Source organism: Pseudoalteromonas sp. 68 DY56-GL68, assembly GCF_041414825.1.
Lineage (GTDB): Bacteria > Pseudomonadota > Gammaproteobacteria > Enterobacterales > Alteromonadaceae > Pseudoalteromonas.
The window spans coordinates 519,044-576,714 of the sequence record NZ_JAOCZL010000006.1 but is presented as its reverse complement, the minus strand read 5'-3'; the positions used below and the strand labels follow the sequence as shown (position 1 = coordinate 576,714).

Annotated in this window: 45 protein-coding genes and 3 pseudogenes (2 of these 48 running past the window's edge); 24 read left to right on the top strand and 24 right to left on the bottom strand. The window is 41.1% G+C overall.

Going from position 1 to position 57,671, the window contains the following annotated elements; all coding sequences use genetic code 11:
- The 3 genes from NYF15_RS03385 to NYF15_RS03375 all read left to right on the top strand — a co-directional run.
- Positions 1–1,419: the 3' portion of an ATP-dependent DNA helicase gene (locus NYF15_RS03385; RefSeq protein ID WP_371352782.1), read on the top strand. 498 nt of this gene lie to the left of the window's left edge; 1,419 of the gene's 1,917 nt are visible here — the last part of the coding sequence; its start codon lies beyond the left edge, outside the window; it ends in the stop codon at positions 1,417–1,419.
- Positions 1,420–1,429: 10 nt separating this feature from the next.
- Complete coding sequence (gene tsaB, locus NYF15_RS03380) at positions 1,430–2,122, top strand: tRNA (adenosine(37)-N6)-threonylcarbamoyltransferase complex dimerization subunit type 1 TsaB (protein ID WP_130152251.1); 693 nt, start codon at positions 1,430–1,432, stop codon at positions 2,120–2,122.
- 76 nt (positions 2,123–2,198) lie between these two features.
- Positions 2,199–2,522, top strand: coding sequence for a hypothetical protein (locus NYF15_RS03375; RefSeq protein ID WP_237115691.1), 324 nt, complete (start codon positions 2,199–2,201; stop codon positions 2,520–2,522).
- Positions 2,523–2,590: 68 nt separating this feature from the next.
- Here the strand turns inward: NYF15_RS03375 and NYF15_RS03370 are convergent, their stop codons facing one another.
- Positions 2,591–3,880, bottom strand: a complete 1,290-nt coding sequence (locus tag NYF15_RS03370) for an alkaline phosphatase (RefSeq protein ID WP_371352781.1) — start codon at positions 3,878–3,880, stop codon at positions 2,591–2,593.
- A 110-nt stretch (positions 3,881–3,990) separates the two neighbouring features.
- Between NYF15_RS03370 and NYF15_RS03365 the strand changes: the two genes are divergently transcribed.
- The 3 genes from NYF15_RS03365 to rnd all read left to right on the top strand — a co-directional run bounded on the left by NYF15_RS03365 (position 3,991) and on the right by rnd (position 7,800).
- A complete protein-coding gene (locus NYF15_RS03365; RefSeq protein WP_371352780.1) occupies positions 3,991–4,842 on the top strand; it encodes an alpha/beta fold hydrolase in 852 nt (283 codons plus the stop codon).
- Positions 4,843–4,959: 117 nt separating this feature from the next.
- A complete protein-coding gene (gene fadD / locus NYF15_RS03360; RefSeq protein WP_371352779.1) occupies positions 4,960–6,621 on the top strand; it encodes a long-chain-fatty-acid--CoA ligase FadD in 1,662 nt (553 codons plus the stop codon).
- A 48-nt stretch (positions 6,622–6,669) separates the two neighbouring features.
- The gene (gene rnd / locus NYF15_RS03355) at positions 6,670–7,800 is read left to right on the top strand and encodes a ribonuclease D (RefSeq protein ID WP_130152246.1); all 1,131 of its coding nucleotides are present in this window, start codon (positions 6,670–6,672) and stop codon (positions 7,798–7,800) included.
- Positions 7,801–7,932: 132 nt separating this feature from the next.
- Here rnd and NYF15_RS03350 read toward each other — a convergent pair whose 3' ends face one another.
- On the bottom strand, positions 7,933–8,448 hold the full coding sequence (locus tag NYF15_RS03350; RefSeq protein ID WP_237118966.1) for a hypothetical protein: 516 nt from the start codon (positions 8,446–8,448) through the stop codon (positions 7,933–7,935).
- Between the two features lie 484 nt (positions 8,449–8,932).
- Between NYF15_RS03350 and NYF15_RS03345 the strand changes: the two genes are divergently transcribed.
- The 5 genes from NYF15_RS03345 (at position 8,933) to NYF15_RS03325 (ending at position 21,284) form a co-directional block, all read left to right on the top strand.
- Positions 8,933–10,186, top strand: coding sequence for a hypothetical protein (locus NYF15_RS03345; RefSeq protein WP_237118965.1), 1,254 nt, complete (start codon positions 8,933–8,935; stop codon positions 10,184–10,186).
- Complete coding sequence (locus NYF15_RS03340; RefSeq protein ID WP_237118964.1) at positions 10,183–11,109, top strand: formyltransferase family protein; 927 nt, start codon at positions 10,183–10,185, stop codon at positions 11,107–11,109. The genes NYF15_RS03345 and NYF15_RS03340 overlap by 4 nt, the downstream gene beginning before the upstream one ends.
- Before the next feature lie 142 nt (positions 11,110–11,251).
- The gene (locus NYF15_RS03335; RefSeq protein ID WP_237118963.1) at positions 11,252–11,737 is read left to right on the top strand and encodes a hypothetical protein; all 486 of its coding nucleotides are present in this window, start codon (positions 11,252–11,254) and stop codon (positions 11,735–11,737) included.
- 138 nt (positions 11,738–11,875) lie between these two features.
- On the top strand, positions 11,876–12,493 hold the full coding sequence (locus NYF15_RS03330; protein WP_237118962.1) for a tail fiber protein: 618 nt from the start codon (positions 11,876–11,878) through the stop codon (positions 12,491–12,493).
- 187 nt (positions 12,494–12,680) lie between these two features.
- Positions 12,681–21,284, top strand: a complete 8,604-nt coding sequence (locus tag NYF15_RS03325; protein WP_371352778.1) for an Ig-like domain-containing protein — start codon at positions 12,681–12,683, stop codon at positions 21,282–21,284.
- A gap of 133 nt (positions 21,285–21,417) precedes the next feature.
- On the opposite strand, the gene NYF15_RS03320 is transcribed toward NYF15_RS03325, so the two are convergent.
- From NYF15_RS03320 to NYF15_RS03290, 7 genes are all read right to left on the bottom strand, one after another.
- The gene (locus tag NYF15_RS03320) at positions 21,418–22,248 is read right to left on the bottom strand and encodes a sugar phosphate isomerase/epimerase family protein (protein ID WP_371352777.1); all 831 of its coding nucleotides are present in this window, start codon (positions 22,246–22,248) and stop codon (positions 21,418–21,420) included.
- Between the two features lie 73 nt (positions 22,249–22,321).
- Positions 22,322–23,077: a gluconate 2-dehydrogenase subunit 3 family protein gene (locus tag NYF15_RS03315; RefSeq protein WP_371352776.1), complete on the bottom strand. Its 756-nt coding sequence runs from the start codon at positions 23,075–23,077 to the stop codon at positions 22,322–22,324.
- A 2-nt stretch (positions 23,078–23,079) separates the two neighbouring features.
- A complete protein-coding gene (locus tag NYF15_RS03310; RefSeq protein ID WP_371352775.1) occupies positions 23,080–24,759 on the bottom strand; it encodes a GMC family oxidoreductase in 1,680 nt (559 codons plus the stop codon).
- A gap of 1 nt (position 24,760) precedes the next feature.
- Positions 24,761–25,453 carry a DUF1080 domain-containing protein gene (locus NYF15_RS03305; protein WP_371352774.1) on the bottom strand — a complete coding sequence of 231 codons (693 nt, stop codon included), beginning with the start codon at positions 25,451–25,453 and terminating at the stop codon, positions 24,761–24,763.
- 24 nt (positions 25,454–25,477) lie between these two features.
- Entirely contained in the window at positions 25,478–26,698 is a 1,221-nt protein-coding gene (locus tag NYF15_RS03300; protein ID WP_130152236.1) for a sugar MFS transporter, read from the bottom strand.
- Positions 26,699–26,731: 33 nt separating this feature from the next.
- A complete protein-coding gene (locus NYF15_RS03295; protein WP_237118956.1) occupies positions 26,732–27,784 on the bottom strand; it encodes a sugar phosphate isomerase/epimerase in 1,053 nt (350 codons plus the stop codon).
- Between the two features lie 6 nt (positions 27,785–27,790).
- The gene (locus NYF15_RS03290; RefSeq protein ID WP_237118955.1) at positions 27,791–28,951 is read right to left on the bottom strand and encodes a Gfo/Idh/MocA family protein; all 1,161 of its coding nucleotides are present in this window, start codon (positions 28,949–28,951) and stop codon (positions 27,791–27,793) included.
- 163 nt (positions 28,952–29,114) lie between these two features.
- Between NYF15_RS03290 and NYF15_RS03285 the strand changes: the two genes are divergently transcribed.
- Positions 29,115–29,840, top strand: coding sequence for an AraC family transcriptional regulator (locus tag NYF15_RS03285; protein WP_054552042.1), 726 nt, complete (start codon positions 29,115–29,117; stop codon positions 29,838–29,840).
- Here the strand turns inward: NYF15_RS03285 and NYF15_RS03280 are convergent.
- Entirely contained in the window at positions 29,837–30,697 is an 861-nt protein-coding gene (locus NYF15_RS03280) for a BadF/BadG/BcrA/BcrD ATPase family protein (protein ID WP_371352773.1), read from the bottom strand. The genes NYF15_RS03285 and NYF15_RS03280 overlap by 4 nt on opposite strands.
- Positions 30,698–30,699: 2 nt before the next feature.
- Positions 30,700–31,428 carry a copper homeostasis protein CutC gene (locus NYF15_RS03275; RefSeq protein WP_371352772.1) on the bottom strand — a complete coding sequence of 243 codons (729 nt, stop codon included), beginning with the start codon at positions 31,426–31,428 and terminating at the stop codon, positions 30,700–30,702.
- 389 nt (positions 31,429–31,817) lie between these two features.
- Here NYF15_RS03275 and NYF15_RS03270 point away from each other — a divergent pair, with 389 nt between their 5' ends.
- Both NYF15_RS03270 and NYF15_RS03265 read left to right on the top strand, forming a co-directional pair.
- A complete protein-coding gene (locus tag NYF15_RS03270; protein WP_371352771.1) occupies positions 31,818–34,607 on the top strand; it encodes a TonB-dependent receptor in 2,790 nt (929 codons plus the stop codon).
- Positions 34,608–34,677: 70 nt separating this feature from the next.
- A complete protein-coding gene (locus tag NYF15_RS03265; protein WP_371352770.1) occupies positions 34,678–35,094 on the top strand; it encodes an N-acetyltransferase family protein in 417 nt (138 codons plus the stop codon).
- A gap of 40 nt (positions 35,095–35,134) precedes the next feature.
- On the opposite strand, the gene minE is transcribed toward NYF15_RS03265, so the two are convergent.
- The 3 genes from minE to minC are packed head-to-tail and all read right to left on the bottom strand — an operon-like array spanning position 35,135 to position 36,919.
- Positions 35,135–35,398: a cell division topological specificity factor MinE gene (gene minE / locus NYF15_RS03260; protein ID WP_062568059.1), complete on the bottom strand. Its 264-nt coding sequence runs from the start codon at positions 35,396–35,398 to the stop codon at positions 35,135–35,137.
- Between the two features lies 1 nt (position 35,399).
- Positions 35,400–36,209 (bottom strand): septum site-determining protein MinD, encoded by an 810-nt coding sequence (gene minD, locus NYF15_RS03255; protein WP_062568058.1) that lies wholly within the window; start codon positions 36,207–36,209, stop codon positions 35,400–35,402.
- A 5-nt stretch (positions 36,210–36,214) separates the two neighbouring features.
- Positions 36,215–36,919, bottom strand: a complete 705-nt coding sequence (gene minC, locus NYF15_RS03250) for a septum site-determining protein MinC (protein WP_062568057.1) — start codon at positions 36,917–36,919, stop codon at positions 36,215–36,217.
- Positions 36,920–37,074: 155 nt separating this feature from the next.
- Between minC and NYF15_RS03245 the strand changes: the two genes are divergently transcribed.
- Together NYF15_RS03245 and NYF15_RS03240 are read left to right on the top strand one after the other, a co-directional pair.
- Complete coding sequence (locus NYF15_RS03245; RefSeq protein WP_062568056.1) at positions 37,075–37,356, top strand: YcgL domain-containing protein; 282 nt, start codon at positions 37,075–37,077, stop codon at positions 37,354–37,356.
- Positions 37,349–38,374 (top strand): lytic transglycosylase domain-containing protein, encoded by a 1,026-nt coding sequence (locus NYF15_RS03240; RefSeq protein WP_130152228.1) that lies wholly within the window; start codon positions 37,349–37,351, stop codon positions 38,372–38,374. The genes NYF15_RS03245 and NYF15_RS03240 overlap by 8 nt, the downstream gene beginning before the upstream one ends.
- A 194-nt stretch (positions 38,375–38,568) precedes the next feature.
- On the opposite strand, the gene NYF15_RS03235 is transcribed toward NYF15_RS03240, so the two are convergent.
- Positions 38,569–39,123: a GbsR/MarR family transcriptional regulator gene (locus NYF15_RS03235; RefSeq protein ID WP_062568054.1), complete on the bottom strand. Its 555-nt coding sequence runs from the start codon at positions 39,121–39,123 to the stop codon at positions 38,569–38,571.
- Between the two features lie 258 nt (positions 39,124–39,381).
- Between NYF15_RS03235 and adhP the strand changes: the two genes are divergently transcribed.
- From adhP to NYF15_RS03220, 3 genes and pseudogenes are all read left to right on the top strand, one after another.
- Complete coding sequence (gene adhP, locus NYF15_RS03230; protein WP_237118949.1) at positions 39,382–40,392, top strand: alcohol dehydrogenase AdhP; 1,011 nt, start codon at positions 39,382–39,384, stop codon at positions 40,390–40,392.
- A gap of 411 nt (positions 40,393–40,803) precedes the next feature.
- Positions 40,804–41,955 (top strand): annotated as a pseudogene (locus tag NYF15_RS03225) (AAA family ATPase); the annotation flags it as partial.
- A gap of 54 nt (positions 41,956–42,009) precedes the next feature.
- Complete coding sequence (locus NYF15_RS03220; RefSeq protein ID WP_371352970.1) at positions 42,010–42,624, top strand: TOPRIM nucleotidyl transferase/hydrolase domain-containing protein; 615 nt, start codon at positions 42,010–42,012, stop codon at positions 42,622–42,624.
- 140 nt (positions 42,625–42,764) lie between these two features.
- Here the strand turns inward: NYF15_RS03220 and NYF15_RS03215 are convergent.
- The 4 genes and pseudogenes from NYF15_RS03215 to NYF15_RS03200 form a co-directional block, all read right to left on the bottom strand.
- Positions 42,765–43,004 (bottom strand): annotated as a pseudogene (locus tag NYF15_RS03215) (hypothetical protein); the annotation flags it as partial.
- A 34-nt stretch (positions 43,005–43,038) separates the two neighbouring features.
- A complete protein-coding gene (locus NYF15_RS03210) occupies positions 43,039–43,626 on the bottom strand; it encodes a hypothetical protein (RefSeq protein WP_371352769.1) in 588 nt (195 codons plus the stop codon).
- Between the two features lie 311 nt (positions 43,627–43,937).
- Entirely contained in the window at positions 43,938–46,346 is a 2,409-nt protein-coding gene (locus NYF15_RS03205; RefSeq protein ID WP_371352768.1) for a TonB-dependent receptor, read from the bottom strand.
- Positions 46,347–46,545: 199 nt separating this feature from the next.
- Complete coding sequence (locus NYF15_RS03200) at positions 46,546–47,814, bottom strand: amidohydrolase family protein (RefSeq protein ID WP_062568049.1); 1,269 nt, start codon at positions 47,812–47,814, stop codon at positions 46,546–46,548.
- A 147-nt stretch (positions 47,815–47,961) separates the two neighbouring features.
- Between NYF15_RS03200 and NYF15_RS03195 the strand changes: the two genes are divergently transcribed.
- From NYF15_RS03195 to NYF15_RS03185, 3 genes are all read left to right on the top strand, one after another.
- Positions 47,962–49,785 carry a DUF885 family protein gene (locus NYF15_RS03195; protein WP_371352767.1) on the top strand — a complete coding sequence of 608 codons (1,824 nt, stop codon included), beginning with the start codon at positions 47,962–47,964 and terminating at the stop codon, positions 49,783–49,785.
- A 66-nt stretch (positions 49,786–49,851) separates the two neighbouring features.
- Positions 49,852–50,349, top strand: a complete 498-nt coding sequence (locus tag NYF15_RS03190) for a YcgN family cysteine cluster protein (RefSeq protein WP_371352766.1) — start codon at positions 49,852–49,854, stop codon at positions 50,347–50,349.
- Entirely contained in the window at positions 50,349–50,885 is a 537-nt protein-coding gene (locus NYF15_RS03185; RefSeq protein WP_237118945.1) for an RNA methyltransferase, read from the top strand. The genes NYF15_RS03190 and NYF15_RS03185 overlap by 1 nt, the downstream gene beginning before the upstream one ends.
- A 30-nt stretch (positions 50,886–50,915) precedes the next feature.
- Here the strand turns inward: NYF15_RS03185 and NYF15_RS03180 are convergent.
- From NYF15_RS03180 to NYF15_RS03170, 3 genes and pseudogenes are all read right to left on the bottom strand, one after another.
- Positions 50,916–51,186: pseudogene (locus NYF15_RS03180) on the bottom strand (Txe/YoeB family addiction module toxin).
- On the bottom strand, positions 51,179–51,433 hold the full coding sequence (locus tag NYF15_RS03175) for a type II toxin-antitoxin system Phd/YefM family antitoxin (protein WP_371352765.1): 255 nt from the start codon (positions 51,431–51,433) through the stop codon (positions 51,179–51,181). The pseudogene NYF15_RS03180 and the gene NYF15_RS03175 overlap by 8 nt, the downstream one beginning before the upstream one ends.
- A gap of 151 nt (positions 51,434–51,584) precedes the next feature.
- Positions 51,585–53,321, bottom strand: coding sequence for a hypothetical protein (locus NYF15_RS03170; protein WP_371352764.1), 1,737 nt, complete (start codon positions 53,319–53,321; stop codon positions 51,585–51,587).
- 205 nt (positions 53,322–53,526) lie between these two features.
- On the opposite strand from NYF15_RS03170, the gene NYF15_RS03165 reads away from it, so the two are divergent.
- On the top strand, positions 53,527–55,212 hold the full coding sequence (locus NYF15_RS03165; protein ID WP_371352763.1) for a M1 family metallopeptidase: 1,686 nt from the start codon (positions 53,527–53,529) through the stop codon (positions 55,210–55,212).
- Between the two features lie 392 nt (positions 55,213–55,604).
- Positions 55,605–56,204: a hypothetical protein gene (locus NYF15_RS03160; protein ID WP_371352762.1), complete on the top strand. Its 600-nt coding sequence runs from the start codon at positions 55,605–55,607 to the stop codon at positions 56,202–56,204.
- A gap of 61 nt (positions 56,205–56,265) precedes the next feature.
- Here NYF15_RS03160 and NYF15_RS03155 read toward each other — a convergent pair whose 3' ends face one another.
- The gene (locus tag NYF15_RS03155) at positions 56,266–57,219 is read right to left on the bottom strand and encodes a carbohydrate kinase (RefSeq protein WP_371352761.1); all 954 of its coding nucleotides are present in this window, start codon (positions 57,217–57,219) and stop codon (positions 56,266–56,268) included.
- Positions 57,216–57,671, bottom strand: partial view of an AGE family epimerase/isomerase gene (locus NYF15_RS03150; RefSeq protein ID WP_371352969.1) — the 3' end only. Its footprint extends 756 nt past the window's final position; only the last 456 of its 1,212 coding nucleotides appear in the window; the start codon falls outside the window, past its right edge; its stop codon occupies positions 57,216–57,218. Before NYF15_RS03150 ends, NYF15_RS03155 begins: the two co-directional genes overlap by 4 nt.

Sequence of the window (57,671 nt, the reverse complement as noted above, 5' to 3'; positions counted from 1 at the left end):
TCAACTGCTGATAATTGCTTGGGTAAAGAGTGCCCCGATTTTCAAGATTGTTATATTCGTAAAGCGCGCTTAAATGCGATGGAAGCCGATGTGGTGGTGATCAACCATCATTTGTTTTTTGCTGATATGGCTGTGAAAGACACGGGTTTTGCTGAATTGATGCCCACTGCCGATGCCTATATTTTTGATGAGGCTCATCAGCTCAGTGAAATAGCCAGTGACTATTTTGGTGAAAGTGTTAGTACTAAAAAGCTGGTTGATTTAATCAATGACTTACGCGCGATTTACCGTGCAGATATCCCCGATATGCTGCAATTAGGTAAAACTCTCAATAAGTTAGAAACTAGCGTGGCAGATTTACGTCTGCAGTTTGGCTTAGATGGCAGTCGCGGTGACTGGCGTGAAAAGCTGGCTGATAAAGCTATTTGTGCAGCACTGCACCGCGTGATAAGCGACCTCGACTTTTTATATCAAGTGTTGAAGTTATGTTTAGATCGTAGTGAAAAAATAGAGCATCCGTTTGAACGTACACTCGCTTTTAAAGGTCAGTTAGAACGTGTATTTGATACCGCACAAACAGGCTATAGCTATTGGTATGAGACAACTCGCCGCTATTTAACGGTAAACATTACACCGCTCAATGTATCAGCTAAATTTGCGCAAATGATGAAAGACACAGGTGCAGGCTTTGTGTTTACCTCGGCGACTTTATCGGTCGATAACGAATTAGCGCACTTTAACGTTAGCCTTGGTTTAAAACCTACGCAAAGCATGATTGTTGAAAGTCCGTTTGATTATCAACAACAAGCACTGCTTTGCTTACCGCGCTACTTACCTGAGTCTCACGCGAATAATATGCCCCATGCTATTATCAAGCTAACCCTTGAGTTGATTAAATCAGCAAAAGGTCGCTGCTTTGTGCTGTTTACAAGTTATCGCATGATGCACTTAGTGGCGGAAGGTTTAACCACGCAAATGGATTATCCTGTTTATATGCAAGGGCAGATGTCAAAGCGCATTATCCTTGAAAAGTTTACCCGCCATGGTAATGCCGTTTTACTCGGCACAGCCTCATTTTGGGAAGGCGTGGATGTTAGAGGCAGTACATTAAGTTGTGTTATTATAGATAAATTGCCGTTTGCCGCGCCGGATGACCCATTGTTGCAAGCAAAAATGCAAGATTGCCAGTTGCAAGGTAAAGACCCATTTGCACATATTCAATTACCCCAAGCAGTGATTGCATTAAAGCAAGGAGTAGGGCGGCTTATTCGCGATAGTAAAGATAAAGGTGTGCTGGTTATTTGCGATAACCGCTTAGTAACGCGCCATTATGGCCAAGTATTTTTAAAAAGTTTGCCACCCATGCGCCGCACGCGTGATTTAGCAATGGCAAACGCGTTTTTAGAACAGATCAATTAGAGTAACTTAGATGATTAAACACAATATTCTTGCCTTAGATGCATCAACTGAAGCTTTATCGCTGGTGCTACATTATCAAGGGCAAACATTTCATCATTTTGAAGAGTGCCCACAGCAGCACAGCCAAAAGATCTTGCCTTTAATTGATGAGTTACTCGCAAAGGCAGAATGTAAATTAACCGATTTAGATGTGATTGGGTTTGGTCAAGGGCCTGGAAGCTTCACGGGTGTGCGTATAAGTGTTGCGATTGCACAAGGTTTAGCTTATGCCGCACGCTTGCCTTTGGTTGGGGTATCAACATTACAGATGATGGCGCAACAAGCGTTTGAGCAACATCAAGTACGTGATGTGTTTTCTGCGATTGATGCGCGTATGGGTGAGATTTATTACGCTCACTATAAAGCAAATGAACATGGCTTAATGCTACTTGTTGATGAAGAGCAAGTTATTAAACCTGAGTTGCTAACGCTACCTGAAATGGCTGCAACAGCGGTGGGTACGGGTTGGCAGACCTATCCTTCGCTTGTTACAGAACTTGCAAATGTAAGCTTGTGTGAAAACATCTTATTGCCTGATGCGAAATACATGCTGGCCTCTGTTGAATCTGCTTTTGCTAACGGTGAAACGGTAACTGCTGCGAATGCACAGCCTAAATATGTTCGTGATACAGTGACTTGGAAAAAGCTACCAGGCCGAGAGTAATTGAAAGAGCAACGGGACTTGCGTGCCCGTCAGTTATGGCACATAATTTAGTCATGTTTGATGTGGAAATACTCGTTTGACTTTACCTATTGGCTCAGGCTTTTATACCGGTGACATCCCTGGTCAATATAGCCGTAAAAATACCGTTACTGATACGTCCAAGGCGATATCAGACCGAACGGCTGAGCAAAAATCGTCAACAGAGTATGTTAAATCGAGTCCTCAAGCTGTTGTTATTGCCGATAAGTTTAAAGCTGAGTCGCAAAGCTATCAGCAAACAATTTATGACAAACCAAGCAATCCAAAAATAAGCCGTGCAATTTCAACCTATACAGAATTTGCTAATCTAGATCGCCGTGCCGAAGTGCAAAGTTTAATTGGCGTTGATGTGTACGCATAATTAATAAAATAACTGAATTAAATGAAGAAAGCCTAAACAGTGTTTAGGCTTTTTTATGATTAAAAGATTTACTCTTTAATAAAATCAATCAACTTATTGGCAATCGCAGTATTGTTTTGCGAACCGTAGAAATCTTCAGCACGTTTACCATAGGCAAACACTTGCACATCAATAGCTGTGTGGCCGCCAGTAGTCCAACCCGTGAAGCTGGCATGGTTAATGATATCTTTAACTGCGAGTACTAAAGCTTTATCGCCCATTTTCTTCGCTTCGCTGAGCTTAATCGCATTTGCTTCAGTAAACTCGATATCAGAATACTTTTGCCATACCGATTTCAAATCTTCGCTTTCAAGCAAGGCTTTTGTGATGGTACCCGCCGTTGCTTTTACACCCTTCACAACGTCAGTTTCCCACTTATATTGACCATGAGCACCCAGCGTTAAACCGCCTGTTGAGTGATCGGCTGTGATAACAAGGAGGGTATCAGGGTTTTTATCTACATAAGCTTTTGCTTGTTCGATCGATTTAGCAAAGTCATCCATTTCACCCATCGCACAGGCTATGTCGTTGGCATGACCACACCAGTCAATTTGGCTACCTTCGATCATCACAAAGAAGCCTTTGTCGTTCTGATCATCAAGTAAATCAAGTGCTTTAGTTGTCATTTGCGTAAGACGAGTCGGATTTTCGTCAAGTGCAAAAGGCAGGCCTACTTCAGCGAATAAACCAAGTGCTGGAACCTGTTTTAAGTCATTCATTGCTGCGAAGTTATCGCTGTACTGATAGCCTGCAGCTTTAAACTCTTCCACTAGGTTACGGTCTTCACGAACATAATATTTCGTGCCGCCACCTAACATTAAATCAACCGGTAATTTACCTGCGATTTTGTTATCGATATAGTCGTTAGCAATCTCGTCGTAGTTACGGCGTGATTCGTTATGTGAGGCAAAGCTTGCTGGTGTTGCGTGGTTGATTTGTGATGTTGCCACAAGTGCTGTTGTCATACCGCGCTCTTTAGCAACTTCAAGCATGGTTTTTACCGGTTTTTTATCAGTATCAACAGCAATTGCGCCATTATAACTTTTATGACCACTGCTAAGCGCTGTTGCACCTGCAGCGCTATCTGTTACATAGGTATGATCGTCGGGGTAGGTATGAGCCATACCACGTAAAATCGTATCGAAAACAGTTGGGTCAACAACTTTAGTATTTGGATCATCTTTAAAGTAACGATATGCAGTTGTGTATGCTGGGCCCATACCATCACCAATCATATAAATGATGTTTTTTGGTGCTGATTCAGCCATTACAGAGCCTGCTGAGCATAATAATGCTAAAAGACTTAATTTTAATTTCATTGATGTAACCTTATTATTGTGCCCTTATTTATACTGCGATGATTATTGTATACTAGCTAGACGATAAATAAACGCCTTTAAGTTGAAACGCTTAATAAATAGGAGTAATTGTGCAACCTTTTTCTTTTCAAACTGGCACTCAGACATTACGTGGCCTAACCTTTGGCCATGACGAAGAGGCTGTTGTTGCCTTACATGGCTGGCTTGATAATGCACACAGTTACATTCCTATGTTAGAGAATGCCAAGCTCAATCATACTTGGTACTGTATAGACTTCCCTGGCCATGGTTTATCTGATTGGCGAAGTAACGATGCCCATTATTACTTTATTGACTATATTGACGACGTATATAAGTTTATTGAGTCACTCGAAGTGAGCAAAGTGCATTTAGTTGGCCATTCAATGGGCGCTATGGTTGCTGGCGTTTTTGCCAGCTGCTTCCCTGAAAAAGTGGCATCGGTGAATTTTATTGAGGGAATCGGGGGCGTTACAACAAACAGCAATGATGTCAGCAGTCAGCTTCGTAAAGCAATATTAAATAGAGCAAGAGTCAGTACTAAAGGGCCCAGAGCATTTGAGTCCAAAGCGCACATTATTAGTGCAAGGCTAGCCAGTGGCGACCTTGAATACGTACAAGCAGAGTTACTGATGAGCAGAAATAGTTACGAGAAAGCAGGTAAGTGGTATTTAACAACGGATCCTAAGCTTAAAAATCACTCAGGTTTTCGTTTTGATGAAGCACAATGTATTGCAACCATCAAACAAATTCAGGCACCATGCCAGCTAATCCTTGGTGAGCAAGGGTTCCCGTTCGTTAAGCAAAACCTAGAAGCATATGGCAAATATTACAAGGAGTTGAAAATTCATCAGATACCTGGCGGTCACCATTGCCATATGCAAAATCCTGCATTAACCTTAGAGCACATTCATGCATTTATTGAGCACTATAAAGCAAGTTAATTGTATAATTGCACCAAATGTGGGATTATCTGCACCATTAGAGTATTTACTCCATTGTGAAACAACCTTAGTTAGATTAAGGTTATTAAAAAATATAATTATAAACAGGAGCTAAGAGTGGAAAAAATCTGGCTTAAGCGCTACCCAGAAGGTATGCCTGAAACAATCGACCCTGAGCATTATCACTCGTTACTCGACTTGTTTGAAAAAAGTTTTGCTGACTATAGTGGCCTTCCAGCCTTTACCAACATGGGTAAAGAGTTGACCTACAGTGAGCTAGACAGTGCTACAAAACGTGTAGCATCGTATATTCAAAACGACCTTGGTCTAAAAAAAGGCGATAAAGTAGCGGTGATGATGCCGAACTTACTACAAACGCCTGTGACTATTTTAGGTATTCTTCGTGCTGGCTGTGTGGTGGTTAACGTCAATCCACTTTATACCGTACGTGAATTAGAGCATCAATTAAATGACTCAGAGTCAGCAGCAATTTTCATTCTTGCCAACTTTGCCGATACTCTAGAAAAAGCCCTTCCAAAAACCAATGTTAAACACATTGTTGTTACCCAAGTGGGCGATATGGTAGGTGGTCTTAAAAAGCACATTGTTAACTTTGTTGTTAAACACATCAAAAAAATGGTGCCAAGTTACTCGCTACCAGATGTAATCAAGTTTTCAGATGCATTGGCAGGTGATGAAGCAAGCTATAAAAAGCCTGATGTAGATTTAAACGATTTAGCGTTTTTACAATACACAGGTGGTACAACGGGTGTATCAAAAGGCGCAATGCTGTCGCATGGCAACATGGTTGGTAACCTTGAACAAGTTTCGGGCTGTTTAGATACTGTTCTTGAGCGAGGCAAAGAAGTCGTTATTACGGCACTGCCGCTTTACCACATCTTTGCACTGACTGCGAACTGCTTAACCTTTATGAAATACGGTGGTTTGAACGTGCTTATTACTAACCCTCGCGATATGCCTGGTTTTGTAAAAGAGTTAGCACAACACAAATTTACTGCGGTAACGGGTGTAAATACGCTATTTAACGGTTTACTAAATACCCCAGGCTTTGCTGAACTAGATTTCTCAAGCTTAAAAATGTCACTTGGCGGTGGTATGGCGGTACAGCGCCCCGTTGCTGAAAAATGGCAAGCTGTAACGAAAACCAAATTAATGGAAGGTTATGGCTTAACTGAGTGTGCTCCACTTGTAACAGTGAGCCCATACGACCTTGAAGGTTATAATGGTTCCATTGGTTTACCTGCACCAAGCACTGATATTAAGCTTATGCTTGAAAATGGTGAAGAAGCAGCGAAAGGTGAGCCTGGTGAGCTTTTGGTTAAAGGTCCGCAGGTTATGCAAGGTTACTATAACCGCCCTGATGCAACAGCCGAATGCTTAAAAGATGGTTGGTTTGCAACAGGTGATATTGCAACTTACGATGATGAAGGTTTCTTCTATATTGTTGATCGTAAGAAAGACATGATTATCGTATCTGGCTTTAATGTTTTCCCAAATGAGATTGAAGAAGTTGTTGCAATGCACGATGGCGTGCTTGAAGTGGCAGCGATTGGTGTTCCTCATGAGGTAAGTGGTGAACAAGTTAAAGTTTTTGTTGTGAAAAAAGATCAATCTTTAACTGAAAAAGATATAATAAAGCACTGTCGTGATAATTTAACGAACTATAAGGTGCCTAAACTCGTTGAGTTTAGAGATGAATTACCAAAAACAAATGTTGGTAAGATTCTAAGAAGAGCCTTAAAGGACGAAAAGAAATAATTAAAGCCGGCATCAGCCGGCTTTTTTATGTTTCCTATAGGAGTGTAAGTGCAATATCAACTGATCGAAACACAAAACCAATTAAATGATTTTGTAGAAAAAATTACAGGTAAACCGGTACTGGCAATTGATACCGAGTTTATGCGTCGTCGCACACTGTATCCTGAAGTTGCACTTATTCAAGTATATGATGGTGAGCATTTAGCGTTAATCGACCCACTGGCTGAGTTGTCGCTTTTTGATTTTTGGCAAGTACTTAAAAACCCAGAAGTGCTAAAAGTACTGCATTCACCATCAGAAGATATTGAAGTGTTTCAAAAGTATGCTGGCTTTGTACCAACGCCGCTGTTTGATACCCAATTTGCACTGCAAATTTTAGGACATGGCAATTGCATGGGCTTTGCGCACATGGTGAGAGAGTTGCTTGATATCGAAATTGATAAAAGTGAATCGCGCACTAACTGGTTACAACGTCCACTCACAGAAAAACAGCTAGATTACGCCGCTGCCGATACGTATCATTTACTGCCTTGTTTTGAAATTATCAAAAAACAAATTGATGAAGCTGGCTTTTTTGACATAGTACTCAGTGAAAGCGAGTTAGTTGCGCAAAAACGTGCCTATCAAACCCCTGCAGAGCAGCTTTACAAAGACATTAAAAATGCATGGCAATTACGACCGCATGATTTAGCTGTATTACGCGAACTTGCTGCATGGCGACGTGAAAAAGCAGAGCGCAAAAACCTTGCTCTTAACTTTGTGGTAAAAGAGCATAACATGGTCGAAATTGCCAAACGTAAGCCAACAAGCTTAAATGCACTTCGCCGTGTCCCAGGTGTTGAGTCGATGGAAGTTAACCGCTCTGGCGTCGAAATTTTAAAATGTATTGAACGTGGTAAAGCCATCCCTGTAAGCGAGCAACCAGCTCAATTAAAACGTTTAATTGATTTTCCGGCATACAAAAAAGCCGCTAAAGATATTAAACAAAAAATTACTAAAGCTGCAAAAGAGCAGGGTATTCCTGAAGATGTATTAGCCTCTAAAAAACAAATTAATCAACTTATCAGCTGGAATTGGAAGCTCGATGATGAAGAACGTAAAGCTGCGTCAAAGCCGGACCTTTTTAACTCATGGCGCTATGAGTTGGTGAAAGATGTACTCTCTGCTTGGGAAAAATAAGGCTCGTTTAGTTTAAAAGAGCTTTGTTGTGGCTTTGTCTGATATGTGGCAGAGCCAGCTCAAACACTATAAGTCCATTATTATAAAGTGTTTTTTTAGAAGCTAGCTCTTTACTAAGCGCCTAGTCGCTCATTAAGAAAGCGAATTAATCCACCTTGTTTTTCTTATCCATTCTCGCATAATTGGAAAGCCAGAGTTTGGGCAAGTCATGTCCCACGCTTGCAATAACGGTTGACCAAACAATCCGCCATTTTCAAATAAATCGAAAAGGTTTTGTGCAGATCCTTTGTAAGATTTTTCATGGAAAATGAGCTCCATAGGTAAGCCTAAATATTTTACTGCAGCAACTGACCAAGCTGTAGCGGCGATTTCTTCACCATGCATTGCTTGAGGCTCTCTCTTAATCGATAGGCCATTTTTGTAAACATCACCCGTTAGCTGCTCGCGAAAAATAGGTTCGCACACAGCGATATGGCCTGCCTCGTGTAAAATATCTCCGGGATACTTAAGCTTATTTATATCTATTTGAAGAATTCCATTTTGAATAAATAACCCAGGTAAAAGGGTTTTATTTTTAAGATCAGTCATTTCATAAGCTATTTTTATTTTTGTTAAAAAATTTAAAATAGTCTCAATATAATTTTTCATATTAGAGATCCTCTCTAAAAAATAAGGGAAGAACAGTGAAAACTTTTTGGAATGCTATAAACGTGGATCTCGAAAGTTTATTTTCGAGGATGAAATAACAAGCTATTTTCCATCTGAAAAGATATTTTTTCAAATTTGTTCATGGCAAGCTTTTCTGTGATTTTCTCTTCAAATATTGGCTGAACCCTAGGAAAATAAATACGGGTAATAATATTTACCACACCTAGATAGTATTTTAATTTTATCAATTTATTTTATGCCATTTTTTCAAAATACCACCAGGTAATTGGTAATGCAATATCCTGTAATAAAGTGTAATAAATAATTTGTTGTTTTAAGTGTACCCTTAAATTGTAAATAACAGTATTAAAACTATACTGATGTAACTCGCTTTGATCTAAAACAGCGTGACATTGTTTAGTTAAAGATAAAATTATCTATAACTATAGGTATTGGCAACTTAACAAATCTGAGTTTTTATTACATGGATAGAATAGACGGTACAAACAGTAAGACTTTATACGATTACGCTAACCCTGAGATAGACACGTTACTAAAACACTCTGTCAGAACACAGTTGGAATCATTGCTGAAGACTTCTATTAGTGTTGAACAAAGACTCGTTGTATTGCAACAGAGCTTTGTTAAAGCTATGACGTTGGTACTTTCTGAAATAACTGCCCCTCACACTCAATTAGTGAAAACATTTGAAAAAATGTATGACCAAGCAGTGCTGTCTATGGCAGTTGCGGGATTAAGCCAAGAGCAACTTACGAATCAGTATATTTCAGCGACGGGTTTGATTATGTCACCCTATAACTGTAAGCACACAATAAAGGATATATACCGGATAAAGGGATATGCACGCGGGCTTGATAAAGCAATTCAAGGTAAGTTAAAAAATAAACCCTCAATTAATGTGTTGTATCCAGCATGCGGCCCTTTCGCCCCTTTATTACTACCTTTACTTAGTTATTACAAAGAGACTCAAACTATCAAGCCGAGTCAAATCCAAGTGACACTTGTGGATATTCAGCCCGGTGCAGTATTAACCCTTAAACAGCTCGTTAGTGACTTGCAGCTAGAAGAGTATATATCACTTATTGAAGAGGCTGATGCGAGCATATTTGAGCCAGAAAATGCGATTGATCTTTTAGTGTTAGAAGCGATGCAACATGGTTTTACGAAAGAGGGCCAATTAAGTATTGCTAAACATTTAGTAAAATACTTATCCATAGACGGTTGGATGATCCCGCAAAATGTGTCGGTAAAAGGCATGATGGTTGTTGGGGAAACTGAGTTTAATCAACAATGGAAAACTCAAGAGTTTAGTCATTCAAGTAATGTAGCTAATGAGGCACAACAAGACCGAGTGGAGCTAGGCGAAATCCTTAAGATCAATAAGTCTAGTTTGTTAGAAATGCAAGAGCTTGAACTTGAAGGCGGCATAAAAGTGATCCCTGCGAATCAAATTGTATTACCTAAGGGTGTCGAAGATATGAGTAAACGTATTTTTGCGGTCTATGCTCACATAGAAACCTTCGCGCAAGAAGAGGTTGGCCAATATGATTCAGGGATCACACATCCAAGACCAGACAATAGCGTCTACATAGATCTTAAACCTAAAGATATTGAACATACTCACTTTGTTGCTAGTAGCGGGGATACCATTCAGTTTTACTATCAACTGACTGGGCTGCCGGGTTTTGTGCCTGTAAAAGTACAGGAGAGTATATGATGCAAAGGTATGCGGTGTTTACGGGTAGCTGCCAGAGTTTATCGGCGATCCAATACCTCCAACAAACTCATAAATTAGCATGTGTAGTTTTGGTGGATGCTGAGCCAAATCCGGATTTAATGCAATTGCAGCAGCTACTACATCAAGCGCAGATCCCTACTTTAAAGTATAACCAGCATGACGATACGACTCTTATAGCGGATTTGGACAGGCTAGGTGCTAATCACGGTGTAATTTATCTATTTAGACATATTATAAAACAAACTTTGATAAGCTACTTTGATGGCAGCTTAGTCAATATTCACCCTAGCCCTCTACCTGAATACCGTGGACCTTTCCCGCTTTATTGGCAAATTAGAAACGGTGAACAAGCCACTAAGCTTACGTTGCACCGTGTTACGTCAGAAGTGGATAGCGGAGATATAGCTACTGATATTGACCTTATTATTCATCCTTTCGATACGATAAGTGTAGTAAATCAAAAGGTCTCGCAGGCTTTACCTCATTTGCTCAATACTTTTTGTCAATTAGAAGAGCAAGAAAATATCTCTTGGCGTGAGCAAGATACATGCTTTGAGTATTTTGCACCCATGCTCGAACCTCAGCAGCTGGCTATTAACTGGTGTAAACAGCCAACTTCGGAAATTGTGAACATGTGCCGTGCTGGCAATGTCGATGTTGGTTGTGCCACCTTTCGTCTAAGAGAAGAGATGTTTCAAGTACTACAAGCGACTGAAGTTGAATGTGATATCAAAGGCGTACAAGCAGGTACTGTTATTCAACTAAGTCGTCGAGAAGGTTTAGTTATTAAAACCCTTGATGGTGCTGTTTGTCTAGATGTTATTGGCACACAGCAAGGACTCTTTGATGGTTATAGATTTGCTGTACTTTTTGGACTTGATGCAGGCTTTTCTTTGATTTAGTGGAGTTGGCTTCTCAGGCAACAAGTTAAGAATAATATTAAAGATGGTGAGCAAAGTCGCATGAAAGGCAATAGAAGTTGGGCTGTTATCGTAATTCCATGTGCGCGGTGCTCTAGGTAACACTTCAGATGCGAGATAACAAATGAAGATAAAAATAGAACTTACCAATAATTATGGCTATGACCTAGCAGCATATCCATATAACGATGGTGCTGTGCCTAGTCCTGAATCGGCCCAAACTATCGCCAAACTTGAGGGTAAAGGGGAGTTAATTGTAGAGCGTGGGCAGTCCGCAATTTTAAAAGTGCCAGGAATGGGGAGCGTGTTGGTGCAGTTTTTGGGTGAGCAGCGGCTGTCTGAATACCACGATAAATTTTGTGAACAGCCAGATGAATTTGATCAATACGAGCAAATGGTATTGATACGCTATAAGACTTCTGAGCTTTATTGGCGTTTTACTACACATCCAGAGCATCCTTCAGTTAACTTAGGTGTTAATGATGTCGGTACTGTTTGTTTAGGTAAAGTATCCTCTGGAAGTGTTCGTCAGGTGGCATTACCAGAATTGTTTGTTCCCCCAGTGTTTTCTGCTCACCCTGTGGGAAGTAAACCAGAAGATAACGAATAATCTCAATAAACGAGGTGACTTTAGTTGTACAAAATATATCTAATTTAATCGCAAGTAACCTAGTTGGTGAGGCATTTGAAAGCAGTTATAAAGTCATTTTTTCGCCAATTACAACTCAAAAATTATTAAGGACCAATTATGTCAGCAGATTCATATATCGGCACCATGAGACCATTTGGTGGCAATTTTACAATTCGTAGCTGGACGATTTGTCAGGGCCAGTTAATGGCAATATCTCAAAACACAGCCTTATTCTCTTTAATTGGAGATTTTTATGGTGGTGATGCAAGAACGACGTTTGGTATACCTGATTTACGCGGTCGAAGCCCGTTAGGTATGGGCAATATGCCTGGTGGTGCTACTTATAATCTTGGCCAACGCTTTGGTTCCGAATATAGAACCTTAACTTTATCGCAATTGCCGCAGCATACTCATACTGCAATATTTGAGTCTACAGGTGCTTCGCAAGCAACTGGGCGACTACAGGTTGCAACAAACGGCCCCAATACACCGACGCCGGATGCTGAGTCTTACTTGGCAGCGAATACAAGTAGCGAAATGTACTATAAAGAGCAAGGCTTTTCGCCAGCTCCAACATTGACTGATATATCGGGGTTAACTGTCGAGGGTGGTGGTGTGTCAGGTAATGTCGTTGTGGGGAACACTGGCAACTCAGAATCATTTAGCATTGTTAGTCCATATCAGGTAGTTAACTGGCAAATGGTACTGGAGGGAATATACCCATCTCGTTCATAAATTAGAAAGAGCGAGCTTTGCAAAGGCTTAAGCAAAACTCGTTCTTTAGATTCGAAAATTGAAAAGCTTTTTGTTCAACACCTCCAAAAAGTGTTGTGTAAGTAGTTATTAAGTATGGAAAAAAGCAGAAATTGCTTCAAATCATGGGATTTTATGCGTATCAAGCGCAGGTTAGGGGTTGAGTATCATGCGATTAAATAAAATAACTAATTCTATTAGGCTTGTTGGTTTATCAACAACCTTGACTGCATCAATAGCAACCTCGGCTGCAACAATTGATTATACCAATGTAAATACAGGGGGGGCAGTAAACGACTATACCTCAACAGTCAGTCTATCTACTAGCACAAACTTTACAATTGATTGGGGAACCGGTCTACAAGGTAGTAACGTATACACCGATGAACAAGTATATGCAGCGAATGCTGCAATGTTGCCATTTGACACGGTATCAAATATCGCTTTCAATGCTTCTACAGGTGGTTTTCAGCTATTAGCTACAAATAACTTTTCATTAGACTCTATGTACTTAGCGCGAAGAGCTACTGGTAGCACTAGTGATAACGTTTTTACTATTACAGGCTACCGAAGTGGTAGCGCGGTTGTTACCGATGATTTAACATGGAGTGTTTTTTCGGCAGGCAGTGCTGAAACCTTTACCAGAGGCTCAGGTACTTGGTCGGATGATGTTGAATGGCAAAATATAGATACATTAGTTGTTACTTGGGCTACAACCTCAGATGGTTCTGGCGGTGTGGTTGGCACTACAGACTTTCAGGAGATAGCTGTTCTGAATATGGTGGTAACTAACCCTGTAGCCTCCGATTCAACCCCACCAACAATCAGTGAAGTGACATCTGTTACTACCCCAACGAACGATAATACGCCTAACTACACCTTTACTACCGATGAGGCTGGTACCTTGTCTGTAGGTGGTAGCTGTGGTACGTCGACATCTACAACTATCGGTGGTACAGGTAATCAAACTATAACTTTAACTCAAACTGATAATTCAACTGCTTTGGCTGACGGTACTTACAGCAACTGTACTATCACTGTGACCGATGCAGCTAATAATCCTAGTTCAGTTTTGAATATAACCAGTTTCACAGTGGATACTTCAGCGCCAGCGGTTGCAGAAGTGACCGCAGTGACCACTCCAGGGAGTGACAGTACTCCAAGCTATACATTTAGTACCACTGAAACGGGCACACTTTCAGTAGGAGGGAGTTGTGGCACCTCAAGCTCAACAACGATTAGTTCAACAGGTAACCAAACCATTACTCTGACGCAAACCGATAACAGCACACCGCTCGTCGATGGTACATACAGTAATTGTACGATTACAATAACGGATGCTGCGGGTAATACTAATACGCCACTGGCGATAACTGCTTTTACAATTGACAGTATAGGGCCTACGTTTGATGGGGCAAATTCGACGCCAAATGATGATGCTACAGGTGTTGCAGGAAATGCGAATATCGTTGTCGACTTTAATGAAAATATATCCCTTGGAACGGGGAACATTACTATTCGTGACGTCAGTAGCAATAGTGACTTTGAAGTATTTAATGTAGCAACCGAGAGCGATGGTACAACGACAAGCCCAAGTGCCGGTCGTATAGGCATTACAAATGATAAAATTTATATAAACCCTAGCAATAATTTAACGGGTAATCGTAACTACGCTATTCGTATTGACGCAACTGCTGTTGATGATTCTGCGGGAAACAGCTTTCCAGGTATAAATGATGATACAAGCTTTAATTTCTCGACAGGTAACACTGCACCTGAAGTTGACTTAGATTCAACGAGCGGCAGTGACGATAGCAGTGTATCATTCTCTGAAGGGGCTGGTGCGGTCAATATTGCAGCGAATGCGGCTGTGACAGAAACAGATGGCGACACGATAACAACCATTACCGTAAGTCTTACAAACGATCAAGATGGTGTATCTGAAGGGTTAAATATTAGTGCATCAGCCCAAGATGCATTGACGGGAGTTTCAGGATCGTCTGATATTACGCTACAAGATACAATATCTATAACTGGCGCAACTGCTTCTGCAGCAGAAGTACAAACATTTCTACAGGCCATCACTTACAACAATACTTCCAGTTCACCGAATCAAACGTCTAGAACCGTCACCGTTGTCATAAATGACGGTACAGATAATAGTATCTCTCGCACAGCGACTGTTTCCGTGAATAATACCACAGCGGCGATCAGTACTGCAGCCAGTTTTAATACAACAAACGGCACGAATTTATCTCCAGCAATTACCTTCACCAGTGATGATGAAACACTGACTATTGCTGATCCCAGCCATATTGTCGGCTCAATTGCAGATGGTGGCGCGGGTACTGATATCTTGTCTGTAGCAACAGGCTCTAATCTAGCTAATTTTACGACATTAACTAATTTCGAAACATTAACGCCAGAAAATGATGGATCTCTGACACTTACAGAAACGCAGCATGATGCGTTTACCACGATCAATGGCTCAGGTACTAACCAATTTACAATATCGAGTGCTGATGGAGATCAAACCCTAATTGGTGATAGCGATATTGAGTCTTATGTGCTGGGTGCGGCAATGAGCTTTACACTGGCTAGTCCTGCGCAGAGTGTTACGGGAAGCACTGGAGTTGATACTATAGATGTTGCAGGTTTTACGACAACAGGTACGCTTGCAGGTGGTGCGGGTACAGATACGTTACGAGCGGATAATGGTGCAAACATCAGTGGTGCAACGCTTAGCGGCTTTGAGTCATTGACCTTGAGTGATAATGCATCGATAACGATGACTGAAGCGCAGCATGATAGCTTTACAACAATCACTGCTGCTGGCACTGAGAGTATCACTATCAGTGATTCAAGTGATGGCTTAACTGGTAATAGTGCAGTTGAAACATACATATTGTCTGCAGCTAACACTTTTACTTTGGGTCATGCAGCGCAAAATCTAACAGGAAGCAGTGGTGACGATACAGTAAATATAGGCACATTGAATGCAACTGGAACGCTGGCTGGAGGAAGTGGAACAGATACACTCATACTCAGCAATAGTGGGAATATTGCTGGCGCAACGGTTAGTGGTTTTGAAAATTTATCAGTAGCAGAAAATGGTTCAGCTACAATTTCGGTAGCGCAATTATCGTCGTTTACCGGAACAGTTTCTGGTAGTGGAAGTGAGTCTTTAACACTGTCAGGCGACGGTGATATTACCACTATTTCTGCAATTGAAAGTTACACACTGTCCGATGATTCTACAAACGCACGAACAGTAACAGTAAGCAACACTAACCACTCTGTTACAGCTACTTCAACTTCAGATGCAGTGACCTTCGATTTAGGTTCGCTTACTTACACAGGCACAATCACGGGTGACAATACGACTGCGGACACATTATCTTTGGGTTCTGGTGCTGATATTACTGCTGCAACTATCAATGGAGTAAGTAATTTAACGGTAGAATCGGGTGCCAATGTTGCAATGACAGTCAGTCAGCACCAAAACTTTAACGGTACATTGACTGCCAGTGGGTCGGAAACTATTACGCTAAGTGGTGACGGGGATATAACAGCACTAACAGGTATCGAAAACTATCTGGTTGGTGATGATAGTTCTAATACTCGAACAATCACAATTTTAAGCGGTACGACATCTGTCACAGCTAATTCAACCTCAGATGCTATCACATTTGCTATCGGCGGAAGTGCTTACAGTGGCACATTAACTGGCGATAGTAGTGTTGCTGACAGTCTATTAGTAACTGATGGTGCAGACGTCAGTGGTGGTGTATTTAATAGTATAGGAACGCTCAGCTTAGCGAGTGGTGCAAGTATTGCTGTTGATGCTGAAAATTTAAATGATTTTACAACTGGGATTACTGGCAGTACGGGCATTGAAACACTAAACCTTATGGATGGGGGAACCTTTGACTTTGCTACAACTAATGTTACGGGGATCGAAGGGATCGCAATTGGCACTAATAATGTAGCAACAATTAATTTAACTGATAACTTCAGTGCAGATACACAAACAGTGTCTGTTACTAATAACACTGGCAGTGCAATAACTGCTGATCTAGTAATTGATGCTTCAGCGTTTGTTGGCGATGTTCTTGAAATTACCGCTGCTGACTTCGATGGAGCAGATACGATGATTGGTGGTAGTGGTGCAGATACTTTCCGCCCCGGTGGGGGAACAGATACCATCACAGGTAATGGTGGAAATGATAACTTCATTGGTGAATCAAGTGATTTGAATGGTGATACACTGACAGATCTGAGTATTGGTGACGTAATAACGATTACTGGTATTACTGGATTATCAACCAGTAATGTGCGTTTTAATGGCAGCAGTACTCTCGAGATTGATACTGATGCTACTGACTTCTCAAGTCCTGAAATATCACTCTCACTTACAAATGCTCCAGCGAGTGATCTTGTGTATACAGTCGCTGACTCGGGCAGTGATACTGTGATTACTTTTGGATCTTCAAATAGTGGCCCTGTTTTTAGTGGCTTGAATGGAGGAAGCACGTTTACTGAAGGCGGTTCAGCGATTGTAATTGATGCCAATGTCACAGTCGCAGATAGTGAGCTAGACGCACTTAATAGCGGCAATGGTAATTATGATGGCGCATCGGTAACTATCGCGCGAGCGGGTGGGGCCAACAGTAATGATCTCTTTACTAACACAGGGTTGCTGGGAGCCTTAACTCAAGGTGGTGTGTTGAGCTATAATAGCAATGTGGTGGGAGCGGTAACCACTAATTCAGCAGGAACATTACAACTTACTTTCAACAGTAATGCGACTTCAGTTATCGTTGATAGTGTGTTGCAAGCAATTGGCTACATTAATAATGCCAATAACCCTGCCTCACCAGTCACGCTTAACTATACTTTTAACGATGGGGTGATAGATAGTACGGGCACCAATCAGGCGATTGTAACAATTGTACCTCCAAGTGTTCCATCGAATAATGCACCTGTCATTTCAGGTCAACCTATTACTTCAATAGATGAAGACACACTTTATAGCTTTACGCCTTCTGCGACAGATTCAGATGGCGATAGCTTGGAGTTCAGTATAACGAACTTACCATTATGGGCTAGTTTTGATAAGACGACGGGAACAATCTCAGGCACGCCAATTGAGGGACAAAGTGGTAGTTACGATAATATTGTTATTACAGTCTCTGACGGTGAACTTGAATCAGCTCTAGCTGCATTTAATATTAGTGTGAATCCAGTTAATGATGCACCTGTTATTTTCGGTGTACCGCCCATCGAGGTGAAGCAAGGTGAAAACTATAGTTTCACGCCTACCGTTGAAGATGTTGATTCAGACACATTCAGCTTTTCTGTCTCTAATCTACCTGCATGGCTGAGTTTTGATACGTCTACGGGCAGACTGTCAGGCACGCCTGATATTACTGACGTAGGTAATTATGAAAATATTGTCATTAGTGTCAGTGATGGTTCATTACAAGCAAGTTTAGAAGGGTTCTCTATCCTTGTTACTGCGACTAACGCAGCGCCAGTAGCCAATGACATGCAGAGAAATGTCCAAGAAGATGGGACAACGAGCTTTGTGGCAGATGTTCAAGACGCCAATGATGATCCATTAGTTATCGAACTTATCTCGCAACCTGAAAATGGTAACGTACAAGTACAAGGGACGATTTTTACTTACACACCGAGTCCAAATTTTAATGGCAATGATACATTTACTTATCGTGTTTCTGATGGACAATTATCATCTAATGACGCTTCAGTGGTGATAAATGTAAGTGCGGTAAATGATGTCCCTGTGGCGAATGACGATAACTTTAATTTTGCAGCCGTATCTGATAATCAATATACATTATCAGTACTTGAAAATGACACAGATGCTGATGGCGATGCATTGCGTATCATTGGTGCAAAAGCGTCGATAGGCACAGTATCTATCAACAATAACACGTTGAGTTATCAAGCAATTGGGAATACTCAAGGCCCAATTCTTGTTAATTATATTATTGAAGATGAGAATAAAGCTCGAGCTGAAGCGACCGCAACGATTGCTATCAATAGTGATGACTCGTCTGCAATGCCAGTAATCACAGCCCCTGCAGATTTAACTGTCAATGCAACGGGTTTATTCACCAAAGTTGATTTGGGGATAGCAATGGCGTTTGATAGCTCAGATAATCCTCTACCTGTTTCGCTCGTACGTGGAGCCCCCATTTTTGCACCGGGTAAACACTTAGTGTACTGGCAAACCGAGGATAATGAAGGTCAACAAGTAACGACAACTCAGCAATTAAACGTCAATCCTCTTGTATCATTACAAAAAGATAGTCGAGTTGCTGAAGATAAAGTGCATGCCGTTAAAGTGTATTTAAACGGACCTGCTCCAAGTTATCCAGTGGTAATTCCTTACACTGTATCTGGCACAGCGGACAGCGCTGATCATGATTTACAATCTGGCGAACTGGTTATTAGCTCTGGCGTGTCGGCGAGTATTCCACTAATGATTTTTGCCGACAGTAGTGATGAAGGTAACGAAACTATCGTTATAACACTTGGTGACTCCGTAAATAAGGGCGCAAAATCTACTTCAACGGTGACAATTGTCGAAGACAATGTCGCGCCAAACATTGAGACCTTAGTTTTACAGAATAATCAACAACGCAGCATTATTACTGCTTCAGATGAATTGGTGACAATTACCGCAAACGTATCAGATCCAAATCCAACGGATGAAGTAACTGTTGAGTGGGATTCTGCGCCAGAGTTTGTAAACACTTCAAATGATCCGTTCATTTTTGAGTTTAATCCAGCCGTTGTAGCTTCTGGCATTTACAAAGTACGTGTTACTGCAAAAGATGATGCTGTACCAATTTTGTCGACTATGAAAGATGTTTATATTGAAGTAATACCGTCACTACCTGAACTGACTGCGGTTGATAGCGATGGCGATTTAATACCTGATGATCAAGAAGGGTATGTTGACTCTGATAGTGATGGTATTCCTGATTTTATGGATGCAATCTCTGATTGTAACGTAATGCAAGAGCAAGCATTAGAGTCGTCAAAATTTTTAGTAGAAGGAGACCCTGGAGTATGTCTACGCAAAGGGGCTACGGTCCCGCAAAATAATACGGGCGGTTTGCAGTTGCTAGAAACAGAACTACCGGAAGATCCAACTGCAAGCAACACTGGTGGGCTATTCGACTTTATAGCAACGGGTTTACCACAAGTTGGTGATACCTACAGTATTGTTTTACCGCAGAGACAACCTATTCCTGTAAATGCTGTTTATCGGAAATTAATTAATGGAGACTGGCAGAACTTTGTAATTGTTGACGACAATGAAGTACTGTCAGCGCAAGGTGAACCAGGCTTCTGTCCTCCGCCAGGTAGTAATGAATGGACTACAGGGCTATCTGAAGGGGATTGGTGTGTACAACTACGTATTGTTGACGGTGGTCCAAATGATGATGATGGTGTTGCCAATGGTAGTATTGTAGACCCTGGTGGTGTTGCTGTACCAACCACAGGAAATAACGCCCCAATCGCGAATGCGGATGCTGTGACAATTATGGCTGAGGAATCTGTCGTTATTGATGTGATCGCCAACGATGAAGACATCGACAATGATACCCTTACCATTACTGGTGCAACGGTTGATTTCGGTACTGTTGTTCTTGAGAATAATCAGCTTGTTTACACGCCTATAGTCGGGTTTATCGGGGATGCGACTATTCAATACAGTATCTCTGATGGGATGGGAGGAACGGCTAATAGTACTGCAATTGTGACTATTAAAGTTAATCAAGCTCCAGTGACACAAAATGATAGCGCATCTACTAATGGAGAAACTATCACGATTGATGTTTTAGCTAATGACAGCGACCCAGAACAAGGTGAACTGTTCTTAGTTTCGGCTACTACAGAATTTGGTACCTCCGTTGTTAACAGTGATGGTACGTTGAGCTACTCACCAGCGAGTGGTTTTGAAGGAATGGATACCATCAACTATATTGTGAGAGATGCACAAGGTGCGCAATCCCAGGGAAGCGTTTCAGTAACCGTTGAGTTAAAACAAACTGTTAATGTGAGCAATAAATCATCAGGGGGTGGCCTTGGCATGATCACTTTGCTCGTTGTTTCTGCTTTTGTTGTGAGACGTAGAGTGTCTCGGTTACCGAGTTTTGCTTTTCTATCCGCTAGTTGTGTATTAGCAAGTTCAGCAGCCGCGGAAGATTGGCAAGTGTCTGCAACCCTAGGTCAAGCGACAGCCCAAAGTTCATATTCATCTGAGCAATGGGTACAAACCGCGATTGATGACGAAAGCGTTAGTTGGTCCGTTGGTGCTTTTTATAATTTAAAACCTAATTGGAAGTTGGGCATTAGATATATTGATTTAGGCGAAGCGCGTGTTAATTTTTCTAAAGAAACGAGTAACCCAGAGCAAGCGCATTCAGAGGTTTTAGACAAAGCGCCAGCCTTACCTAATGGCCTAGCAATCCAAGCTAACTACTTAGTTGATTTAGCTTCATCGCTCAAAGGGGAATTGTTTCTAGGTGCGTATCACTGGAAATATAAAATAAACAGTCGTAGAGATAATTTAAATACTATCGTCAAACGGGATGAAGGAACTGACCTTTTTATTGGCGCAGGTATCAATTACCAAGTACTTGATTCGGTTAGTATTGGTGTTGACTACACGCGGTATTTTGTCTCTAAGAATGATATTAATGAAATTGCTTTTTCAATGAACTATCAATTTTAATTGTTCAAAAGCCAGCACTTTTGTGCTGGCTTTTTTATTAGAGTTAGCCGGTAGAGCAAAAAAACACGTGGAGTTGAATTAGCAAAGCCATACTTATTTTTACAAAAAGTGTGGGCCTATAATACCAAGCTCTTTAGCGATTATGTAAAATCTTATCCAAGTTCTGTTTTGATTTAGCAACGCTTTGTAATGGGGTTAATCCGCTCGGATATTCTTCTTGTTCAAGCACTAACCACTTGGTGTTGCCGTGAGACTCTAAAGTATCGATGATGGCAGGCCAATCAATGTTGTTTTCACCAATAATCGGGCTCATGTTGCTATCCTCAATCGTGCGTACTTTAATGTGCGTTGCAAGTGTACGGTTAGGGTACTTTTTAATAAAGTAGATTGGATCTTTATCTGCGTAATTGACCCAGCCAATATCTAACTGCAATGGCATAGTTTTGGGTGTATTACTGGCAATATAATCCCAAAACGTTGCGTTATTAAAAGCATTAAACTCTTTATTATGATTGTGAAAACCGATCTTCATATCAAAGCGGGTTGCATAATCACTGACTTTAGTGAGTTCTTTAACCAGAGATTTAACACCTTCTGGGTGCCATGCTCGCTCATCCCAAGGTACATAAAGTGTCGTAACGCCAAGAGTCTTGTAAAACAGCAGGGTGCTATCAATTGTGTTTTCACTGAGTGCATCAAAGCCTATATGGGCACTACTGGCGACTAAGCCTAATTCACTGAGCTTTGCTTTTAAGGCTGCTGGGTTATTTGAGTATGGGCCAAAATCACCGGCAAACTCCACGCCGTCAAAGCCCATTTCTGCAAGAGACTTAAGCGTACCATGAAAGTCATTTTTTAAGGTGTCTTTGACTGACCATAACTGCACACTCACTGGCAGTTTTGCGAATAATTGACCACTAAATACAAGGCTAAAAATGAGCAATAAAATGCGGGTTTTAAACATACTTAAATCCTAAAAAAGCAGGGGAGAGCTCCCCTGCATTAAACTGTGTTATAAAACAACACAAGGGGGAAAGTTAATTGGTATAGGCGTACTCGCTTAAACCAAGCTCAGCTAAAACCTGATCTAAATGAGCTTTTGCTTCATCAGAAGGGCCTGGGTAATCACCTGCAATAGGCACATTGCCAAGGTAACCTATGTCTTTACAGCCTTCAGGTGTACAGAAAAAGGCAGCAAGCACTAACTCTTTAAAGCGTAAAAAGGCTTTACCAATACGCTGAAATTGCAGAGGTGTTTGCTCGTTTAAAAACGCAATATCGTCTAAAATCGCGCGGTGTTGCTTTTCGTTAAGCGCAACAAATTGCTTTTTAAAACGAAGCTGTGCTTCATCGTTAAGCCACGCGAGTGAATTTAAAATTTTAATTCTATCGCGTTGTTGGCCTTCATAAGGCGCGCTCACCCACTCATTAATAACCGCCGGAACTTGTAGCTCACTTGCCGAAGGAATATCTCCTTCACGCGGCACAATGTAATCAGATAAAAGCGCTACTAACGTGAGTTCGTCTGCCGTTAAGGTCAGCGGCCAAGGTGATTCTGGTGGCATCACCAAATTAGGATCTTGACCATAGCCTTTAGCGGTTACAGGCTTGATATCTAAATCAGGCCAATGCTCTTTTGCAGAGACTACAACGTCATCTTCCAGTGCTTTTGTGCAGCCAGCAGTTAAACCAACTGCTGAGCCCGCAGCTAATAGACCAAGCCATTTTAAAGACTCACGGCGGCTCATGTTAGAAACATAGTTATATGAGTCATGTTCGTTACGATGATGCATAATTAAAGTACCCCGTTATCAATTTGTTGAGCAAGCCAAGTTGAATTACGCATTGCCAGTGTCATGATGGTGAGCGTACAGTTTTTATGAGGGTTAGAAGCAAATACACCCGCATCCATTACAAATAGGTTATTACAATCCCATGTTTGACCCCATTGATTGGTGACTGAGTCTTTCTTTGAGCTGCCCATTCGTGTGGTGCCCACTTCGTGAATGATTTCGCCACCTTTAGAAATGGCTTTTTCTGCAGGCGGGAGTTCGCCAACGGTCGCCCCCATGTTTTCTAAGATTTGCTTCGCGGTTTTTAAACCATGTTCAATTTGCTTTAATTCTCTGTCAGACCACTTAAAGTGGAATTTTGATACCGGAATACCCCATTTATCTTTCACGTTTTCGTCAATTTCCATGTAGGTATCTTTGTTCGGTAACATCTCGCCACGCAGCGCAAAACCAACATAAGAGCCATATGCATCACGAATTTGCTGTTTAAGGGCAGGACCATAGCCTTGTTTATCACCCGATACACCCGAGCCTGGTTGTCTAAAGCCACCGCCAATTTCAAAGTGATAACCACGTGGGAAATCTAATTCATTGTTAGCTTGTGCTTGGTGTCCCCACCAAGGAATAAATAAGTGATTAGCGGTGTGTCCATCTTCGTTATAACGTGGGCGACCTTTAAGTGCTGGAATTTGCGCACCTAACCATGCACCTGTCGAATCCATTAAGTTTCGACCTACTTGGCCACTTGAGTTAGCAAGGCCTTTAGGGTGCTTTTTATTCTTTGAATTTAATAAAATACGCGCTGATTCACAGGCGCTGGCCGCTAAGATAACCACATCTGCATCAAGAGCATGTTCGGTTACTGTGTGTTTATCAACATAAGTGACGCCAGTGACTTTACCTTGCTCATCAACTTTGACTGATTTAACCATGGCATCAGTAATAACTTTTAAGTTACCGGTGGCTTTTGCCATAGGCAATAGCGATGTCGTCGTTTGAAAAGCAGCACCAATTGAACAACCAGAACCACAAGGCGTTGCATAAAAACACGCCATGCGATCATCTTTCGGGCGGGTTAATACCGCACGGTGCATAGGCACTGCTTGAATGCCCATTTTCTTAGCAGAAGCGGCAATTAAAAGCTCAGGAACACGCGGCTTTGGTGGCGGCTGTAAAATACCCGGTGACGAATCTGGCATATCCTCATGGCCTGTATTAGTGCCACATACACCCACAAGTTCTTCAGTTTTATCGTACCAAGGTGCTAAATCAGCGTATTCAAATGGCCAGTCGGCACCATGACCATCACGGCTTTTGCCTTTAAAATCGTGTTCACTAAAGCGTAATGAATAGCGGCCCCAGTGGTTAGTTCGACCACCTAACATACGTGCGCGCCACCAATAAAAGTCGCTTCCTTTGGCGCTGGTATATGGCTCATCAGGTACTTGCCAGCCGCCATCAACGGTTGCGTCGTAAAAGCCAAAGTTTTTGTCTTTGTTACCTGCACCCATAAGTGGGGCTTCGTTGTTACGACGAAACATCGGGCTTTCTGTTTTCGGGTCATAATTACGGCCCGCTTCAAGTAATAATACTTTGTGGCCAAGTTTAGTAAGCGTATAAGCAGCCATTGCACCGCCAGCACCAGAGCCAACAACTAATACCTTGTGTTTAAAATTAGACATCTTATAGCTCCTTGATTTTTATATTTTTAAACCACACTTTGTCGCCGTGGTCTTGAAGCCCGATATGACCTTGCTCTGCAGTTGCAAAGTTTTGCCAAGTTGCAAACTTACTGCCTTTAACAAGGGTGTTCCATGTTGTACTACCAATCACAATGCTGGTGGTGCTGATACCGTTTTGCCAAACTTGTAAATGGTTGTCTTGCATTTTAATACGCACATGATTCCAGCTATTTGCTGGCTTGTGCGCCGCAATTGGTGCTGCAAATAAATCGTAAATTGACCCCGCTAGATGTGAGTCAATTTCAGTATCTGGGTGTTCTTCGTTATCAATAATTTGAATTTCAGGTGCATGAGAGTAAATCGTCTGTCCGGTTTCATCGGCCAATACAAAAATACCGCTATTGCCTTTGGTAGAGATTTTCCAATCAATCTGTAATTCAAAATTTTGGTACTGCTTTTTAGTAAGCAGATCACCGCCACCTTTGGTTAATGTCATAGCGCCATCTTCAACCACCCATGCAGGATTTAAAGATTCGCTTTTAAAGTTACGCCATTGCGACATATCTTTGCCGTCAAATAATAACTGCCAGCCAGCTTGCTTTTCTTGTTGTGTAAGCTGATTATCAGCCGCATTAGCGAGTGCACAGCTACTAACGGTGAGCATTAAAGTCAGTGCTTTAAGAGATTTAAACATAGTGTTCCTCGACGATTTACTTGCTTAAGACGCACATTTCTCGGTGCGTTTGTTGTTATTAATTACTAAATACAACCCAATGAATGCGACGATTAAAATAATTGGGAAGATCAGTAGGTTTTGTAATACAGCCTGTCCGGCTAAAATTTCAATTTGTTCAGCGCTTGCGCCACTTGCCTGTGCTGATGAGCGTGCTGTATCTATCCAGCTACCAATCACAGGGTTCCAAATACTCATAGCAAACATGCCAGCACCGCCCATTAACGACATACCCAGCGCGCCTGACTTTGGAATGTATTCAGCAACGCAACCAAGCATGGTTGGCCAAAAGTAGGTAACCCCAAGTGCAAAAAGCATCGCTGCAAGATAAATCATGCTGCCCTCAGCTTGACTCATCATAAAGATGCCTAAGCTTGCACAAATGGCAGAGCCAAGTAATACCCCAGTAGGGTTGAGCTTATGCACAATAGGGCCTGCAAAGAAGCGACCAACTGCCATCAGACCTGTTATTAAAGCTAATACCACCATAGGAGAGGCACCCGATGAACCTAGAATACGCTCAATCCATTGTTGTGTGCCAAACTCAGTGGTTGCTGTGAGTGTCATACAGGCAATTAAAAAGAGGTATAACGGCGTGAATAAGTGGCGAATATTGCTGCTGGTAGAGTGAGTACGCGTATCAAAGCGTGGAAATTGTGCTTTGATTAACATAGCGCCATAAATAACTGTAGGGACTAAAATTAAGGCCACTTGCCATTGCCAGTTTAAACCCGCTCCCGACATAAAATTCGACGCAAGGGCGCCAATCACAATGCCACCTGGAAACCAAACATGAAAACGGTTTAGCATGGTGGTGGTGTTTTTAGGGTACATTTCTGCAATTAATGGGTTACAGCCTGCTTCAACAGCGCCGTTGGCAAAACCAATCAAAAAAGTAGAAACCAGTAAGCCCCAAAAACCATCAGCTGTTATCGTCAAAACTAGACCAAGTAAATGACAGATAAACGCTAACGCCACTAATTTCTTCGCGCCAATGGCATTATAAATAATACCGCCGACCATAGTCGCAACCGGAAAGCCTAAAAATGCCATGGCATTAACCCAACCTAATTCGGTGTCGGTTAAGCCAAACTCACTGCCAAGTTGACCCAAAATACCAGCACGAATGGCAAAGGTCATAGAGGTCACAATTAGTGCTATACAGCAAAGCCGAAAGACAATGCGGTTATAATTATTGTTGTCCATATTGTGTGTCCTGTGTGTTCTATTGTTGTCGGTTTATAAACCTAAAATTCGATTATTACGCTCAGTGTTTGTTGCGCCACTGGCAAAATCGTCAAAGGCTTTGTCTGTTGGGTTTATTAAGTGTGCTTTAATAAACTCAGCGCCTTCTCTTGCCCCATCTTCTGGGTGCTTTAAGCAACATTCCCATTCAAGTACAGCCCAACCATCAAAGCCATACTGCGTTAACTTGCTAAAGATTTGCTTAAAATCTACTTGGCCATCACCTAAAGAACGAAAACGCCCTGGTCGGTCTTGCCAGTTTTGAAATCCGCCATAAACACCTGAGCGGCCATTTGCGATAAATTCGGCATCTTTGACATGAAACGCCTTAATGCGCGAATGATAGATATCGATAAACGCTAAATAGTCGAGCTGTTGCAATACGAAGTGGCTCGGATCATAAAGAATATTAACGCGAGGGTGATTATTGGTTGCCGCTAAAAAGCGCTCAAATGTCACACCATCATGTAGGTCTTCACCCGGATGCAATTCATAACACACGTCCACGCCATGCTCGTCAAAGCAATCTAAAATAGGTAACCAACGTTTAGCAAGTTCACTAAAGCCTTGTTCAACAAGTCCCTGCGGACGCTGTGGCCACGGGTAAAAGGTATGCCATAAAAAAGAACCCGAGAAGGTCGCATGGGTTGTTAAACCAAGGTTTTTACTTGCTTTCGCTGCTAGCATCAGTTGCTCTGTTGCCCACTTAGTACGTGCAGCAGGGTTACCTTTTACATGCTCTGCGGCAAAGTTATCGAACATTTCATCGTATGCAGGGTGTACAGCAATCAACTGGCCTTGCAAATGTGTCGATAGCTCTGAAATTGTAAGTCCATACTCTGTGGCAATACCAGTGACTTCATCGCAGTATTGCTGGCTTTGAGCTGCTTTTTCTAAATCGAAAATTTCAGGGTTTGAGGTTGGCACTTGAATCGCTTTGTAACCTAAACCGCTTGCCCACTTACATAAACCTTGAAAGCTATTGAACGGGGCTTGATCTGAAATAAACTGCGCCAAAAATATTGCTGGCCCTTTGATTTTATTCATTCTTTTTTATCCAATCTGTAATTTGTGCCATTTAGTATCTTGCTTCGATGAAGCAACAACATGCTCAATAAACGCCATGCCACGCACAGCATCTTTAATGCCAGGCACATCAAATGCTGAATTTGTTGCGTTATCGCCTTGCTTAAATGCATGAATTTGCGCTGCAAAATTGCTGTAAATGTTGGCAAATGCTTCAAGGTAGCCCTCTGGGTGACCGGCAGGGGCGCGCAGGGCATTTTGTGTGTCAGGGTGTAATTCACCCACGCCCGCTCTAAGTAATGTGGCGGCTTGATTGTGGCCTCGTAGCCATAAGCTATTAGGCTCAAGTTGCGACCATTCAAGACTGGCTTTATCGCCATAAATACGCAGGCGTAAGTTGTTTTCATCGCCAACAGCAATTTGGCTTGCCAGTAAAACGCCTTTACAACCATTATTGAATCTAAGTAGCACAGTGCCATCATCATCGAGGGCTCGGCCTTCGACTACATGGTTTAAATCGGCGCAAAGCTCGGTGATTTCGAGATCAGAAACATATTCGGCTAAGTTAGCCGCATGCACGCCAATGTCGCCCATACAACAACTAATGCCAGACTTACTGGTGTCTAAACGCCAGCTCGCTTGTTTTGAACCTTCGTCTTCGCTGTGCGCTAACCAGCCTTGAGTGTACTCAACAATCACTTTACGTATGCTGCCGAGTTCACCTGCTTTTACGCGATGTTTGGCTTCTTTGACCATAGGGTAACCGGTGTAAGTGTGGGTTAACCCATATAAAACCTGCTGTTTTGCAATAATGCTTTGTAATTGCTCTGCTTCTGCGAGAGTCAGCGTTGCAGGTTTATCTGAGAGCACATGAAAACCATGCTCAAGCGCCATTTTCGCGACTGGAAAATGCAAATGGTTTGGGGTGACAATAGCCACAAAATCAATACGCTGATCAGCAGGTAATTTTGCTTCTTCGGCAAAAAGTGTTTGGTAACTGTCGTAGCAACGGCTGCTATCAAGCCCAAGTAGTTCGCCAGTTGCTTTACATTTGTTTGCGTCTGAACTGAATGCGCCTGCAACAAGCTCTATCATTCCATCTAATCGCGCTGCAATTCGATGAATAGCGCCGATGAATGCACCATCGCCACCGCCTACCATTGCCATGCGGATCTTAGCTTTGCTCATCTTAAGCGCTCCTAAATTTAAATAGCGTCTGCTACTGTTAATGTCATGTTATTGATAATAGGAAAGCTTAGCCAATAAGCGCTAATAAAAATTCGGTTGACAATGCAACAAAATCGGCGTTTAAAATATATAGGGTTGTTCTTTATTGAGACGAAATTAAGCGATGGATATTCAAGAAATAATAAAAAAAGCTGGCGTAAATCAGCTAATTGCTGCATTTGATTTACTGCCAGATATCCTCTTTTGGGTAAAAGACACAGATAGTAGAATCTTGCATTGTAATCAGCATTTTATTGAGCATCAGGGTTATAAAACGCTGGAGCAAATATTGCTAAAAACAGACTTCGATTTTTCACCAAAGCACCTTGCGTTTCAATACGTCAATGACGATAAACGGGTGATGGAAGGCTACATAGTAACTGACCGTTTAGAGCTCAACCAAACTCAACAAGGTGAGCTTGGTTGGTTTTCTACATCAAAGCATGCTTTAAAAGATCACGATGGCAATGTGATTGGCACTTACGGGGTGACCCGACATCTACAAAAAACCTCAAAAGCGCTTTCTCATGTAAGGGCAATTGAAGAGCCGGTAAAATTTATTCGCGAGCATTATCATCGTCAGATCAGCATTGATGAATTAGCAGAGCTTGCGCACTTGTCGGTAAGTGCTTTAGAGCGCCGCTTTAAAAAGCACTTAGCAAAAACACCTAATCAATTTATTAACGAAGTGCGCCTCGAAAATGCCCGTAAGCTACTCATTGAAACGCAACTGCCTATTTCACAAGTGGCTTATCAGTGTGGGTTTTCTGAACCGAGTTACTTCAGTAAACAATTTCGGCGTTTGTTTGGTGAAATTCCCTCACAAATGCGCTCGCAATTAGGCGATTAAATTGCAGCTCTTGCCATTAAAATAGCTCCTTGCTCAGCACTGGCAAGAGCGGGGGTTAAATGCGCTTTACTGGCATCAGGTAAGTAAGGCGTGATGGCACTGGCAATGCCGCCCATCAAGGTAACGTTTTCAATACCTTGTTTTTCAAAGTAAGCGATATAGCGGGTAATGTATGCGCACGCTTCATTGATTAATTGCTGACAAAAGGCATCGTCAGAATGGCTAAAAACTAGGGGCGCAAATTTGGCAAGCTCAGCAGGGCTTGCTAATATTAAACGCTGACTTAACGCTTGGCTTGAGTCGCAGTTAAGCTCGGTGAGTAGGGTATTTATTGCTGCAGAACTTTTCGCAACACCATCAAGTACTGCAAATGCTTTACGGCAAAGTTGTAAGCCTAACCAACCACCACTGGCACCATCGCTCAGTAATAATCCGTAACCACCTAATTCACTAAATTGGCTTTGCTGCTGATAACCCGCACAAAAGCCCGTACCAAGAATAATCACCGCGCCATCATGGTGTTGATGTGCGCCTTTACAGGCAATCAGCATATCTGTTGATAGGGTAAATTTAGCAAAAGGGTGCTGCCATTTGGTCATGGTTTGGTAAGCTGAGTCGATATTAGCTCCGGCAAGTCCTGCATGCACATAGGTGTTTTTCAGCTCGCTTAAGGCAAGCCCAGCTTCATGAAATGCAAGTTCAGTTGCGTGGAGTATTGATTCTTGGCTTTGTTGGCAACTGGTGGCCACGTTTGCTGAACCACTTAGGGCTTCGCTAATTAAAGAGCCATTTTCGTTTTCTAAACGAACTTTACACTTACTGCCACCGCCATCAATACCTAAAAAATACATTGCCATGCTTAATCCTTTGAAAGAAGCTTATTGATAGCCTCAGCGCTAATTGCACCATTTTTGTTGTGCACGCATGAGTGTACATGCACAGCTGCCTTTGCTGAATGGTTTTTTATTAATTGCCAAAGTGCTTCCGCGTTTTCTATGGTGACACCACCACCCATAACAATTTCTATCTGATTAGCACTGTGCGCTAAATATGTGTTGATCTGATTTAGACCATCTACAGCACTTTGGCCGCTTTGCCACGGTGTGCCTGCTGTTAATACGCGGTCAACTCCTAAGCTAATGAGTTTATCAAGTGCGCTTAACGGGTTTGTTAGGGTATCGAATGCACGGTGAAAGGTCACCATTAAACCATAATGTTTAGCTGTGGCAACTAAAGAGCGGGTCACGTCTAAATCAAGTTCGCCTCTTTTAACTGTACCAAATACTACGCCATGTGCCCCCGCATTAGCTGCCATTGTTATTTGCTTTTCCATTAATTCGTAACACTCAGCACTAACAATAAAATTGCCCGCTTCAGGGCGGACCATCACCACTAACTCTGCGCTATTGGTCAGGCTTTTTACAGCACAATCAATTGCAGACAAACTCGGAGTTAAGCCACCTAGGTGTAAATTACTGCACAGTTCAAAGCGCTTTGCGCCTAAGTTACTAGCCGTCGAAATATTGTTAGCTAGCTGCTTTAAATCGCCTTCGTTTATGCACAGTTCGAGAATTTTACCATTGTTCATGGTCGTGTTTTTATCATATCTATTACACCTAGTTTTTATTTACTCATTTTATAGCTATTCAATAAGAACAGTTTTTATTGTTTTACTATTTATAATCAGTAATTTATTTTCATTTCGGTTGTTTCATAACACTGTTTAAAAACTAAAACGTTGTTGGGCTAACTATAAGTCAGAAAATACAAAAGTGAATATAAAATATTCCTTACGCCGATTTTGTTATATCGGTCACCGAATTTTTATTATCACTTTTTGACCGCTCCCCCCTATTCTGAAACTGAGTTTAACAAGCTATTAACTCCCAATAATCAGTTTAAAACCGACAACAATAAGATGTTTTATGAGATGTATAGACCTCATAAAGCTTGCAGAACACACAACTGGAGATAGGCATGGGCAAGCAAAGTGCGATAAAAATAAAAGGGCAAGGACGGCATTTTAAACACAATGCAATTGTGATTTCGTTACTCGCGGCAATCAACACAGGTTACGCGGCAGAACAAGCGAATGAAGATGTAGAGGTGATTGAAGTCCGTGGTATTCGTTCATCAACCGCAGAAAACTTAGCAATAAAACGACTTTCAGCTGCCACGGTTGATGCAATCACCGCAGAAGATATTGGTAAATTTCCTGATAAAAACGTCGCTGATTCATTACAACGTGTATCAGGCGTACTCATTGATCGCGATGGTGGCGAAGGTAGTCGTGTCAGTATTCGTGGTACGTCACCAGATTGGACTCTCACCCAATTAAACGGTAACTATATTGCTTCGTCTGGCACAGGGAGCCCTGCACGCAGTTTCAACTACACACTATTGCCATCAAGCATGATCAAAAGTGTAGAAGTGTACAAAAGTGCTGAAGCTCGTATTGATGAGGGCGGTATTGGCGGCACGGTTATATTACACACCCGTAAACCACTTGAAATGGAAGCAAATTCAGGGGCGCTAAGCGCTGAGGTGACTTACGATGATGTGTCTGAGGACACAAAACCACAAGTGAATGTATTGTACTCATGGAAAAACGATGAGGAAAACTTCGGTATTTTAGCAGGCTTTACACGCCAAGAAAGACGGGTGGTTACTGTTTCAAATGAGTCTTTTGGTTGGCGTTTTTACTCTGATTCGGCGGAAGATGCAGATCAACCAGCTATTGTAGACCAAGCTACAGGTGAAGTTTATGATAATGTTTGGGCATCGTCTGGCATACATGTGAAAAACGCAGACCAAGATCGTGATCGTGATGGGTATCAAGTTGCTATTCAATGGATGCCAACAGACCGTTTAGATCTGAGCTTTAATTATTTTGGTGCAAAATTAAGTTATGACCAAGTCGGACAAGAAGTGTTCTTTGCCGAGTGGAATGATAATCACAATCCCTATTTTGGTGTTGAATTAGACGGCGACACAGTCGTTGCTTATGGTAATGGTGATAATGGTTTATTGAATGAGAATAACTGGGGTGATGCCGATGTAAACGGCGGCGTGCCGGTTCGCCGTGGTTTATTGTCGCCTCAACTAACGGGTCGTGAGCGTTTTGGTGAATCAAAGTCTAATACATTTGATTTTGAAGGTACTTATTATGGTGATGCATACAGCATTACGTTAAAGCTTGGGCACACAAAAGCTGACGGTGGTACATCAAAAGAAACCTATGCAAATATTGATGCTCGCCTTGGCTCTGTAAATAGCTGGCATTGGTCAACAAAAGGTGGCAAGCCATCTTATGAAGTATCTACAGATTTAGCCACCGATAAAGAAGCGTATCAATACTATGATTGGTTTGACTCTTACTCATCTGAAAATGAAGACTCTGAAAATTACATTCAAACAGACGTAAAATTTGACCTTGATGGCAGCTTTTTTACCCGCGTGTATGTGGGGGGCAAATATCGCGACCACGAAATTAAAGGCATGCGTAATGATTTTCGATGGGATGACGGCATAGCTGACAATGGCGGTTACCGTGGCTATTTACCAGGCACAGAGTGGTTCCATAATCCTGATTTTCACCCTGATGCACCAACATTGGTGAGCGATCATGTGGTGGATAATAGCGCAGGGGATACAGGCGCATTTAACTTTTTAGCGTTTGATTTCAATGCCCTTGATAATTACTTAAAAGACAATTTTAGTCGAACCGTTGTACCGTCACTTTCGGGTACTTATGCATTAGAAGAAAAGATCTGGTCTGTGTATACGCAAGCTGATTTTGAATGGCAAAACTTTCGCGGTAACTTGGGTGTACGCTATGTTAATACTGAGCTGACAACACTTACGTATGATGAAGTGATTGGCCAAGACAATAATGATACCGACCCAAATGAGCGTAGCAGTGATGACGGCGAAGTCTTACCAAGTTTTAACCTCGCTTGGGATGCCACAGAATATTTAGTTGTGCGTTTTGCTGCGGCAAGAACCATGTCACGAATTAGTTATTCAGATTTAAGCCAGTCTGAAACTTATGGTCCTCCGGTGAATATAAACTCGCCGGACTCATGGACAGGACGAGGCCGAGGAACATCTGTGAATACTGGTCTTGACCCTATGTTGTCTGATCAATTCGATTTAGGTGTCGAGTGGTATTATGGAGAAGGTTCTGCGTTAGGGGCGACGGTATTTTCAAAAGATATCTCAAACCTACCAATATCCACTCTCGAAATTGTGCAGCGAGAGCATGATTGCTGTAATGGCCCAATTGAAGTTGAAATGAACACCAAAGTAGGTGGCGGTGATGCAAAATCAGAGGGTTTAGAGCTGTTCTTCCAGCATTCGTTTGATAATGGTTTTGGTATTTTAACTAACTATACCTACACAGATACCAGCACTAGCGAAGTATCGACAGACGGGCAAAAAACAGATGCTGAGATCCCAGGTACAGCTAAGCATCAATATAATATTTCAGTGTATTTTGAGAACGATGACTTTAGCGTTCGCGCCTCTTATAACTGGAAAGATGACCGTGCTAACGGCATACACAAAGGATATAACTTTTACACCAAAGACTATGGTCAGTTAGATGTGAATGCATCATATAATCTAACTGAGCAGCTCTCGTTTACTGCATCTGTAGTAAACCTAACAGAAGAGCTTGAAGAAGGTTATTGGAAACAGAGTAATCGCTTTACCTATAACCAGTATTCGGGTCGTCGTTTTTACTTAGGCGCAAATTATAACTTCTAACCGACATGTTGTTTGTTGCAACCTAAAAAGGTACTTTTACTAAAGTACCTTTTTCTTTTTTAAGACAAGAATGATTAAATTTGTAGCGGTTACAGAGCAAGACAAAGCCTATTTACTCGACTTAAGGTTAAATACCATGGTTGAACACCTTGAGAACCAAGGTTTATTTTTATCACTTGAACAACATCAAGCAAGAGTGGCGGAACACTTTGAACACAGCCACTTAGTGTTAAATGATGGGCAATGTGTAGGCGCTGCTAAGTTCATTGTTAGTGACAAAACAATCAGTTTATTACAGTTACAAATAGCACCCAAACAGCAGGGCAAAGGGCTAGGCACTCAGGTGTTAAATGCACTAAAAGCACAAACATCAGAAATTAATTTAACGGTGCTAAAAGCAAACCCAGCGTATGGGCTATATCAACGGGCAGGATTCAAAACGCTAGGTGCAGACGACTATGAGTTTCATATGCAGTGGCAGAAATAAAAAAGGGCGCTGTTAGCATTAACAAAGCGCCCAATTTTGACTATTTCTTTTCTTCTTCTGGCAGAGTCACGTTCAACTCAAGTACTGCTAAGTCATCTTCATTTTGATCAAACTGAACTTGAACAGCATCGGTATTTACATTCACATATTTGCGTATCACATCAAGAATATCTTGTTTTAGCTGTGGCAGATAATCAGGTGTACCACGTTGTGAGCGCTCGTGTGCGACAATGATCTGCAATCGCTCTTTTGCTAATGACGCACTGCTCTTCTTCTCTGAGCGGAAGTAGTCAAGTAAAGACACATTAACCTCCAAAAATCCGTTTAAATAAGCCTTTTTTCTCTACATCTAAAAAGCGGAAATCGACTGTTTCACCTAGTAGACGATTAATTGCATCAGTATAGGCTTGGCCTGCATCTGATTCACCGTCTAAAATCACTGGTTGACCAGAGTTGGATGCACTTAATACTGCTTGTGATTCAGGGATAACACCTAAAAGTTTAATCGCAAGAATTTCTTGCACATCTTCAACTGATAGCATTTCGCCTTTTTCAACACGCTCAGGGTTGTAACGTGTTAATAATAAGTGTTCTTTAACGCTTTCTAGGCCTTCTTCTGCACGCTTAGATTTACTGTGCAAAATACCTAAAATTCGGTCGGAGTCACGTACTGATGATACTTCAGGATTTGTTGTTATAATTGCTTCATCAGCAAAATACATTGCCATCATTGCGCCCGCTTCAATACCCGCTGGCGAATCACATACGATGTAATCAAAGTCTTTTTTCAAATCATTTAGTACACGTTCAACACCGTCACGGGTTAAGGCATCTTTATCACGTGTTTGTGACGCAGGTAAAATGTGTAACTTATCAACTCGCTTATCTTTAATAAGGGCTTGATTTAAGTTAGCTTCACCATTGATTACGTTTACAAAGTCATAAACAACACGGCGCTCACAACCCATAATAAGGTCAAGATTACGTAGACCAATATCAAAGTCGATAATAACGGTTTTAAAGCCCTTAAGCGCTAAACCTGTGCCAATTGCAGCACTCGATGTGGTTTTACCAACACCACCTTTACCAGAAGTAACGACAATTACTTTTGCCATGAGATTTATCCTTTAACCAAAGCTGAAATTTCTAATGAATCATTTTTTTGTTGGATTTGTACTGCGTTGCCCCAGTGTTCACCTTGTAGGGAATCGCTGATCCAATAACTACCATTAATTGAAACAAGTTCTGCTTCTAATTTTTGGCAAAATATTTGTGCTTCGTTGTAGCCTTTAGCACCTGCAATTGCACGTCCGCGCAATGTGCCATAAATATGAACATTACCGTCGCTGATCACCTCTGCGCCATGACTAACCGCACCAATAACAATAAGGTCACGATCTTTTGCATAGACCTGCTGTCCAGAGCGAACTGTGCCGTGAATCACTTGTGCAGGTAGGTGAACGGTTTTCTCAACGATAGATGTATTTGTTTGTTGTTTAGCGGTTGCCCCCTTAACGTCCTGTGAATAATTTAGGACTGATAAGCCTGCCGCTTTGGCGTTTTCGTTTTGCTCTTGGCTGCCATTACACACACCAACAGGGTTAAACGATAGACTGGTAAGCATTGATTTTAAGAAAGAAAAATCAAACGAGTCACCTTGTACATCACTTAAGTTAATTACGATGGGCGCGCCTGCAAAAAACTTAGGTGCTTGGGCTATTTTTTCATCTAACTGCTTACTTAAAAGAGAGGTATCTGCTGAAAATAGATGCAACACAGATAAAGTAAAAAGGTTCCCTTTTAGTTCAAAAATTTGTTCCGACATACATGCTCAATTGAATTGTCTTGGTTAGCTCTTTTTTAAATAAACGCAGGCTGAACAAGGCGTATACAGTAAAAATCTAACCGAAATTTTTAATCTTCTTATAAGAGTCATGTTATAGTGTGCGCCCTCGTTAAGCAAGATATTATAGGGTCATAATGCTAACTGCGGTGTATAAAAGTAAGAAAAAAGCGGATACCTACCTTTTTGTAGAAAAAAGAGATGATTTTACGCGTGTTCCTGAACCTTTAATGGACACATTTGGTCAACCACAGTATGTGATGATAATTAATCTTGCTAGTCGTGAAAAGTTAGGTTTGGCAGACTTAGAAACGGTTAAGCAAGCGTTAATTGACCAAGGTTTCTACTTGCAATTACCACCGCCAGAAGAAAACCTGTTAACCCAATTTAAAAAAGACAAGGGAGTTGAGAGTGATTAAAAAACTTGCCGTAGTTCTACTAAGTGCTTCATTAAGCACATCTGTATTGGCAGAGGAAAAAACACAAGCTGACTTCGACGTATACGTTGCTGCATTAAAAAATGAAGCGACAGAAAAAGGCTATGATCAAGCCTTAATCGAGCAAGCATTCGCAACGGCTAAATTTAAAAAGAAGGTCATTTCAGCTGACAAAAATCAGCCTGAAGTAAAAGAAACCCTCGAAACCTATTTACCAAAACGTGTGCCGCAATGGAAAATTGACCGCGCGCGTAAACTATACAAAGAAAACCAAGAGGTTCTTGAAAAAGTAGCCAAAGAATACGGCGTTCAAGCACGCTTTATTGTTGCACTTTGGGGCCTTGAAAGTAACTTTGGTAAAATCCAAGGTGGTCATAGTGTGATAGCATCATTAGTCACACTTGCTTTTGATGGTCGCCGCGAAACCATGTACAAAAACCAACTTTGGGCAGCGCTTGATATCTTAAAAGAGGGTCACATTACCCTTGATAAGTTCAAAGGTTCTTGGGCAGGGGCAATGGGTCAAACGCAGTTTATGCCAACTTCATTTAACGCCTACGCTGTTGATTATAACGGTGATGGCCGCAAAGATATTTGGACCACAGAAGAAGACGCATTTGCTTCAATCGCAAATTACTTAAAGCAAGCAGGTTGGAACGATGATTTAACTTGGGGTCGTCAAGTTAAATTACCTGAAGGCTTTGATAACGCAAACATTCTTAAACGTGGCACTAAAACGCGCAGCCAATGGTTAGAGTACTGGAAAGACTCTGAGCGCAGCCTTGCTGACTGGCAAGCAATCGGTGTTCGTAAAATGGATGGTAGTGACTTACCGCAAGTTGATATTACCGCCGCAATGGTAATGCCAGATGACGTAAATGGCCGTATGTACCTAGCCTATGACAATTATAAAGCACTGATGCACTGGAATCGTTCGTATTACTTTGCGACCAGTGTTGGTTACTTATCAGATCGTATCGGTTATCCAGCGGTTAAGTAATTGATTTTTAACCACCAAGTTTAATCAAAGCTTGGTGGTTAATTGAATAGAGTGTTTTGGGTATGAGGTTGTCACTTACGGCGACACATATCCGTACTTACTGCGTGCTAAAGCACTGCCTTCAAGCAAACGCGCGAAACAAGTTTCACGCCTACGATGTCAAACTCGCAAACTTTTTCCTAGTAACTCGTAACTTACTCTTTTCCGGGCTTCTTCAAAATCTTATCTTTAAAATCAAGTACCTTGCCAATGCCCGATCCTAGTTTCATTAGGCTTTGGAGTTGTTCAGGGCTCAAACGTTGTAGCTCTGCCGACCATTTTGTAACGGTTTCGAGTAGGTCGTGAATTTCTTGCATTTGCTGCTGAGCAAAGCGCTCATCATCGTTGTGGGCTTCTTCTAAAATATTATCACGAAGTAAGCTAAGAGTTGGGTCTATCTCACGTTTTTTACGCTCTTCGAATACGCGGTTGGCCATGTCCCAAATACTGCCGGCAGGGCCGTAGTATTCTTTACGGTCGCCCGGAATATGATGCACTTTAATTAAACGCCAAGACTGAAGTTCTTTAATGCCCATACTCACGTTACCACGTGAAATACTTAGGGTGTCGGCAATTTCATTGGCGGTCATCGGCTCTTTCGTAATGGTGAGCAAACCACACATTTGACCAATGGTGCGGTTAAAGCCCCAACGGCTACCCATTTCGCCACAGTGCATTACAAAAGCTAGATTTTTTTCAGATAGGCTCATAATTTTTAGTATTCAAAAACTTCAGAAATTTAATGCTAGCACGGTGTTGGTATAACTAAAAGAAATAGCCACTATTCGATGTTACGCGACTAAAGTCTAAATTTTGAGCTAGTCAGTTGATTTTACTAAGAGTTAAGCAGAAAACTATATCCTGTACGAAAAATAAACAACTTGATCTGTATCAATATTGGTGACAATAGTTTGCGTTATCGTATAGGCTCAAAGTGCTCAATCAAAATAATACCACGGAGGAACGTTATGAAAGCTGCAGTAAATAAAGAATACAAAGGTAAGCTAACTATTGAAGATATTCCATGCCCTGAGGTAGGGATAAATGACGTGTTAGTTAAAATAGCGGCGTGCGGTGTGTGCCACACTGATTTACATGCATGCCACGGAGATTGGCCTGTAAAACCTAAAATGCCATTAGTACCTGGCCACGAAGGGGTCGGTACAATTGAAAAGGTAGGGGCTAATATAAAGCACTTGTCTGTAGGCGATAGAGTAGGGATCCCTTGGCTGTATAGTGCATGCGGGCATTGTGATTACTGCTTAGAAGGCAAAGAAACCTTGTGTCTTGAGCAGCACAATACAGGTTATTCAATAGACGGTGGTTACGCTGAATATTGTGTTGCACATGGTGACTTTGTTGTAAAAGTACCAGACGGGTTAGGCTTTGCAGAAGCTGCGCCATTATTTTGTGCCGGTGTTACGACGTACAAAGCATTAAAAGTAACGGGTGCGAAAGCAGGTGATTGGGTTGCTATAGTTGGTGTGGGTGGACTTGGCCACTTAGCGGTGCAGTACGCAAAAGCAATGGGCTTTAATGTAATTGCCGTTGATACTGGCGAAAGCAAACTTAACCTTGCTAAAGAGCTTGGAGCAGATATTACCATTGATTTTATGAAGCAAGTACCATCAGAAACTATTTTTGAGCAAGTGGGTGGTGCACATGGTGTTGTATGTACAGCAGTATCAAAACCAGGTTTTGAGCAAGCCTACAAAAGTGTACGCCGTGGCGGTAAATGTGTGCTTGTAGGTTTACCACCTGAAGATATGCCATTGCCAATTTTCGATACCGTATTAAATGGTGTGTCTGTTGTGGGCTCAATCGTAGGCACGCGTAAAGACTTACAAGAATGCCTCGACTTTGCAGCCAAAGGTAAAGTTAAAGCAATTATTGAAGAAAAGCGCCTCGAAGATATTAACGATATTTTTGACGACATGCTAAAAGGTGACATCACAGGCCGTATTGTGATGACGCTTTAAGTTGAGCCTTATATCAAGTACTGTCAGGTTTGATTGAGTTGTTCAATTGAATCTGGCAGTTTTCATTACACATAGGATCAATGAGTTAACCTGATACATTTCTTCCTAACATCCACTTTTTATCTATAAAAATAAAATTGCATATCTAGCTAAAGTTAGCTGTAATGAAAACTGAATATACGCTGAGTAGCGCAGGGAAAGCTTAAATAATCGCTAAGCAGATCAAACTAGCTAAGCGAGCTAGAACTTCTTTAAAGTCTATTTTTAGTAAACCCATAGCATAAACAACACCAACTTTTGCATATTGAGCAAGTTGCAGCTCAGTCCAATAAGTGACCGTTCGAGACAAGCTACATATTGAGAAATACTAAAATTTAATTTTTATAGTAACTTAGGAACAGGGAGAGAATCTTGAAATTAGAAAAACTTATCATACGCAATTTTAGAGGGATTGGATTTGCTGAAATTGATATCAACGACTTCACAACCCTTGTTGGGCCAAACAATATCGGTAAATAGACAATACTAAATGCTATCCATTTGGTTCTTGATAATAAAAAACCAAAATTAGAAGATTGGCCAGGTCAAAAGGCATCAGATCAAATAATGGAAATAATATGTGAATTTGGCGCTCTCGAAGATTGGGAAAAAAACAAACCTGCAATATCTAAATTACTTTTCGGAGACAGATTAAGAGTTCGTGTTTCGGCGGAATGGAATGCAGAGCAGACCGATTATAGTTACGAATACTCTGTTTATAATACTGAAAATAAGTTCCCATGGTCTGACGAAAGCTTCACTAATGCAAAAAAAGATGTGACATGTAAAAAGATATTTAACGAGTTGGGAATTACTTCTGCAGCTGCTTTTAAAGAGAGGGCTTTTGAATTGGAAGTACACGCCCTAACTAATCATTCAGAGCATGTTATTCAGTCGGAAGACTGGCACGTTAAGAAATTTGCAAACTCGTTACAACAAGCAGTCCCACATGTAATGTATGTTCCTGCAAGCTTTAAAATAGAAGATGAGCTAAAAGCAACCAATAACAGTCCTTTTTCATTTCTTTTTACTAATAAACTATTCCCACAAGTTAAGAATGATAATACTTACAAAGATTACATCACTAAGGCTGAATTACTACAGAATAAGTTGAAGGGACAAGCTGAGGATGGTACCGAAATAGAAGGGTTGGGGGATGCACTCGAGCAGGTTTCAAGTACTCTGAATCAGATTTTAGATTTTGATTCAAAGGTAAGGCTTGCAGTTGGTGATATTGACATCGAACCTTTATTTATGAAAGCTGCAACCTTTCTCGTAGACGAAGAAATTGAAACGAGTCTTCAATATCAGGGAAGTGGTGTTCAGAGGGCTTTAGCTTTCGCAATGCTGGAAAGTAATGCTGCAATAGAATCTGAAGTTTCAGGTGAGCAAAGAACTGTTATTGTTCTCTATGAGGAGCCAGAGCTTTATATTCATCCTCATCTAATGCGGAGATTAAAATCAACGTTGCAAGAAAGGTCAAATTCTCCTAAGTGGCAAGTTATTTGTTCCACACATTCTCCTTTCCTGATAAATCTTGCAGATAAACCTGAGTCGCTTAAGTTAATAAAAAGAAATATGGGAAATGAACGGCAAGTCCATGAAGTAAAAAGTAATATTTTTGAAGTTAATGAAGAATATGATGAACGTACAATATTAAGAGCTGCGTTAGATTTCCACCCTACAGTTTGCGAAAGCTTATTTGCAAAGCGTGTTGTTATAGTTGAAGGCGATACGGAAGTGGCAGTATTTAGCATGATTGGTGAATTAGCTCAAAAATTAGGAGTTGAAGGTAGTCTAGATAAAGATACCACCGTAGTTTCGGCTGGAGGTAAATGGACAATACCTGCATTAGCTAAAGTTTTAAACGCTCTGGATATAGATTATCGGGTTATTCACGATACTGACAGGAAAGGTCTTTCTAATGCAGAATTGGAAGAGAAAGCAGCAATTCATCCATTCAAGGCTAACGCTAAAATATCGAATATAGCAACGGTAGACCGAGTTCTATTAGTTGACGATACTTTCGAACATGTTCTTTGGGATCTAGATCAAAATGAATCGGTTAAGTCTACTGATAAGCCTTTTAATTCATGGAAAAGAGTGCGTGATTACATCGATGGTAAACAAAATTTAACTGAGAAATGCGAGTCAACGCTAAAGGAAATCGTAACTTTTGCATTTTGCAAATAAAGATATCAAAAAGCCAGACAGTAGGTCGCAGCAATTCTGTGCTCCTACTAGTAGCTTTATATAATACTTGCTTATTTATTCCAAGAATCGTTTTGTAAAAAACAAAACTACAATCAATCCCGGAGACAAAAAAGCGCAGCTTAACCAAGTCGCGCTTTTTGCTCTTTATTCATAATTAAAGTGTAGCTAAAAGTTAATTTAGCATTACGCTCTTCTCCTGGCATTCCGCCTAAGAACATTGCTTTTGAGTAATAGGTTTTGTTAAACAAGTTATTTAGGTTTAACTGTAGTTTCCAATCATCTGTTTGATATTGAATTGCGGCGTCGTAGACCGTGTAGCTAGGTACGTAGCCATCAGGAATGCCAAACGAGGTTGAGTTTTTGTGACATAGCTTTCTAAAAACTGACCATTACTTAACGAGAAAATATATTATCGAGATCTTCGTCAATAAAGACACCAGTCAAATTATTAGCTTCGACGGCAGATTTAAACTTATCAGTACAAAATAAACGAGAACCACCTGTTAACTTACTTTTAAATACAGGTTTATTTTCTACATCATCATAGATGAAAGCAATTTTTATATAATCCAGAGGATAGCCATCTAGATATTCACGCTCACATTTAGTCTCATCTTCTTGACCAAATGTACGCAAGTTAAAAATCACAATTGGTTCACCATCAGCTTTTGTTTCAATGAACTCACCTAAAGGAGCTAATAAATCTTTTAAAACATCATAAGCATTCATACGAAGAGCGATAAATCCATCCATGATACTGATATCGTAGTTATCCTTTAGATAACCAGGTAAAAATGATAACTCATAATCTTCAGGCCAGTATTCTAATAAAGAGTCATTATTCATATGGATATCAAGAAGAAACATGCAAGCATCTTGATTAGATGGCAACATTGGTTGTATTTTTTCAGCGAATGAGAGTATGTCCCACTCAACCATGTCGTAAGAGTTAGTAACAGGCTTTAACGAGAACAGCTTCATGATTTACCATCCCACTTTATATTTTTTGGCTAGTAATTCATAATTATAAATAGCAATTTCTCAAGGGCTGGGGTTACTTGGTCGATCTGGCATTGGGTATTGTTGTAGTGAGTTCATCCTTAAATCCTTAAATTATCCATTTATGAGCGTGTAAAATAGCAAATAGAATTTTGCGGTGCAATTTTAAAGGTGGCATATCTAATTCGTGAAACCAGTTAATAGAAGAAACGCATTCATTTTTAAATGGGGTGTTGCTCTAAAACAAAAAAGCGCGACCCAACTAAGCCGCGCTTTTTGCTCTTATTTCACAATTAAAGTGTGTAGCTAAAGGTTAATTTAGCATTACGCTCTTCTCCTGGCATTCCGCCTAAGAACATTGCTTTTGAGTAATAGGTTTTGTTAAACAAGTTATTTAGGTTTAACTGTAGTTTCCAATCATCTGTTTGGTATTGAATTGCGGCGTCGTAAACTGTGTAGCTCGGTACGTAACCATCAGGAATGCCAAACGAGGTTGAATGAGTGCTGCGATCATCAACATATTGTACGCCTGCGCTAATTGTAAGTGGCTCGGTTAAATCAAACCATTTAGCGTCATAGCTTAACCAGCTGCTTGCTGTTACATAAGGCACACCCTTTTGGCGAGAATCAAAGCTTGATGAATTTGGATTTTGCTTATCGCGCGCGTCTTGATAAACCGCGTTTACGTTAAGTTTCCACTGCTCGTTTAAATCAGCATTTAAATCAAGCTCAACGCCTTTGGTTTGCTCTTCACCATCGTAAAAGCTCTTTGGTACTGATGGATCAGACACACCGGCTTCGTAATCTGGGTTGGCATACTCAAGGTTTGTACGGGCACTATCAAATATCACAAGTGAGGCTAGTAGTTGATCTTCAAAGGCTTTTACACGCATACCAATGTCGTTACTGACTGATTCTGCGTCATCGCGGTCAGCTTCGTTACCCGATACACTGCCAAGCACACTGTATGCTGTACGGCCTTTAGAGTGGTTTACAAATAACGAAATATCATCGCTAAGTTTGTAGGTTGCACCAAGGTTGTAGGTCATACCGCTGTCTGATGTATCTGCTTCTGGCGTTGGCTCGGCGGCACTTGCACGGTAGCGTGCATCAACACCAAAGTGCTCGTAGCTTTGTTTGATACGGTTAAAGGCAACGCCTACTCGGGTTGTAAAGGTATCGTGAATATAGGCAACATGTTGAATACCCACACCCCAAGCCTGAACCTTTTTGTTGTAATCGCTGGTTTTTAGCGGGTCGTAATCAAAAAAGCTGCCTTCTCCCCAGTTCGGGTTACGAATATCAAAAATGTAAGGTAATTGACCTTGGTAAATAACCTCTCCATCTTTGTTTTTAATGACCTGATCAGCATCGTAAATTGAATATTGTTTAAAGCGAATATCGCGGTCTTCGTAGTTGGCGTTTACAAGTAGTTCGTTATCAATACCGGCAAAGCTAAAGTCATAGCGCAAGTCAGCAAAGTATTGCCATGATTTTTCGTCTGCTTCTACTTGGCGGTATTCTTGGCGACGCGCGGCAAATGGGTAAAGTACGTCATCAACCACTAAAGGAGCGCGCGGGTCGGCATTGATCACGCCTCTGCGGTTCCAATAAACATAGTTATAAGCACCCGTTTGGCGGGCAAAGCTCGATTCGTAATTACGATATTGTAATTGCTGATTTAAAAATAAATTATCAGTAATAAAGTAGTTATGGGTTAACTTAAAGCGCAGTTCTTCGCCTTCGTTGTCATTTGCCATTGGCGAGATAATACCGTTATGGCCAAAGGTATAAGGTGTTAGGCCATCATTTGCTGCCAGTGAGTCAGCTAATTGTTGGCGTTGCTGTTCGGTTAGTTGCAGGCCTTTTGACGTTGCATCGTTAATTAAATCGGCAGCGGTTACTTCACCTGCGGTTTTACCATTCACTGAGTCGCTGTTAAAAATACGAATAGGGTGGCCAATTGAATCAACAGCAATGGCATCTTTGATATAAGCGGCAGAAATCATGATGTCTTGTTTGTCGCTTAATACGTATTTTAACGCACCATAAATTTCGTCACGGTCGTCTTTTAAGTCGCGGTAGCCATCACTGCGAGCGGTTTTTGCGTTAACGCGATAAGCAAGGTTGTCGGTTAATGCAGCTGTGCTATCAAAGCCTAGTGAGTAGCTATCCCATTGACCAAGCTCTGCATTAACGGTGTGTTTTTCAGTAAATTGTGGTTTCTTTTCGATTAGGTTGATAACACCACCTGCGCTACCCATACCATATAAGCCTGTTGCAGGGCCTTTAAGTACTTCTACAGATTCAACATTGGTCATTGAGCGGGTTGGGTTAAAAGTGTTGCCTAGGCCTGCACCGCCGTACATGCCATCGTAGGTATAGTTAGCCCCTAAACCGCGGATCACTAAGTTATCGCCAATACCGTAGTTGTTACCCGCTTGGGTTACACCACTGATGTTACGCACTAAGTCTTGTAGATTTGTAGCGCCTTGCGAGTTGATAAGCTCTTGATCAACAACCACAACAGGGGCTGGCGTTTCCATTAAGGTCATATTTGATTTAGTGGCAAGGCCAGATTCAAGCACCACACGGTTTTGTTTGTCGTAAACGGTAATTCGCTCAACTGAGTCTAAATCGTTGGCGTTTGCATTGAATGCGCTTAAGCAGGCAAGGGCTAAAATTGAGTATTTATATGTCATTATTATGGGGAATTTGTCGAAAATTTTTGGCAATGATAATGCGAGCTATTTTCATTTCAAGTTTTATTTATCTAAATTAGGTATTTTTTTCGTTTTAATACAAAAAAGAGATGTTATGTTAAAGTTTATTTAACTTGTGAGCGGTGAATGGTTAAAAAAGGGGAGAGCTGGCTTCTAAATAAGAAGCCAGTAAAACAATTTATTTATAGACTTTGCCGTCTTTCATTACAAATTTTACATCTTCCAGTACGGCAATGTTTTCAAGCGGGTTGCCTTTAACCGCAATGATGTCGGCTAAAAAGCCGCTTTTGATTTGACCAAGTTGATCATCCACTTTTAGCAGCTTAGCGCTATTAATTGTCGCTGATTGTAATGCTTGCAGTGGCGTCATACCAAACTCAACCATACGCGAAAACTGTTTAGCGTTATCGCCATGTGGGTAAATTGCGGCATCGGTACCAAATACCATATTCACACCCGCTTTAACGGCACGGCTGAAACTATCACGCTGTTTTTTAGATACTTGGCGCTCTTTGTTGAGGTTTTCTTCTGCAACCCCGTTTTGTTCACCGAAGGCAAGCGTGTACTCAGTGTTATAAATATCCATTGAGAACCAAGTACCATGTTTTTTAGCAAGTTTAATGGCCTCGTCATCAACAAAACTAACGTGTTCTACACTGTCTACACCAGCAATGATTGCGGCTTTTATACCACTCGTACCATGTGCATGTGCCGCAGCGGTAAGGCCGCGTAGGTGTGCTTCGTTCACAATGGCGTTCATTTCATCTTGTGAATACTGCTGAATACCTACCTTAGTGCCTTTTGAGAAAACCCCACCTGTTGCGCAAAACTTAATCGCATTGGCACCATATTTAATGTTTTCGCGTACCTTAGCGCGCACAGCCCACGGGCCATCAGCAACGCCTTCGGCGGTGTATTTCATTTCTGGTGGTAAACGGTTGTTATCACAGTGACCGCCCGTCACGCCGAGTGAGGGACCTGCAGCCCAAATACGCGGACCAACAATGTCGCCTGCATTAATACCATCACGTACAGCAATCACACTGTAGCCTTCTGCACCTAAGTTACGCAGAGAAGTGAATCCTGCGTATAAGGTTTTTTCAGCAAAGTGCGCCGCTTTAATCGCTTTACGCGGAATCGATTGACCAATTCGCTCGCTGCGCGGCACAGTTGGATCGCTCGTTAAATGCACATGCATATCCATTAAACCAGGCACTAAGGTTAGTTCAGGCAACTGTATATGTTTATCACCCTCTTTTAGCCGTGGTTCTTTATTACTATCTACACTTGTTATTTGACCATTTTCTATACTAATAAGTGGTGATTTAATCAGTTTTCCTGAATGAACATCAACCATTTCTTTTGCAGATATATAGGTTGCAGCATTTATATTCATTGATATAAAGCCTGTTAAGCCAAGGCTTATTGATAGCAGAGTCTTTTTCATTTTTATTCAAAGTTAGATAGTCGAATCGCAACTCTAGCAACCACTTTGCATAGTGTAAATAAACTGCGATAAATTGCAGGGATACTTGCTTATTAGCAAGCTAAAGCCGCATAATTTATCTGTAATCACTATCAGGGCAAGGAAAGAATGAAAAATATAAAATTAGCAATAATCAGTTCGGCAGTTCTATTTGCATTAGTTGGTTGTAACGAACCTGCTTCTAAAAATGAAAAGCCGACGACTGAAAACGCACAAACTACGACGCAAGCAGAAGCACCCTCAGCACAACTCGACACACTATTAGCCGATTACTTTGAAGATGGTTTACAGTTTAACCCTATCGGCGGCACTTATATCGGTCGCAGCGAATATAACGACCAATTTATTGCACCTATCAATAAAGCAAACCGTGACGAGCAGCTTAACTTTGTTAAAGCATACAAAAACAAACTAGCAAATATCGACAAAGCGCAATTAACAGGTCAGTCATTATTGAGCTACGAAATTCTAGCGCGCGATTTAGACCTTGCGATTGAAGGCGCTCAGTTTCCAAGTTACTTAATGCCAATTAATCAAATGGGCGGGGCGCATAATACCTTTGCAGCTTTAGGTTCTGGGCAAAGCGCACAGCCTTTTAACACGGTTGAAGATTATCAAGTATTTGAAAAGCGTGCCGATGGCTTTATTGCTTGGCTAGAGAGTGTTGAGCAATCAATGCGCCAAGGCATGAAAGACAAAGTGGTTCTTCCTAAACCGCTTGCTGAAAAACTATTACCGCAATTTCAAACTCATATCGTAGAAAAACCAGAAGAGTCATTATTCTGGGGGCCAATTGCTCAGTTACCTGAGTCATTTAGCGACGAACAAAAAACACAGCTAACAAGCGAATACACGGCGATGATCAGCGAGCGTTTAGTGCCTGCGTATCAAAAAATGGCTGACTTTTTAGCGAATGAATACATTCCAAATGCCCGTGAAAGCATTGGTTACAGTGAGCTGCCAAATGGCAAAGCATGGTATGAGTATCAAATTAAACAGCATACAACGCTGAGCCTAAATGCCGATGAAATTCATGAAATTGGCTTAAGCGAAGTATCGCGCATTTTATCTGAAATGAAAAAAGTCAAAGAGACTGTGGGTTTCGAAGGCGATTTAAAAGCGTTTTTTGAACACCTAAGAACCTCAGATGAGTTTTACTACGATACGCCAGAAGAGCTAATTGCCGCGTACGAAGCAGTAAAAGAAAAAATCGATGCTAAGCTGCCGCAAATGTTCGATATTGCGCCAAAAGCACCATATATAGTAAAAGCAGTTGAAGATTTCCGCGCAGAATCAGCGGCGGGTGCTTCTTACCAATCACCAGCACCTGATGGTTCGCGCCCAGGTATTTTCTATATCAATACTTTTAACCTAAAAGCACAGCCTAAGTTTTTACTTGAAACCCTGTCTATTCACGAAGCAGCACCAGGCCATCACTTTCAAATTGCCTTGCAGCAAGAAATTGAAGGATTACCGCTGTTTCGTAAATTTGGTGGCTACACGGTATTTGCAGAAGGATGGGCACTATATGCAGAAAGCTTAGGTAAAGAACTTGGCTTATTCACTGACCCTTACATGTGGTACGGCCGTTTATCGGATGAGCAATTACGTGCAATGCGCTTAGTGCTTGATACTGGTTTTCATGCGAAAGGTTGGACACGTCAACAAGGTATTGATTACATGTTGGCTAACTCATCAATGGCCGAAAGTGATATTATTGCCGAAGTTGAGCGTTATATTGCATGGCCTGGCCAAGCGCTCTCGTACAAGTTAGGTCAGTTCAAAATCCAAGAACTACGTGACTACGCGAGTAAAGAGCTAGGCGATAAGTTCGATATTAAAGCCTTCCATACGCAAGTGCTGATTGATGGCGCATTACCAATGCCAATTCTTGAAGAGAAAATTAAGCGTTGGGTTAACGAGCAAAAATAGCTAAACTTTGCGCGCATGCTGGCTTTACGCTAGAATGCGCGCTGTTTAGGGGCTTTGAGTAATACCATGTTAGAAGAACAATTTTGGCTTAAGCGCTCGCTTGAGCAAATGTCACAACCCGAATGGGAAGCCATTTGTGACGGCTGTGGTAAATGTTGTTTAAATACATTTATTGACAGTGAAGACGAAGATGAATTTACCGCAACGGATCAACTTCGCGAGGGTGAAGAACTGATCTTCACTAATATCGTTTGCCAATACCTAGACAACGACACCTGTGGGTGTAGCGAATATGCGAACCGCCAAACCTTGGTGCCTTCGTGTGTAAAACTCACTAAAGAAAACCTAAAAGATATCTTTTTTATGCCGCAAAGCTGTAGCTACCGCCGTCTTTACGAAGGTCGTGGCCTTGCTTCTTGGCACCCATTACTGAACGGTGGCAGTAAAGATATGATGCATCAACTGGGTATTTCTGTGCGTGACAAAACAGTGAAAGACTGTGATGTCGACCTAGATGACTTTGACCTTTACGTCGCCGAGTGGCCAACCAGAGACATTGATTAATGAGCGCCCTTAAAGCAAGCATTGGCCTGTTAAACCCAAAAAGCCCAACCAATGTGGGTGGGGTGCTACGCGCCGCTGGGTGTTATAATGCCAAGCAAGTGTTTTTTACTGGTAGCCGCTATTTACGCGCTAATAAGTACCATACCGATACCAAAAATGTGCTTGAGCATATTCCACTAACCCAAGTTGAAAGCCTAGAACAAGCCAAGCCTGAAGGTGCCACAACGGTGGTGATTGAGCTGGTTGAAGGTGCAACGCCACTGCCTGAATTTAAGCACCCTGAAAACGCATTTTATGTGTTTGGCCCTGAAGATGGTTCGGTCAGTAAAGACGTGCTGAAGTGGTGTGATGAAGTAGTGTATGTGCCAACCATAGGCTGTATGAACCTAGCTGCAACCTGCAATGTTGTGCTGTACGACCGACTTGCCAAACTCGGTGGTATTGAGAGTTCAAACGACACCATTTGCAATAGTCGAGACACTAACAACTCACTTAAATGGCAACCAAATCAATCTGAGAAAGCCGACACTGAGTAATCACTCATAATAGCTTTGTTAGCGCCAGATTTAATAGTGGTAAAGACACGAAATTATCGTTATCGCTTGATCATCGACTGCGTAAACCAGCCTGTTAGTATCATCAATACGATGAGACTAAAAACCAGATAAGTTCTCTTTTAACGGCTCTGGTTTTCCGATGCCCTCAAATGCTGAACGCTTAACATCATTAATGAGTTTGTTGATCCGCTTGAGTGTTTTCTTGTCTTGAGTATTGCCAATACAGGTAGTCATCCCATGAGTCATCAGTCCACGACAGTAATCGTTGACTATCATTCATCAATTAACTCTCGTGCTGTTGTTTTACCAGCACGGTACTGTGTAATCGAACGGATTAGATGTTCAGCGTTTTTAGGTGAACGTAATAAGTGAACTGTTTCCATAAGGCTATTGTAGTAATCCAAAGACATAACCACGGCATCTTCAGAATCACGACGGGTAATAACTGTTGTATCAGCATCATTAACTACACCATCCAAAACAGCTTTGAGACCATTTTTAGCTTCAGTAAAAGATACGATTCTCATAATAACCTCAACATGTACATTTAATGGAACAAGTATAGTCTTTAGTTATCTACATATACAGTGAGTTAAACATGAAGTGGGGTTTATAGTACTGAAAGAGAGTGTAAAAAAGAGCGCTAAATTGCGCTCTTTGTGTATTTAATTAAATTAATCACTCTTTTGTGATTTGTACATTACTTTCCATGTTAATACCGTTATCAGTGATGTCGGTGGCAAAATAAACACTAACAGGTTGATGACGTAGTGAATCAAGTTCAGCCATTTCTTCATCACTTAATTGACCGGTTGCTGCAACGCTATCTAGCAAAGGTAAAAGAATTTTTTGAACGTCAAATGCCATGTTCACAAAGCCATTTTTAGTGACACTTTGTGATTCTAAAGTATCGGCAATTTGTGCTGACTTATCACCAGTGAAAATCACAATATGATTGCCCTTTAGCGCCATTTTAATGTCAAAGTTAAGTGGCACTGGTGAGGGAATGTATTCGTTGATCAGCACCGCATCACCATTGGCAGGCAGTTTTATATTGGCAAGTGGTGGGACGAAACCTTGCGCAATCGAATACAAACCATGGGCATCGGTAGCTGATAGGGTAACGATAGCATCAAGCTTATCAATTTGTGGCCCTTGGTAGTCATCAATAGTAAATGCAGCATCTTGAACGCTCACACTCATGCCTTGTACGCCATTTGCAAAGCCTGACATCATGGCAAGCCCTGCAGTGCTCACATCTTGCATTTCATTTTGTAGTGCGACAATTGGGCCACAGTTAAACTCAGCTGACTTAATTGCACCCGTGAGTGTATTGGAAAGCGGCATTACTTTTGCGACATCAACACCATAGGCAACACTTAAAACTTGACCGTCAAGTTGTGTAGTGTGTTTTGGCACGAAGCCACGTATTGCTTGTAGAGTATTTAGTAAGTCTTGATCTGTACTTTGTAGAACAGCTTTTACATCAAAGTTGGCGTAATCAGTAGTGATACGTGTTTTTGTAGTCCCTGACACAGTTGCAGGCCATTTAGCCGCAATGGTGGCGATGTCATCTTGGCATTCAGGGGTTGAAATAGCCGCTAATGCATTGTCTTGCTGTGCTTTATTAAGTAACTCTTTTAGCATTTGATGTAAGCGAGAGTTTTCTTTACCAGTAAGGGCGTTAGCAATCCGTTGATGATCAACATAGCCTACAGAATTTCCATCCAATGAAAAAGTATTGATAAGCGTTGCCAGTTTATCGGTATCTGCTAATGATTTAACAGGCTTTTCAACCCCTAAAGCAATTCGTAAGTCTTGCTCGTTTGTTAAGGGACTACTCAAAGTGAGTGTTACCCAATTATCTGTTGCAGATGCAATCAGATGAATATCATCGATACCATCTAAAGTGAGTGCAAATTGTGTGTAAGTGACACCTTGTAAAGACTCATCAGAGTAGGCAATACCCGCTTCATCAGCAGACTCTTTAATGCTATTTAAAAGTGCAGTTTGCTCACCCACTTTAATACGAAATATCGGCATTAATCCTTGGCTGTAAAATAATCCCATAGATTCATCGCTAAATCCCCATGTAGACTTGAACGTGTCATATGACGTTAACGATGTTTGGTACTTTTCTAAAAGGGCTGCAATAAATAGGGCATTTGGATCGCCACTCGTTCTTAGCTGAGCAACAACGGGCGTTAAATCGTTGCCGCCTTTCATTGCACTCGGCATAAGCTCAAAGTATTTTGCATACGGAAATGGTTTTAATTGACCGTAAAAAATTGGCGTGTCGGCAGGGACGTGCTGAAGTTGCGACAACTCTACATTAACGCTTGTATTACTTTGTGAATAGAGGAACGCGCCAGCGACAATAGCGACTGCGCCTCCTGCAAGAAGTTTGCTATTCATAGCATAAATTCCTTTTTAATAATTAGATACGCTGAAAAACATACCATGATTATCTTTAAAAGTCCTAGGTTTAGATACTCTACATATCCAGAGCATCACCTCTATCTGTTTTTAATATAGGTCTGAATTTCATCGCAAATCTTAGTAATAAATAATTGCTCATGCCATTTTAAATCGATAAAAATAACGATAAGGAAAAAGTATTTTGCAAGTAAATCAATTTTTTAAAGTAGCCACTACTTTCGTAGCATCGGCTGTGCTAGCCGCGTGTAGTTCAAAACCTATTGCATTAGATCCTGTTATTGGTGATACAGGGCAAGCTTTATCGGCGATTGCACTTAAAAGTGATGTTAAACACTACGATTTGGCACTTGAGGTATTTCCTGATAACAAACGTATTAAAGGTATTGCTACAACAGACTTTAAACTGCTAGCAGCCACTCAATTTGTAGAATTAAAATTGGATAGCCGCTTTACAATTAATGAGGTGAGCTCAAAAGGCGAGGCTCTTAAATATGAGCGAGATGGTGGTGTAATTCGTGTTGATTTAGGTGAGCAACAAGCAAAAGACAGTGTGGTTAGTGTTGCTGTAGCCTATCAAGGGTTTCCTCATATAGCTAAAAATGCCCCTTGGGATGGCGGGTTCGTATTTTCAAAAACAGAGCAAGGTGAACCTTGGATAGCAACCGCTGTGCAAGGAGAAGGCTGCGACTTATTCTGGCCATGTAAAGACCATTTTGCAGACAAAGCAGACAGTATGCGAATTCGTTTAACAGTACCGCAAGGGCTGAGTGCGGTGACTAATGGCGTATTACAAGAAGTGAGGCCAGTAGAGGGTAAAAAACAACAGTTTGATTGGTTGTTATCAGTGCCAGCCAGTGACTATAACATTGCACTTAATATTGGCCCTTACACGCGTATTCAAACGGATTACACCAGTGTAAATGGCGCGACTGTACCTATCGAATTCTGGTCTCTGACAAAAAATGAGCAAAAAGCTCGTGAGCTTATCGAAAATGATTTACGCCAGCAGGTTACGTTTTTTGAAAAGATGCTTGGTCCATACCCGTGGGGCGGTGAAAAGTTAGGTTTTGTTGAGACGCCTCACTTAGGCATGGAACATCAAACAGTCAACGCGTATGGTAAAAAATACAAACGTGATCCAAATGGTTATGATTGGTTACTGCAACATGAGCTGGCTCATGAATGGTTTGGCAACTTAATGACCCATGAAAAGCTCAATGATGCATGGCTGCATGAGGGCTTTGGTTTTTACATGCAACCCAGTTACAGCTTATATAAATTTGGTGACGCAGCGTATAACCACAGCATGTACTCAGCTTACCTTGGGCTGAAAAACTGTGAACCAGTTGTACTTGATGGACAAATTACATCTGACCAAGCGTTTAACCCCGATATATATGGCAAAGGTGGTTGGACATTACACACTCTTCGCTGGCTTGTGGGTGAAGACGTATTTTGGCAAGCAACACGAGAGCTTCTTTATGGTGTGAATAACACAGCGTCGTTAACATACCCAATTGCTCCTCGTTATCGTAATACCGACGAGTTTATTGCCATAATTAATCGTTTAACCGAAAAAGACTATCAATGGTTTTTTAATATGTATCTTAAGCAGGCTGAATTACCTGTATTAAAAGAAACATATAACGACGATACGTTAATATTGAGCTGGCAACATCCACAAATTGCAGCTGAACGTTTCCCAATGCCAGTTCCTATTTCGATAAATGGCATAGAGAAAATATATCAAATGAATAAAGGAGAGCTGCGCATCACATTAAAAGAAGGTGATCATGTCGTGATTGACCCAAGCATGAAAGTACTGCGTTACCTACCTATCATTGATAAATGCAAAAACGACGATTAGCTAATTTAAAAGGGTATTAAATTAATACCCTTTTTCTTTACGGTATTTGTTTTTTAAATCCTAAAATAAATACCAATGCTTAAATTTTTAGGCTGAAATGATAAGCAACTCCTGTAATCAGTGTTCCGTAGGTAGATTATAGAAACTAAGTTTCAATACTATATGATGTTTATAAATACCATTAAGAAAAGCTTTCTTAATAAAAGCTCATCCTACTGAAAAGGTTACACTAAGATCTTTTATCGTATAATTTTGTAACTATCTTTTTTAATTGGTGTTAGTGTATTAAATAAGACTTTTTAGATTACTCATTATAAAAGTAATAACATACAAAATTTACATCAATACATCATATATTGTGAAAACTTTATTTTGAGTTGGCTGGGAGAGATATGAAAATTAAATTGATCATTGTATTTCTGGTGATAGTACTCACATGTATCTATTTTATTGGGCAAACAGATGAAGTCACTAAGTTAAAGGAAAATAAAAAAAATGAAAACTCAGTTTTAGTTGAACATAAAGATGTAGCTGCTAAAAGTAAAAAACTTACAAATATAAATAATGATGGCAAGTTAGAATCAACTAATATGAAAACGACAACGTCGTTGGATAGCAATAGCACTGATAAAAGAGAGCAATCAGTCATTACCAGCAGTGATATTGTTATAGATAAAAGCCCTAAGAACATTGAGAAAGTCCCTTTTGACGAGCAAGAGGTGAACTATGAATGGGCTGATGAAATGACATTTAAATTGAACGACCTTTTCTCTTCAAATGAGCAACTAGCCAAATTAGACCTTATAAATGTAGAGTGTAGAGAAACACTTTGCCACTTAGATTTGACGGCAGAGCAAGACTCAGAATCAATTGAACAAGCGATTCTGATTGCAGAGCAATTGCGTTCTGATGCTGCATGGCAAGATTATGTTTTTTATTATGTTGGCCAATCTGAAGAAAGTACAATGACAGTAGAAATAGGTGTTAAATAATTAGCTAAAGGTTATGTTTTGAACACGGTATTAAGTAATTAATACCGTGCATTATACTAGGTTAAATTAAATCTTGAGCACTTGGCAATGACGCAAATGCGCCATAGCGACTGACTGCAAAAGCACCTGCTTTAGCTGCGTAAGCAATCGTCTCTTCGATATTGCTTTGCGTTTGGCAATATTCTTTAAAACTCTGTTTATTGGGGCAATACTGGCCAATTTTAGCCAGCATACCACCAATAAATGCGTCGCCGGCGGCTGTAGTATCAACAACTTTGGTGGCTGGTGGAGCGACTTCACCTGTAAAATCAGCATGGTAATACCGAATAGCCTCGCCACCATTGGTAACCAACAAACAAGTAACCCCAGCTTTTAAAATGGTTTTTATAGTGTGCTCGAATGGTTGGTCTTTGTGACTGCGGTTATTTAAAAATTCCAGCTCTTCATATGAGAGTTTCACAATATCTGATAGCGATATGACATGCCAAATACGATCAAGTGTGTGACGCATACTTGGCCATAAATTTTCACGTAGGTTCATATCAAAGCTACAAATAGCACCGGCTTTTTTGGCCTGTATTAGGCCATAAATAGTTGTTTGATAGATGTTATGTTCCGTTAAGCTATTGCTGCATACATGCATGATGGCGTGCTCAGAAAACATGCTATGTTCAAAGTCATCAACGCGATAGAGCAAGTCTGCGGCAGGGGGCCTGTAGAAGCTAAACGAACGTTCACCGTTCTCATCTAATGAAACAAATGCAAGGGCTGTTTTCGCTGCATCGGTAAATTGGCAATAGTGGGTATTTACGCAATGTTGAGTCAGTTCATCTTTTATAAAATGGCCGAACATGTCATCACCTAACATACCACAAAAGCTTGTTTTTAAACCGAGTTTAGCAGCAGCCACCGACACGTTTGCAGGGGCACCACCGGCGTATTTGGTAAATGACTCAGGCTGTTTGCCATCGGATAGAAAGTCAATTAATGCTTCGCCAAAACACACTAAACTCATTTTGCATTCCTCAATCTAATCGTTCTTAAAACTTCGTAACAGGCACCCATAGTATGATAGTCGGTTTTACCTGCGGGTGATTTTTCATCACTATAGGGTTGGTTATCGGCAGATAAAATTCGATACCAAGCACCGTATTTATGGTCGACCATATGTTGCCAGCTGTACTGCCAAATTTTTTCGTACCATTGCCAATAGCTTTCATCATTTGTCGCATCAGCGAGTAGGGCAGCTGCGGCTAACGACTCGGCTTGCACCCAAAAATATTTATCACTATCACAAATTTGTTTATCTGGTGAAAAACCATAAAATATACCACCATACTGATTATCCCATGCAACAGTAAGTGTTTTATCAAACAAACTTTTAGCACGTTCAACGAGCCAAGGCTCATCAATGTGGCGATTTAAAATCAGTAACAGTTTAGCCCATTCAGTTTGATGACCAGGCTG

Excerpts from the sequence above, each read along its gene's own strand:
- NYF15_RS03265 (WP_371352770.1), top strand. The coding sequence starts at position 34,678 with ATGATTAAATTTGTAGCGGTTACAGAGCAAGACAAAGCCTATTTACTC.
- NYF15_RS03370 (WP_371352781.1), bottom strand. The coding sequence starts at position 3,880 with ATGAAATTAAAATTAAGTCTTTTAGCATTATTATGCTCAGCAGGCTCT.
- NYF15_RS03300 (WP_130152236.1), bottom strand. The coding sequence starts at position 26,698 with ATGGACAACAATAATTATAACCGCATTGTCTTTCGGCTTTGCTGTATA.
- NYF15_RS03290 (WP_237118955.1), bottom strand. The coding sequence starts at position 28,951 with ATGAGCAAAGCTAAGATCCGCATGGCAATGGTAGGCGGTGGCGATGGT.
- NYF15_RS03200 (WP_062568049.1), bottom strand. The coding sequence starts at position 47,814 with ATGAAAAAGACTCTGCTATCAATAAGCCTTGGCTTAACAGGCTTTATA.
- NYF15_RS03175 (WP_371352765.1), bottom strand. The coding sequence starts at position 51,433 with ATGAGAATCGTATCTTTTACTGAAGCTAAAAATGGTCTCAAAGCTGTT.
- NYF15_RS03220 (WP_371352970.1), top strand. The coding sequence starts at position 42,010 with ATGGGAAATGAACGGCAAGTCCATGAAGTAAAAAGTAATATTTTTGAA.
- NYF15_RS03345 (WP_237118965.1), top strand. The coding sequence starts at position 8,933 with ATGGATAGAATAGACGGTACAAACAGTAAGACTTTATACGATTACGCT.
- NYF15_RS03285 (WP_054552042.1), top strand. The coding sequence starts at position 29,115 with ATGGATATTCAAGAAATAATAAAAAAAGCTGGCGTAAATCAGCTAATT.
- NYF15_RS03205 (WP_371352768.1), bottom strand. The coding sequence starts at position 46,346 with ATGACATATAAATACTCAATTTTAGCCCTTGCCTGCTTAAGCGCATTC.
- NYF15_RS03210 (WP_371352769.1), bottom strand. The coding sequence starts at position 43,626 with ATGAAGCTGTTCTCGTTAAAGCCTGTTACTAACTCTTACGACATGGTT.
- tsaB (WP_130152251.1), top strand. The coding sequence starts at position 1,430 with ATGATTAAACACAATATTCTTGCCTTAGATGCATCAACTGAAGCTTTA.
- NYF15_RS03320 (WP_371352777.1), bottom strand. The coding sequence starts at position 22,248 with ATGTTTAAAACCCGCATTTTATTGCTCATTTTTAGCCTTGTATTTAGT.
- NYF15_RS03160 (WP_371352762.1), top strand. The coding sequence starts at position 55,605 with ATGAAAATTAAATTGATCATTGTATTTCTGGTGATAGTACTCACATGT.
- NYF15_RS03350 (WP_237118966.1), bottom strand. The coding sequence starts at position 8,448 with ATGAAAAATTATATTGAGACTATTTTAAATTTTTTAACAAAAATAAAA.
- NYF15_RS03315 (WP_371352776.1), bottom strand. The coding sequence starts at position 23,077 with ATGCATCATCGTAACGAACATGACTCATATAACTATGTTTCTAACATG.
- NYF15_RS03295 (WP_237118956.1), bottom strand. The coding sequence starts at position 27,784 with ATGAATAAAATCAAAGGGCCAGCAATATTTTTGGCGCAGTTTATTTCA.
- NYF15_RS03155 (WP_371352761.1), bottom strand. The coding sequence starts at position 57,219 with ATGAGTTTAGTGTGTTTTGGCGAAGCATTAATTGACTTTCTATCCGAT.
- minD (WP_062568058.1), bottom strand. The coding sequence starts at position 36,209 with ATGGCAAAAGTAATTGTCGTTACTTCTGGTAAAGGTGGTGTTGGTAAA.
- adhP (WP_237118949.1), top strand. The coding sequence starts at position 39,382 with ATGAAAGCTGCAGTAAATAAAGAATACAAAGGTAAGCTAACTATTGAA.
- NYF15_RS03245 (WP_062568056.1), top strand. The coding sequence starts at position 37,075 with ATGCTAACTGCGGTGTATAAAAGTAAGAAAAAAGCGGATACCTACCTT.
- NYF15_RS03340 (WP_237118964.1), top strand. The coding sequence starts at position 10,183 with ATGATGCAAAGGTATGCGGTGTTTACGGGTAGCTGCCAGAGTTTATCG.
- NYF15_RS03185 (WP_237118945.1), top strand. The coding sequence starts at position 50,349 with ATGAGCGCCCTTAAAGCAAGCATTGGCCTGTTAAACCCAAAAAGCCCA.
- NYF15_RS03275 (WP_371352772.1), bottom strand. The coding sequence starts at position 31,428 with ATGAACAATGGTAAAATTCTCGAACTGTGCATAAACGAAGGCGATTTA.
- minC (WP_062568057.1), bottom strand. The coding sequence starts at position 36,919 with ATGTCGGAACAAATTTTTGAACTAAAAGGGAACCTTTTTACTTTATCT.
- NYF15_RS03325 (WP_371352778.1), top strand. The coding sequence starts at position 12,681 with ATGCGATTAAATAAAATAACTAATTCTATTAGGCTTGTTGGTTTATCA.
- NYF15_RS03335 (WP_237118963.1), top strand. The coding sequence starts at position 11,252 with ATGAAGATAAAAATAGAACTTACCAATAATTATGGCTATGACCTAGCA.
- NYF15_RS03190 (WP_371352766.1), top strand. The coding sequence starts at position 49,852 with ATGTTAGAAGAACAATTTTGGCTTAAGCGCTCGCTTGAGCAAATGTCA.
- NYF15_RS03195 (WP_371352767.1), top strand. The coding sequence starts at position 47,962 with ATGAAAAATATAAAATTAGCAATAATCAGTTCGGCAGTTCTATTTGCA.
- NYF15_RS03310 (WP_371352775.1), bottom strand. The coding sequence starts at position 24,759 with ATGTCTAATTTTAAACACAAGGTATTAGTTGTTGGCTCTGGTGCTGGC.
- NYF15_RS03280 (WP_371352773.1), bottom strand. The coding sequence starts at position 30,697 with ATGGCAATGTATTTTTTAGGTATTGATGGCGGTGGCAGTAAGTGTAAA.
- NYF15_RS03170 (WP_371352764.1), bottom strand. The coding sequence starts at position 53,321 with ATGAATAGCAAACTTCTTGCAGGAGGCGCAGTCGCTATTGTCGCTGGC.
- NYF15_RS03330 (WP_237118962.1), top strand. The coding sequence starts at position 11,876 with ATGTCAGCAGATTCATATATCGGCACCATGAGACCATTTGGTGGCAAT.
- NYF15_RS03270 (WP_371352771.1), top strand. The coding sequence starts at position 31,818 with ATGGGCAAGCAAAGTGCGATAAAAATAAAAGGGCAAGGACGGCATTTT.
- NYF15_RS03305 (WP_371352774.1), bottom strand. The coding sequence starts at position 25,453 with ATGTTTAAATCTCTTAAAGCACTGACTTTAATGCTCACCGTTAGTAGC.
- NYF15_RS03235 (WP_062568054.1), bottom strand. The coding sequence starts at position 39,123 with ATGAGCCTATCTGAAAAAAATCTAGCTTTTGTAATGCACTGTGGCGAA.